The 56741-nt window shown below is 68.7% G+C and carries 51 protein-coding genes, 1 tRNA gene, 1 pseudogene and 1 other annotated feature (1 of these 54 running past the window's edge); of the genes and pseudogenes, 19 read left to right on the top strand and 34 right to left on the bottom strand.

Going from position 1 to position 56741, the window contains the following annotated elements:
• A protein-coding gene (locus MKK63_RS14315; RefSeq protein ID WP_244002777.1) for a hypothetical protein crosses the window boundary here: on the bottom strand, nt 1-1352 show its start. 1981 nt of this gene lie to the left of the window's left edge; 1352 of the gene's 3333 nt are visible here — the first part of the coding sequence; the start codon lies at nt 1350-1352; the stop codon falls past the left edge of the window.
• Nucleotides 1353-1648: 296 nt separating this feature from the next.
• Between MKK63_RS14315 and MKK63_RS14310 the strand changes: the two genes are divergently transcribed.
• Nucleotides 1649-3436 (top strand): acyl-CoA dehydrogenase C-terminal domain-containing protein, encoded by a 1788-nt coding sequence (locus tag MKK63_RS14310; RefSeq protein WP_244002776.1) that lies wholly within the window; start codon nt 1649-1651, stop codon nt 3434-3436.
• A 103-nt stretch (nt 3437-3539) separates the two neighbouring features.
• Here MKK63_RS14310 and MKK63_RS14305 read toward each other — a convergent pair.
• The 5 genes and pseudogenes from MKK63_RS14305 to MKK63_RS14285 all read right to left on the bottom strand — a co-directional run.
• Nucleotides 3540-3809: pseudogene (locus MKK63_RS14305) on the bottom strand (type II toxin-antitoxin system YafQ family toxin); the annotation flags it as partial.
• Nucleotides 3796-4056: a type II toxin-antitoxin system RelB/DinJ family antitoxin gene (locus tag MKK63_RS14300; RefSeq protein ID WP_244002774.1), complete on the bottom strand. Its 261-nt coding sequence runs from the start codon at nt 4054-4056 to the stop codon at nt 3796-3798. The gene MKK63_RS14300 and the pseudogene MKK63_RS14305, both read right to left, overlap by 14 nt.
• A gap of 123 nt (nt 4057-4179) precedes the next feature.
• On the bottom strand, nt 4180-5460 hold the full coding sequence (locus MKK63_RS14295; protein ID WP_244002772.1) for an O-acetylhomoserine aminocarboxypropyltransferase: 1281 nt from the start codon (nt 5458-5460) through the stop codon (nt 4180-4182).
• A 107-nt stretch (nt 5461-5567) separates the two neighbouring features.
• The gene (locus tag MKK63_RS14290; RefSeq protein ID WP_244002770.1) at nt 5568-5783 is read right to left on the bottom strand and encodes a hypothetical protein; all 216 of its coding nucleotides are present in this window, start codon (nt 5781-5783) and stop codon (nt 5568-5570) included.
• Nucleotides 5784-5812: 29 nt separating this feature from the next.
• Complete coding sequence (locus MKK63_RS14285) at nt 5813-6172, bottom strand: hypothetical protein (protein ID WP_244002768.1); 360 nt, start codon at nt 6170-6172, stop codon at nt 5813-5815.
• A gap of 61 nt (nt 6173-6233) precedes the next feature.
• Between MKK63_RS14285 and MKK63_RS14280 the strand changes: the two genes are divergently transcribed.
• The 3 genes from MKK63_RS14280 to MKK63_RS14270 all read left to right on the top strand — a co-directional run bounded on the left by MKK63_RS14280 (nt 6234) and on the right by MKK63_RS14270 (nt 10318).
• The gene (locus MKK63_RS14280; protein WP_244002766.1) at nt 6234-6425 is read left to right on the top strand and encodes a hypothetical protein; all 192 of its coding nucleotides are present in this window, start codon (nt 6234-6236) and stop codon (nt 6423-6425) included.
• A 400-nt stretch (nt 6426-6825) separates the two neighbouring features.
• The gene (locus tag MKK63_RS14275) at nt 6826-8652 is read left to right on the top strand and encodes an ATP-binding protein (protein ID WP_244002765.1); all 1827 of its coding nucleotides are present in this window, start codon (nt 6826-6828) and stop codon (nt 8650-8652) included.
• A 1-nt stretch (nt 8653) separates the two neighbouring features.
• The gene (locus tag MKK63_RS14270) at nt 8654-10318 is read left to right on the top strand and encodes a putative bifunctional diguanylate cyclase/phosphodiesterase (RefSeq protein WP_244002763.1); all 1665 of its coding nucleotides are present in this window, start codon (nt 8654-8656) and stop codon (nt 10316-10318) included.
• Between the two features lie 271 nt (nt 10319-10589).
• On the opposite strand, the gene MKK63_RS14265 is transcribed toward MKK63_RS14270, so the two are convergent.
• From MKK63_RS14265 to MKK63_RS14255, 3 genes are all read right to left on the bottom strand, one after another.
• A tRNA-Gly gene (locus MKK63_RS14265) sits at nt 10590-10664 on the bottom strand.
• 107 nt (nt 10665-10771) lie between these two features.
• Entirely contained in the window at nt 10772-11236 is a 465-nt protein-coding gene (locus MKK63_RS14260; RefSeq protein WP_244002760.1) for an NUDIX domain-containing protein, read from the bottom strand.
• Between the two features lie 20 nt (nt 11237-11256).
• Entirely contained in the window at nt 11257-11952 is a 696-nt protein-coding gene (locus MKK63_RS14255; RefSeq protein ID WP_244002758.1) for a fumarylacetoacetate hydrolase family protein, read from the bottom strand.
• Between the two features lie 135 nt (nt 11953-12087).
• Here MKK63_RS14255 and MKK63_RS14250 point away from each other — a divergent pair, with 135 nt between their 5' ends.
• Together MKK63_RS14250 and MKK63_RS14245 are read left to right on the top strand one after the other, a co-directional pair.
• Nucleotides 12088-13551 carry an FAD-binding oxidoreductase gene (locus MKK63_RS14250; protein WP_244002756.1) on the top strand — a complete coding sequence of 488 codons (1464 nt, stop codon included), beginning with the start codon at nt 12088-12090 and terminating at the stop codon, nt 13549-13551.
• Between the two features lie 255 nt (nt 13552-13806).
• Nucleotides 13807-14100, top strand: a complete 294-nt coding sequence (locus MKK63_RS14245) for a DUF2218 domain-containing protein (protein WP_243924984.1) — start codon at nt 13807-13809, stop codon at nt 14098-14100.
• A gap of 55 nt (nt 14101-14155) precedes the next feature.
• Here MKK63_RS14245 and putA read toward each other — a convergent pair whose 3' ends face one another.
• The gene (gene putA / locus MKK63_RS14240; protein ID WP_244002753.1) at nt 14156-17812 is read right to left on the bottom strand and encodes a trifunctional transcriptional regulator/proline dehydrogenase/L-glutamate gamma-semialdehyde dehydrogenase; all 3657 of its coding nucleotides are present in this window, start codon (nt 17810-17812) and stop codon (nt 14156-14158) included.
• A 305-nt stretch (nt 17813-18117) separates the two neighbouring features.
• Between putA and MKK63_RS14235 the strand changes: the two genes are divergently transcribed.
• On the top strand, nt 18118-20049 hold the full coding sequence (locus tag MKK63_RS14235) for a hypothetical protein (RefSeq protein ID WP_244002751.1): 1932 nt from the start codon (nt 18118-18120) through the stop codon (nt 20047-20049).
• A gap of 10 nt (nt 20050-20059) precedes the next feature.
• On the opposite strand, the gene MKK63_RS14230 is transcribed toward MKK63_RS14235, so the two are convergent.
• Nucleotides 20060-20872 carry a DUF4163 domain-containing protein gene (locus MKK63_RS14230; RefSeq protein WP_244002749.1) on the bottom strand — a complete coding sequence of 271 codons (813 nt, stop codon included), beginning with the start codon at nt 20870-20872 and terminating at the stop codon, nt 20060-20062.
• A gap of 132 nt (nt 20873-21004) precedes the next feature.
• Between MKK63_RS14230 and MKK63_RS14225 the strand changes: the two genes are divergently transcribed.
• Entirely contained in the window at nt 21005-22051 is a 1047-nt protein-coding gene (locus MKK63_RS14225; protein ID WP_244002747.1) for a saccharopine dehydrogenase family protein, read from the top strand.
• 3 nt (nt 22052-22054) lie between these two features.
• Here the strand turns inward: MKK63_RS14225 and MKK63_RS14220 are convergent, their stop codons facing one another.
• The 4 genes from MKK63_RS14220 to MKK63_RS14205 form a co-directional block, all read right to left on the bottom strand.
• Nucleotides 22055-23578, bottom strand: coding sequence for a UxaA family hydrolase (locus MKK63_RS14220; RefSeq protein ID WP_244002745.1), 1524 nt, complete (start codon nt 23576-23578; stop codon nt 22055-22057).
• 29 nt (nt 23579-23607) lie between these two features.
• On the bottom strand, nt 23608-24918 hold the full coding sequence (locus tag MKK63_RS14215) for an MFS transporter (RefSeq protein WP_244002743.1): 1311 nt from the start codon (nt 24916-24918) through the stop codon (nt 23608-23610).
• A 98-nt stretch (nt 24919-25016) separates the two neighbouring features.
• Nucleotides 25017-26087: an Ldh family oxidoreductase gene (locus MKK63_RS14210; RefSeq protein WP_244002741.1), complete on the bottom strand. Its 1071-nt coding sequence runs from the start codon at nt 26085-26087 to the stop codon at nt 25017-25019.
• Between the two features lie 103 nt (nt 26088-26190).
• Nucleotides 26191-26907, bottom strand: coding sequence for a DUF1194 domain-containing protein (locus tag MKK63_RS14205; protein WP_244002739.1), 717 nt, complete (start codon nt 26905-26907; stop codon nt 26191-26193).
• Nucleotides 26908-27149: 242 nt separating this feature from the next.
• On the opposite strand from MKK63_RS14205, the gene MKK63_RS14200 reads away from it, so the two are divergent.
• Nucleotides 27150-27371: a hypothetical protein gene (locus MKK63_RS14200; protein WP_244002737.1), complete on the top strand. Its 222-nt coding sequence runs from the start codon at nt 27150-27152 to the stop codon at nt 27369-27371.
• A gap of 30 nt (nt 27372-27401) precedes the next feature.
• On the opposite strand, the gene MKK63_RS14195 is transcribed toward MKK63_RS14200, so the two are convergent.
• From MKK63_RS14195 to MKK63_RS14145, 11 genes are all read right to left on the bottom strand, one after another.
• On the bottom strand, nt 27402-28169 hold the full coding sequence (locus MKK63_RS14195; protein WP_244002735.1) for a DUF1223 domain-containing protein: 768 nt from the start codon (nt 28167-28169) through the stop codon (nt 27402-27404).
• A gap of 7 nt (nt 28170-28176) precedes the next feature.
• Nucleotides 28177-29193 (bottom strand): lipid A biosynthesis lauroyl acyltransferase, encoded by a 1017-nt coding sequence (locus MKK63_RS14190; RefSeq protein ID WP_244002733.1) that lies wholly within the window; start codon nt 29191-29193, stop codon nt 28177-28179.
• Between the two features lie 83 nt (nt 29194-29276).
• Entirely contained in the window at nt 29277-30302 is a 1026-nt protein-coding gene (locus tag MKK63_RS14185; RefSeq protein WP_244003200.1) for a zinc-binding dehydrogenase, read from the bottom strand.
• A gap of 52 nt (nt 30303-30354) precedes the next feature.
• Nucleotides 30355-30693, bottom strand: a complete 339-nt coding sequence (locus MKK63_RS14180) for a type II toxin-antitoxin system PemK/MazF family toxin (RefSeq protein ID WP_244002731.1) — start codon at nt 30691-30693, stop codon at nt 30355-30357.
• Nucleotides 30680-30991: a hypothetical protein gene (locus MKK63_RS14175; protein WP_244002730.1), complete on the bottom strand. Its 312-nt coding sequence runs from the start codon at nt 30989-30991 to the stop codon at nt 30680-30682. The genes MKK63_RS14180 and MKK63_RS14175 overlap by 14 nt, the downstream gene beginning before the upstream one ends.
• Before the next feature lie 93 nt (nt 30992-31084).
• Nucleotides 31085-31372 carry an SH3 domain-containing protein gene (locus tag MKK63_RS14170; protein ID WP_244002728.1) on the bottom strand — a complete coding sequence of 96 codons (288 nt, stop codon included), beginning with the start codon at nt 31370-31372 and terminating at the stop codon, nt 31085-31087.
• Nucleotides 31373-31403: 31 nt separating this feature from the next.
• Nucleotides 31404-32171 (bottom strand): SDR family NAD(P)-dependent oxidoreductase, encoded by a 768-nt coding sequence (locus MKK63_RS14165; RefSeq protein WP_244002726.1) that lies wholly within the window; start codon nt 32169-32171, stop codon nt 31404-31406.
• Nucleotides 32168-33451 (bottom strand): beta-ketoacyl-ACP synthase, encoded by a 1284-nt coding sequence (locus tag MKK63_RS14160; protein ID WP_244002724.1) that lies wholly within the window; start codon nt 33449-33451, stop codon nt 32168-32170. The genes MKK63_RS14165 and MKK63_RS14160 overlap by 4 nt, the downstream gene beginning before the upstream one ends.
• Before the next feature lie 61 nt (nt 33452-33512).
• Complete coding sequence (locus tag MKK63_RS14155; RefSeq protein ID WP_244002722.1) at nt 33513-34805, bottom strand: Zn-dependent hydrolase; 1293 nt, start codon at nt 34803-34805, stop codon at nt 33513-33515.
• 98 nt (nt 34806-34903) lie between these two features.
• Entirely contained in the window at nt 34904-35365 is a 462-nt protein-coding gene (locus MKK63_RS14150) for a tellurite resistance TerB family protein (protein WP_244002720.1), read from the bottom strand.
• 638 nt (nt 35366-36003) lie between these two features.
• Entirely contained in the window at nt 36004-37518 is a 1515-nt protein-coding gene (locus MKK63_RS14145) for a CYTH and CHAD domain-containing protein (RefSeq protein WP_244002718.1), read from the bottom strand.
• Between the two features lie 371 nt (nt 37519-37889).
• Here MKK63_RS14145 and selB point away from each other — a divergent pair, with 371 nt between their 5' ends.
• Nucleotides 37890-39818, top strand: a complete 1929-nt coding sequence (gene selB / locus MKK63_RS14140; protein ID WP_409564513.1) for a selenocysteine-specific translation elongation factor — start codon at nt 37890-37892, stop codon at nt 39816-39818.
• On the opposite strand, the gene MKK63_RS14135 is transcribed toward selB, so the two are convergent.
• The 3 genes from MKK63_RS14135 to MKK63_RS14125 form a co-directional block, all read right to left on the bottom strand.
• Nucleotides 39815-40114 carry a hypothetical protein gene (locus tag MKK63_RS14135; protein WP_244002716.1) on the bottom strand — a complete coding sequence of 100 codons (300 nt, stop codon included), beginning with the start codon at nt 40112-40114 and terminating at the stop codon, nt 39815-39817. The genes selB and MKK63_RS14135 overlap by 4 nt on opposite strands.
• A gap of 100 nt (nt 40115-40214) precedes the next feature.
• A complete protein-coding gene (locus tag MKK63_RS14130) occupies nt 40215-40493 on the bottom strand; it encodes an MSMEG_0570 family nitrogen starvation response protein (protein WP_244002714.1) in 279 nt (92 codons plus the stop codon).
• Nucleotides 40486-41700: an MSMEG_0565 family glycosyltransferase gene (locus MKK63_RS14125; RefSeq protein ID WP_244002711.1), complete on the bottom strand. Its 1215-nt coding sequence runs from the start codon at nt 41698-41700 to the stop codon at nt 40486-40488. The genes MKK63_RS14130 and MKK63_RS14125 overlap by 8 nt, the downstream gene beginning before the upstream one ends.
• Before the next feature lie 350 nt (nt 41701-42050).
• Between MKK63_RS14125 and MKK63_RS14120 the strand changes: the two genes are divergently transcribed.
• The 6 genes from MKK63_RS14120 (at nt 42051) to MKK63_RS14095 (ending at nt 49391) form a co-directional block, all read left to right on the top strand.
• Entirely contained in the window at nt 42051-42821 is a 771-nt protein-coding gene (locus tag MKK63_RS14120) for an SGNH/GDSL hydrolase family protein (RefSeq protein WP_244002709.1), read from the top strand.
• A 165-nt stretch (nt 42822-42986) separates the two neighbouring features.
• Entirely contained in the window at nt 42987-43517 is a 531-nt protein-coding gene (hslV, locus tag MKK63_RS14115) for an ATP-dependent protease subunit HslV (RefSeq protein ID WP_243922869.1), read from the top strand.
• A gap of 141 nt (nt 43518-43658) precedes the next feature.
• Nucleotides 43659-45329 (top strand): methyl-accepting chemotaxis protein, encoded by a 1671-nt coding sequence (locus MKK63_RS14110; RefSeq protein WP_244002707.1) that lies wholly within the window; start codon nt 43659-43661, stop codon nt 45327-45329.
• A 154-nt stretch (nt 45330-45483) separates the two neighbouring features.
• Nucleotides 45484-45539: a sequence feature (sul1 is cis-regulatory element that is thought to sense ions involved in sulfur or methionine metabolism; They are found in Alphaproteobacteria), on the top strand.
• Between the two features lie 61 nt (nt 45540-45600).
• Nucleotides 45601-47097, top strand: coding sequence for a SulP family inorganic anion transporter (locus MKK63_RS14105; protein ID WP_244002705.1), 1497 nt, complete (start codon nt 45601-45603; stop codon nt 47095-47097).
• A gap of 102 nt (nt 47098-47199) precedes the next feature.
• Nucleotides 47200-48513, top strand: coding sequence for an ATP-dependent protease ATPase subunit HslU (gene hslU / locus MKK63_RS14100; protein WP_244002703.1), 1314 nt, complete (start codon nt 47200-47202; stop codon nt 48511-48513).
• Nucleotides 48514-48575: 62 nt separating this feature from the next.
• Nucleotides 48576-49391, top strand: a complete 816-nt coding sequence (locus MKK63_RS14095) for an EamA family transporter (protein ID WP_244003196.1) — start codon at nt 48576-48578, stop codon at nt 49389-49391.
• A 13-nt stretch (nt 49392-49404) separates the two neighbouring features.
• On the opposite strand, the gene MKK63_RS14090 is transcribed toward MKK63_RS14095, so the two are convergent.
• The 4 genes from MKK63_RS14090 to MKK63_RS14075 form a co-directional block, all read right to left on the bottom strand.
• On the bottom strand, nt 49405-49806 hold the full coding sequence (locus tag MKK63_RS14090) for a PTS sugar transporter subunit IIA (RefSeq protein WP_091714599.1): 402 nt from the start codon (nt 49804-49806) through the stop codon (nt 49405-49407).
• A 175-nt stretch (nt 49807-49981) separates the two neighbouring features.
• The gene (locus tag MKK63_RS14085) at nt 49982-50425 is read right to left on the bottom strand and encodes an HPr kinase/phosphorylase (protein ID WP_244002701.1); all 444 of its coding nucleotides are present in this window, start codon (nt 50423-50425) and stop codon (nt 49982-49984) included.
• A complete protein-coding gene (locus tag MKK63_RS14080; RefSeq protein WP_279574669.1) occupies nt 50422-52176 on the bottom strand; it encodes a sensor histidine kinase in 1755 nt (584 codons plus the stop codon). The genes MKK63_RS14085 and MKK63_RS14080 overlap by 4 nt, the downstream gene beginning before the upstream one ends.
• A gap of 68 nt (nt 52177-52244) precedes the next feature.
• A complete protein-coding gene (locus MKK63_RS14075) occupies nt 52245-52955 on the bottom strand; it encodes a response regulator transcription factor (RefSeq protein WP_244002697.1) in 711 nt (236 codons plus the stop codon).
• A 289-nt stretch (nt 52956-53244) separates the two neighbouring features.
• Here MKK63_RS14075 and MKK63_RS14070 point away from each other — a divergent pair, with 289 nt between their 5' ends.
• The 3 genes from MKK63_RS14070 to lepA all read left to right on the top strand — a co-directional run bounded on the left by MKK63_RS14070 (nt 53245) and on the right by lepA (nt 56313).
• Nucleotides 53245-54030 (top strand): HugZ family protein, encoded by a 786-nt coding sequence (locus MKK63_RS14070; RefSeq protein ID WP_244002695.1) that lies wholly within the window; start codon nt 53245-53247, stop codon nt 54028-54030.
• 43 nt (nt 54031-54073) lie between these two features.
• The gene (locus MKK63_RS14065; protein WP_244002693.1) at nt 54074-54292 is read left to right on the top strand and encodes a hypothetical protein; all 219 of its coding nucleotides are present in this window, start codon (nt 54074-54076) and stop codon (nt 54290-54292) included.
• A gap of 218 nt (nt 54293-54510) precedes the next feature.
• Entirely contained in the window at nt 54511-56313 is a 1803-nt protein-coding gene (gene lepA, locus MKK63_RS14060; RefSeq protein ID WP_244002691.1) for a translation elongation factor 4, read from the top strand.
• 309 nt (nt 56314-56622) lie between these two features.
• Here lepA and MKK63_RS14055 read toward each other — a convergent pair.
• Nucleotides 56623-56741, bottom strand: a 119-nt coding sequence (locus MKK63_RS14055; RefSeq protein WP_409564516.1) for a c-type cytochrome, incomplete at its 5' end; no start/stop codon positions are given.

The raw sequence follows: 56741 nt of genomic DNA, 5'->3' as shown, positions 1-56741 counted from the left end.
CCGGGCTGGGCGTGAACGACCGCGCCGACCGGCTCCGCCTGGTCCTGCAGCGCGCAGAGGTGATCGACCTTCTCGGCCAGCGCCTGAATCTTCTCGGCGAGCGCCGCGGGCGCGGCAAACGTCACGTCGCCGCGGATCTCCTCCAGCATCGGGCGCAGATCCGGGCCGGCGCCGATGCGTTGCAGCTGCACCACCTGGGCGCTGACGACCTGAAGGCTGTTCGCGAGAGCCTGGATCCGCTCCGGATCGGCGAGCGTGGTGATCAGCTGCCGGATCTCGTCGAGTTCCGTGAACAGCCCGGCCAGGGTCTGACCCTCGGGATCCGTCGGACCGGCCGCCGCGACATCGTCGAGACGCGCGGCCAAGCGGCGGACATCCTCCGCCATCCGGGCGTGGACATTCTCGGCGACCTCTTCGGCCAAGCGCTCGACCTGATGCCGGATCTCGGCGATCGGTGTCGCGATCGCGGTGAGATCGGTGCCGATCTGCGCACGCTCCAGGCCGTTCGTCAGCGCGGTGACGGCCTGCTCCAGGGCCCCGAGATCGCGGCTCGTGGCCAGCCGATCGATGGCCTGGCGCAGGCGGAGGGTTTCAACCTGAAGCTCCGCGAGGGCGACCGATGTCGCGGCGGCGTCCTCGGTGCGCGCCTCCAGGCGGCGGGCCAAATCCTGGCGCATGCTTGCGACCACACCGCCATCGGCGGCCAGCGGCGCGGCGTCGCCGGCGGCCTCCTGCGACAGCTCCCGCTGGCGCTGGCGGATGTCCAAGACCGCGCTGCGGATATCGGCGGGCGCCGGGCGCGCACGTCGGCCGGGCTGGCGCGCGGCGACCTGCTCGCCGAGCTGCAACATGCGGCGCTCGATATCCCCGAGCCGCTCGGTGACCTGCTGGACCGGGGCGGCCTGCAGAGCGCGCTCGATCCGGGCTTCGATCTCGGCTAGGCGCTGCGCCTCGGCGATCTGCGCTTCGCGCCGGTCCGCATCCAGGGTCCGGTCGAGACCGTCGAGACGATTCATCAGCGCGGCGAAACCTTCGCCATAGGTCTCGGCGATGGGCGCCGGGCGCTCCAGCGGACGCGCCTCGGTCGGGAGATCCCTCTGGCGGGCGCCGATCTGGTCGATGCTTGATTCGGTGCGGGCCGCAGCCTCCGGCCGGTTGACGGGCCGATCGAGCTGCTCGGCACGGAGGCGGCGACGCTGATTGCGGTTTCCGGACAGACCGGGCTGCGTTTGCGGCACGACCGAGGCGATCCAGGTCTCGAGCGGGACACCCGCCCGGGCGGCGACGTCGCGGGCGGCGTCGAGCACCTCGGGATCGAAACTGTCGAGCTGCGGCATCGCGGTGCGGGTCATCGGGGGCCTGTGGTCGGCAGCGTTCGCGGTCCAGCCTGGTGCGCGGCAGTTCCCCAAATGGGTATCCGCGGATCACGCCCCGGGTCGTTCGAATGTGATCATTAACTTTCTTGGTAAACACGAGGTTAAGGCTGTGCTGAGCCGGTAATCATCGTGGCGTTCAAGACGCCGCAGGTCGTGACGCGTGTCACCACGCGGCAGGACTAAGCCGTTGCTCCCACAGTGGCCGGGCGGTTACATGCGCTGCTGAAAGCGGATCGCGCCAAGAGATCCGCGCAGACGGGGGAAGCCTCACGATGCCGCAGTACCGTGCTCCGGTCGACGATACGCTGTTCCTGCTCTCCGACGTGCTGGGCTTTCACGCGCGGGCCAATCTGGCGGGCTTCGCCGACGCATCGCCCGATGTCGTCGAGGCGGTCCTGCGCGAAGGCGGCAAGCTCGCCGAGGAGGTGCTCGCGCCGCTTAACCGGACGGGCGATCTCGAGGGCTGCCGCCGGGAGGCCGATGGCCGCGTGCGCACGCCGACCGGCTTCAAGGCCGCCTACGACACCTATGCCAGCGGCGGCTGGATGGGTCTCTCCGTCCCCGAGGCGTTCGGAGGCCAGGGGCTGCCGCACACGCTCAACACGGCAATTCAGGAATTCGCCTCAGGCGCGAATCTGGCGTTCGGCATGTATCCGGGCCTGACGCAGGGCGCGATGGCAGCCCTGCTGGTGCACGGCACCGACGAACAGAAGGCGACGTACCTGCCCAAGATGGTCGAGGGCGCCTGGACCGGCACCATGAACCTGACCGAGCCGCATTGCGGCACGGATCTCGGCCTCCTGAAGACCAAGGCTGTGCCGAACGGCGACGGCTCCTACCGCCTCACCGGCACCAAGATCTTCATCTCGGCCGGCGAGCACGACTTGGCGGAAAACATCATCCACCTCGTCATCGCGCGAATCGAAGGCGCGCCCGCCGGCATCAAGGGCATCTCGCTGTTCGTGGTGCCGAAGGTCCTCGTGCAGGCCGACGGGTCGCTCGGCGCCCGCAACGGCGTGTCCTGCGGCTCCCTGGAGCACAAGATGGGCATCCACGGGAACGCCACCTGTGTCATGAACTACGATGGCGCGACCGGCTGGCTCGTCGGCCAGGAGAATCGCGGCCTCAACGCCATGTTCGTGATGATGAACGAGGCGCGGCTCGCCGTGGGCGTTCAGGGCCTCGGGCAGTCCGAGGTCGCCTACCAGAACGCCGCCGCCTACGCGCGGGACCGGCTCCAGGGCCGCGCGCTGACCGGCGCCAAGGCGCCCGAGAAGGTCGCCGATCCGATCATCGTGCACCCGGACGTGCGCCGGACGCTGCTGCAGATCCGCGCCTTCAACGAGGCGGCCCGCGCCCTGATGCTCTGGACCGCGCTTCAGGCCGACATCCTGCACCGCTCGGAGGATGCCAAGGAGCGCCAGGCGGCCGACGACTATCTCGGCCTGATGACGCCGGTGGTGAAGGGCGTCTTCACCGATCGCGGCTTCGCCAACGCCGTCGAGGCCCAGCAGCTGTTGGGCGGGCACGGCTACATCGAGGAATGGGGCATGTCGCAGTTCGTGCGCGATGCCCGCATCGCCATGATCTACGAGGGCGCCAACGGAATCCAGGCCATGGACCTGATCGGCCGCAAGCTGCCGAAGGACGGCGGCCGGGCGATGATGGCCTTCCTGGGCGAGGTCCAGGCCTTCGTGAAGGATCACGGCGAGGACCCCGCCATGGCACCGTTCGTCAAGCCGCTCCAGGCCGGGCTGAACGATCTCCAAGGTGCCGTGATGTGGCTGATGCAGAACGCGTTCAGCAAACCCGACAATGCCGGCGCCGGCGCGACCGACTTCATGCACCTCTTCGGGCTGGTCGCCCTGGGCTACATGTGGGGCCGAATCGCCAAGGCGGCGCTGATCAAGCAGACCGAGGCGCCCTCCCCGCGCTGGGAATCGAAGCTCACGGGCGGCCGGTTCTTCATGGAGCGGATGCTGCCGGAGACGAGCCTGCGGCTGACGCGGATCAAGGCCGGCGCAGAGAGCACCATGGCTCTGGAGGCGGAGGCGTTCTGACGTCGACGTGTTGGTATCGACAACGGCCTCGTTCCGGGTGCTGCATCCGGAACGAGGCACGCATCGTCCATGCGAGCACGAACGCGTCGCGACTGGTCCGGTCTTCGGCGTGCGATCCGAGGCGGACCAGGTGGATCGTCGCGGGATCGGGAAGTCGGTAGATCAGAACGAGATCCGGCTTGGTGTGGCAGTCCCGATGGTCATGCCAATCTCCGATCAGGGTACGGTCCCGGTACCGTGCTTCGAGGGGCAGATCGGACGCCACGCGTTCCAAGACGGCCGCAAGATCGGCCGTGAGCGTTGCGCGGTGGCGCCCCTTCGGCTCTCGTTTGACATCGCGCTTGAACTGGCCGGCGTGCTCAATCGTCCGCATCGAGGGCGGCCTTCAGCGAGGCCACGGCGTCGAAACGCGGTAGCCCCGCCCGTCGCGCTTCACGCATCGCGGCGATTGTCGTTTCGTTCGGCGCGAGTGGCTCGAACGGCAGCGCCTTCTCGCGAGCGACCCGCGTCATCAGCAGCCGTACGGCATCGGACACCGTGAGACCCGGGCCGGCCAGAAGGGCAGCAGCCTCTTCCCGCGTGACGGGATCAAGGTTGGTCTCGATCACGGCATTCGGCATCGTGACAGCGTCCGGACGCGCAGCCCACGATAACGCTGCGATCGCCCGAAAACCATAAGACCGAGGCGGCATGTCCTCGCGGACGCGCGTCCGGCAGCCCGTTCGTCGAATTCGATGGCGCGCTCAGGCCGTGAGCGCGCCATCCAGATCCTCGATCAGATCCGCCGGATCCTCCAGGCCGATCGACAGCCGCACCACATCCGGTCCAGCCCCCGCGGCGGTCTTCTGTGCGTCCGTGAGTTGGCGGTGGGTCGTCGAGGCCGGATGGATGATCAGCGAGCGCGTGTCGCCGATATTGGCCAGGTGCGAGAACAGCTGGAGATTGGAGACGAGCTTCACGCCCGCCTCGTAGCCACCCTTCAGGCCGAAGGTGAAGACCGCCCCGGCGCCGTTCGGCGTGTAGCGCTTGGCCAGTTGGTGGTAGCGGTCGGTTTCCAACCCCGGGTAGCTCACCCACGAGACCGCCGGGTGCTGGACCAAGTGCTTGGCGACCGTCAGGGCGTTGTCGGAATGGCGCTGCATCCGCAGCGGCAGGGTCTCGATGCCGTTGAGGATCAGGAAGGCGTTGAAGGGCGACAGCGCCGGCCCGAGGTCGCGCAGGCCCAGCACCCGGCAGGCAATGGCGAAGCCGAAATTGCCGAACGTCTCGGCGAGCACCATCCCGGAATATTCCGGCCGCGGCCCGCTCATCATCGGGTAGCGGGCATCGCCGGCCCATTGGAACGTGCCGCCGTCGACGATCAGGCCGCCGATCGAATTGCCGTGTCCGCCGAGGAATTTGGTGGCCGAATGGACGATGATGTCGGCCCCGTGCTCGAAGGGCCGGATCAGGTACGGCGTCGCCATGGTGTTGTCGACGACGAGCGGGATGTTGTGCTTCTTGGCGATCTGCGACAGCGCCGCGATGTCGGTGATGACGCCGCCCGGATTGGCGATCGACTCGCAGAAGATCGCCTTGGTGCGCGGGGTGATTGCCGCATCGAACGAGGCCGGATCGTCGTTCTCGGCCCAGGCCACCGACCAGCCGAAGTTCTTGTACGCGTGATTGAACTGGTTGATCGAGCCGCCGTAGAGCTTGTTCGAGGCCACGAACTCGTCGCCCGGCTGCATCAGGGCGTGCATGGTCAGGAATTCGGCCGCGTGACCCGACGCGACAGCGAGGGCGGCTGTTCCACCTTCGAGGGCGGCGATACGCTCCTCCAGCACGGCGTTGGTCGGGTTGGTGATCCGCGTGTAGATGTTGCCGAACGCCTGAAGACCGAACAGCGAAGCAGCGTGATCGACGTCGTCGAACACGAAGCTCGTGGTCTGATAGATCGGCGTTGCCCGCGCGCCCGTTGCGGCGTCGGGTGCGGCGCCCGCGTGGATCGCCAGCGTGTTGAAGCCGGGCAGGCGGTCGGTCATCGTCGTGTCTCCTCCAGGCAGGCGAGCCTCTACGCCCGTGCAGGAGCAGGGCGCAAGAGATCACGCAATGGGGTGTCGGTCCGGATGTCGCCCCCGGCTTCGATCGGCTACGCGTCGGGCGCCGGGCCGATATCGACGTGTGGCTGGCCGGCCTCCACGAGGGCGCGGTCCACGGCCTCGATGGCCACGAGGGTCCGGGTCAGGTCCTCGGACATGGAGATCGGCGCCACGTCGAGGCCGCCGATCCTGCGGGCGATGGCATTCCGCTGGCGCGCCAGCGACGCGCGGGCACGATTGAGATCCTGTATTTCGTCGGCGGTCATCCGCGCTTCCTTTCCGAAACTCGTGCCGGTCAATTCCCAGGCATCCAATCGATATGGGGCCGCTGTGCCAGCATGCGTTCGAGATAATCGGCCACCGCCTGGGCCCCATCCGTGTGCATCATCGCGACGGGATGGGCGAGATAGGCGCGGGCCAGATCCAGAGGGATCTTGTCGGACTGGAGGGCGCTCAGAACCTCGTCGATAAAGGCGTCGTTGGCCTCGTTGAAGTCGTTCGAGAGCTTCTTCCGATCATTCAAGGCTTTGATCGCCATGCCGTGTTCTTGCTCCTTCACGGGGGGCAGGTTGGCCCTCCCGACCGTTCGAACGGGATAGGGCATCGCGCGTTCCCAAGACAGGTCGCCACCCAACGCGAACGCGACGCGGCGCATGTCGGTAACCTAGTGCATCGTGTTTTTGGAGCGGAAGAGTCACCGGGCGCGTTAACGCAGCATGTCGATGCACGCTTCACAGACCCACACCGTCGAAATCGTACCCTGCTCGGAGGGCTACCGCTGGGTCATCCGCACGCGGGGCGGCGCCGTCGTGGAAGCTTCGCCTTACGCGTTTGTGACCTTGAACGGCGCGCGCATCTCGGGCGAGTGCTGGAAGCGCGAGCATTTCAATGACGCCTCGGGCGATTAGGCCATCCTTCGCCCCCGGGGAGCTTGAGAACGCCGACATCCCGAAAGCGACTCGTGCCCGGGCTGCATGACCGAGCACGGGTCCTCACTCTCAAGCATTGCCCTCGATCCACGATAGGCGACCGCGCAACTGCCACCGCTGAGGCTTTGCTTGCCGGATCTTGCGGGCCAGCGACACAATCTCTGCGTGTAAATTTCTTCTGAAGATACACCCAGTGTATGCGGCTCCCGCGGGGCGCCTCGCCATGCATACCGATACTAGTATTATATCGTACAGGCGGCTGTGTATTTGTGGAAGAATTGATTAATCATCGATCCACTGCATTGCGGTCTTTGTCTGATTCTTAATCGGCCGATCCCACCATAGCGTCACGTTTGATTGGCAGGTTCGAGCACACGCGATGGTGAACGGTGACGGCATGGACCGGGACGAGGTTCCGGCGGCGCAGATGGGTTCGGTTACGTCGATCGAGGGTTCGAAGGTTCATCTCGAACTCGCCGGGCAGAACGGCCGACCGCACGTGCGGGCGACCGTCGGCAATTTCGTACGGATCGAGGCCGGCGCCGCGCTCCTGATCGGGATCATCACGACGCTCTCGTCGGGTGGTGATCGGTCCGGGCAACGGGGCGCCTATGCGAGCATCGATCTCCTCGGGGAGATCCTGTCGGATAATGGGACCAAGCGGTTTCGCCGGGGCGTGACCTGCTACCCCGCCATCGGGGATGCGGTCGATCTGCTGCCTGCGGGCGATCTGCGGATCCTCTATCAGGTCTCATCGGCGAACATGGCCACCGTGGGGGCGCTGTACCAGGATCCGGACACGCCGGCCTGCATCAAGGTCGAGGATCTGCTCACGAAACACTTCGCGGTGCTCGGCACCACCGGCGTCGGCAAGTCGAGCGGCGTTGCCGTGATCCTCGACCAGGTGATGCGGTCCCAGCAGGCAGTGCGCATCTTCCTGCTGGACGTTCACAACGAATACGCGGCCTGCTTCGAAGAGCATGCGAGCGTCATCAGCCCGCGCAATCTCAAGTTGCCCTTCTGGCTGTTCAATCTCGAAGAAATCGCCGACGTCATCTACGGCGGCCGCTCACCGATCGATGAGGAAATCGAGATCCTGGCGGAAGTCATCCCGCTGGCGAAAAGCAAGTACGCGCAGTACAAGGAGGCCAGCGACAGGCAGATCGTCAAGCGTACCATCGGCAAGAGCTCCGGCTACACCGTCGATACGCCGGTCCCCTACATGCTTCAGGATCTGATCGCCCTGATCGACGAGCGGATGGGGCGCCTGGAGAACCGCGTCGGGCGTATGCACTACCACCGCCTGATCACGCGCATCGAGGCGATCCGCAACGATCCGCGCTACGGCTTCATGTTCGAGAACGCCAATGTCGGCGGCGACATGATGGGCGAGATCCTGGCCCACCTGTTCCGGCTCGATCCGGACGGGCGCCCGATGACGATCATGCAGCTCGCCGGGCTTCCCATGGAGGTGGTCGATGCCGTCGTCTGCGTCCTGTGCCGCTTGGCCTTCGAATTCGGCATCTGGAGCGAAGGTGCGATCCCGCTGCTGTTCGTGTGCGAGGAGGCTCACCGCTACGCGTCCGCCGACCGTTCGGTCGGCTTCACCCCGACCCGCCGGGCTCTCTCGCGGATCGCCCGCGAGGGCCGCAAGCACGGCGTCTATCTGGGCCTCGTCACCCAACGGCCTGCGGAACTCGATCCGACGATCATGTCCCAGTGCAGCACGCTCTTCGCCATGCGGATGACCAACGATCGCGACCAGGCTTTCCTGGCCGCGGCGGTCTCCGACGCGGTGAACCTGCTCACCTTCGTGCCGTCGCTCGGGACCGGCGAGGTGATCGCCTTCGGCGAGGGTGTGCCGATGCCGGTGCGGATGAAGTTCGCCGCCCTGCCCCCGGAGCGCCAGCCGCGCAACGACATGAGCGGGCGCGCCTCCGACCACGGCGACGCGATCGCCGGCGCGGCCTTCGTGGGCGCGGTGGTCGAGCGCTGGCGGGGGGCCACCATGAGCAAGGCCAGCGGGCTCGATTCGGCGGACCAGTCCGCGAGCCCCCGCCTGGCCCGGGAACCGAGTGCCGAGGGCAGCAACGGCGCGGCACTCGACCAAGTGCACCGTCGCCTGCTCCGTCGCCCCCTTGAGGGGGCCGACGCCGCGGCCGAGTCGGGCCTGCGTGCGCCCAAGACGCTCTGGCAGCAGGGCTGACGTGAGCACGTCCGCGCCCCGACATCGCCAGAGCCTGCTGGAAGCCGCCATTCAGGCGCTTCCGGTCGGCGTCGTGGTCCACGACGAGCGAGGGCTCTGCATCCTGGCCAACGACGCCGCCCGTGCTCTGGGATCGCGGGCGATCGACGACCTCTCGGCCAACGCCTTCGACAGCCCCGACGCCGCGATCATCGCGGAGATCGGCGATCTCGTGGTCGAGGCGCAGGCACAGGCGGTCGCCACCGAGGCGGACACCTACACGCTCACCACCCTCACGGATGTCACGCACCATCACGGCATGCAGCGCGATCTCATCGCGCGGGCCTTCATCGACGCGCTGACCGGACTGCCCAACCGGACGATGTTCGAGCAGAGCATCGAGGAACTCATCATCGAAGCCGGCCCGGACGACCGCTTCGCCCTGGCCTTCATCGATCTCGACAATTTCAAGCACATCAATGACTATTACAGCCACGCCGCGGGCGACGCCCTGCTGCGCAAAGTGGCTGACCGTATCCGCGGCACGCTGCGCCCGAGCGACATGCTCGCCCGGATCGGCGGCGACGAATTCGTGCTGCTGCTCAGCCCGGTGGCCGATCGGGACGCCACCCTGGCTTCGGTGCTCGACATCTCGGACCGCCTGAAGCAGCCGTTCTTCATCGACGACCACGAGATCTTTGCCTCGGCGTCGATGGGCCTGAGCCTGTTTCCGGAACACGGCACGACCTACGAGATCCTGCGGCGGCAGGCCGACAATGCGATGTATCGGGTCAAGGGTGGCGTGAAGGGCGGCGTCAGCGTCTTCGAGGAGACGATGAGCCACGCCGCCACGGCCCGCATGGCCGTGGAGCAGCGCCTGCGTCTCGCGATCCGCGACCGGTGCTTCTGCTGCGCCTTCCAGCCGAAGGTCGACATGCGGACGCACGCCGTGATGGGCGTCGAGGTCCTGCTGCGCTGGCGGGACGAGCTCGGGATGATCCAGGCTCCCGGCGATTTCATCGAGTTGGCGATCGAACTCGGTCTCATCAACGAGATCACCCTGCAGGTGCTGACCGAGACCGTGCAGACCATGCCCGACATCGACGAGGTGTTCGGGCCGGATGTCACCGTGAGCCTCAACATCGCCGCCAAGCAGGCCTGCGACGTGCCGTTCATGTCGGCTTTCTGCGACGCGCTCGGGGCGACGGGCATGGCCCGGCGCTTCGTGCTGGAACTGACCGAGGAGGCCTTCTTCACCAAGGGCAGCTTTCAGCGCGAGGTTCTGCCGCGCATCCGCGCCATAGGGGCCCGGGTGTCGATCGACGATTTCGGAGTCGGCTATTCCTCGCTGGCGGCGCTGGCGGAAATCACAGCGGATGAACTGAAGATCGACCGGTCCTTCATCACCGATATCGACAAGCGGCCCCGCAGCCAGATCGTCCTTAAGGCGATCGAATCGCTCGGGATGGCCCTCGGCATGTCGGTGGTCGCCGAAGGGGTCGAGACCTTCGAGGAGGTCGCCTACTTGCTGGGCGCCACGCAGATCCGCTGTGCGCAGGGCTATTATTACGCCAAGCCTCAGCTGATCGAGCAGATCCGGCAGGGGGAACAGCGGATGTCGGTGCTGCGTACCTCCCAGAGCCGCGGCTCGGATTTCCGCTCGCCGAGCCTGTTGCGGCGGGCCTGACGGGTGTGATGCGGCCGGACGACCGGTTGATGCCGGTCGTCACCAGAGCGCGTCCGGTCAGATAGCTGCCGGAACCGGCTATTTTGTCCTCGGCCGACCGCCGGCATGGCTGGCCGGGGTCATCGCGCGGCGCTGTCGCAGCCCACGGGCCGAACCCGTGCATCAATCCGCGACGCCTGAAGCGGCTCGTCCGTCGCCGCTTCGCGGACGATCAGAAACGACAAAGGCCGCACGGAGGCGGCCTTGCGATCGTTCGACTGGTTGGAAAAACTGGAGCGGGCGAAGGGATTCGAACCCTCGACCCCAACCTTGGCAAGGTTGTGCTCTACCCCTGAGCTACACCCGCTCACTAGTGCCGCGCCGCCTGGACTTTCGTGCCGGCGGCCCCGACGGCGCTTTCTAAACACCATTCCGACGGGCGACGCAAGCGTCTCTTTGCCCACTCACGACGATTCACCAATGCGGGTCCGCAGGGAGGCCGCGCCGCACCTCGTCGAGGCGGGCGCGGGTGCCGCGGGTCGTCCCCTCTGGCAGCGCATCGGCCGGGAAGAACGTGCAGGCGGCGATCTCCCGGTCGGGTGCCTTCGGCCGCAGAACCGTGAAGGCCGGCAGGACGAACAGGGCCACGTGATCGCGCGGCGCGGCGGCGGCGTTCCGGTACAGGCCGACGAGGCGAGGCGGCGCATCCGGGACGATTTCCGATTCCTCGCGGAATTCGCGGATCATCGCCTCGGCCGCACTCTCCCCGCGTTCGACGCCGCCGCCCGGCAGGTGCCATCCACTGACATAGGTGTGGCGCACCAGAGCCACGCGGCCTTGCGGATCGATGGCGATTCCGCGGACGCCGAGCGTCATGCCCCGCGAGGCGAACGCCCCGAGGTGAAACAGGCGCCGCAGCAGCCAACGATCGAGGAGCATGACGGTCCGCGGCTGCCGGATCAGATGACATCGAGGGTGATCGCGCCGAGGCCGGCGACCGAGGCCACCATGCGCTGACCGCGCTCGACCGGACCGACGCCCGACGGCGTGCCGGTGAAGATCAGGTCCCCCGGCTGCAGCGCGAAGTAGCCCGACAGGTAGGCGATCTGCTCGGCCACCGACCAGATCATATCGCCGAGGTCGCCCGTCTGGCGCGTCTGCCCATCCACCGCCAACGTGATGGCTCCGCGCGCCGGATGGCCGACCAGCGAGACCGGATGCAGGGCGCCGATCGGGCCCGATCCGTCCGCCGCCTTGGCGGTGTCCCAGGGCCGCGACAGCCGCTTGGCCTCGTCCTGAACGTCGCGTCGGGTCATGTCGAGACCGATCGCGTAGCCGTAGACGTGATCGAGAGCGTTCTCGACGGGAAGATCGGTGCCGCCGCCGGCGAGCGCGGCCACCAGTTCGACCTCGAAATGGTAGTTGCTGGTCTTGGACGGATAGGGGTGCGGCGTCGGTTCGGAACCCACGATCTGAAGCGCGTCGGCGGGCTTCATAAAGAAGAATGGCGGCTCGCGATCCGGATCGGCCCCCATCTCCCGTGCATGGGCGGCGTAGTTGCGGCCGACGCAGTAGACGCGGCGGACGGGGAACAGATCGCTGCTGCCGACGATCGGGAGCGCGATGCGGGGCGGGTTCTGGATGACGGAGAGCATCTCTGCCTCTGCGGTGGAACGTCCGGGATCGGGCAAACCCTGCCCGCGATCGACGCGACCGTTGTAAGGTGCCTCCCGCCGCGCGCCAGACGGCCGCTTGCCGAGGGCGCGCCCTCGTCTAAAAAAATCTTCGCGATGACACCCATGGCGTCCAACCCCGATACCCTGCTCGCCGCGCTCCGCGACGGCCTCGGCGCGCGACACGTGCTGACCGAGCCGGCGGATCTCGCCCCCTATCTGATCGAGACCCGGAAGCTGTTCACCGGCTCGGCCGTGGCGGTGCTGCGGCCGGGCTCCACCGATGAGGTGGCGTTCGCCGTCCGCGCCTGCACGCAGGCCGGCCTTCCGGTGGTGCCGCTCGGCGGCAATACCGGGCTCACCGGGGCGGGCGTCCCGCAGGGCGGGGTGGTCCTGTCGCTGGAGCGGATGACGCGGCTGCGCGCCGTGGACCCGGTGGACGCCACCATCACGGTGGAGGCCGGGATGATCCTTCAGGAGGTTCAGGAGGCCGCCGACGCGGCCGGCATGCTGTTCCCGCTCTCCTACGCGTCGCGGGGCTCGGCCCGGATCGGCGGCGGGATCAGCACCAATGCGGGCGGCATCGCGGTGCTGGCTTACGGCAATGCCCGCGATCTCGTCCTCGGGCTCGAGGTCGTCCTGGCCGACGGGCGGGTGTGGAACGGTCTCCGGGCGCTGCGCAAGGACAATGCCGGCTACGACCTCAAGCAGCTCTTCATCGGCTCGGAGGGTACGCTCGGCATCGTCACCGCGGCGGTGCTGAAGCTGTTCCCGAAGCCGCGCAGCACCAGCGTCGCCTTCGTGGGCTTGGACTCGGCACAGGCGGCCCTCGACCTGTTCGTGACGCTGCGGACCCGGCTCGACCGGGATCTGACGGCCTTCGAGTACCTTCCGCCCTTCGCGCTGGAGATCGTCCTGCGGCATGTCCCGGGCACGGTCCCGCCGCTGGCCGGCGCGCACGGTGCCTACGCGCTGATCGAGGCCGCCTCGGCCCGGCCGGACGCCGACATGCAGGGCGCGCTGGAAGCCGCTCTGGGCGATGCGCTGAAGGCTGGGACGGTCGCAGATGCGGTGATCGGCGCCAGCGGCGCGCAGAACGGCGCCCTCTGGCGGCTGCGCGAGGGGGTTCCCGAGGCGCAGACCCGCGAAGGCGCCTCGATCAAGCACGACGTGTCGGTTCCCCTCTCGCGCCTGCCGCATTTTCTCGCGCGGGCCGGCGCGGCCTGCGTCGCCGAGATGCCGGGCCTGCGCCCCTGCGGCTTCGGCCATTTCGGAGACGGCAACATCCACTTCAACCTGTCGCAGCCCCCCGGCATGCCGGCGGCGGACTTTCTGGCGCAATGGGGCCGGTTCAACAGGATCGTCCACGACATCGTCGACGATCTCGGCGGCTCCATCGCGGCCGAGCATGGGGTCGGCCTGATCAAGCGCGAGGAACTCGCGCATTACGGCGATCCGGCCGGTCTCGACCTGATGCGGCGGCTCAAGGATGCCCTCGATCCCGGGCACATGCTGAACCCCGGCAAGATCCTGGCGGATGTCGCCTCCGAACGCGCGCAAGCGCCCGAATCCAAGTCATGAAAAATTGTGCGGCGCGCCATAATTCGGCGCCGAGGCCGGTGCAGGACAGACACGGCTCGCCACCATCCGCGGCGGCCGACCACCGCGTTAAGCGTCTGCTAACACGATGGCCAGACCTTCTCAGATGACGGCGCAGGCGTGTCGGTAGTAGCCCGGCATGGCAATTGCTCTGGAGCCTTCCTATCTCGCACGTGCGAGATCGAGCGACGAACCGTCAACGACAGGCTGGATCACGTCCTTTTGGAGATCGACGGAATGCCTACCTCACTGGCCCGCGTGCAGACCGCGGAAGCGAGCCGCTACCTTCAGCAGCTCTGCCGGCACTGGAGCCACAAGTTCAAGGTCGAGGCGACCCCGGAGCACGGCACCGTGCCGTTCGGCGAGGATCGCGTCTGCACCTTCGATGCCGAGCCCGACGCGCTGGTGATGCGCATCGACAGCGCGGACCCGGTCAACCTCACCCGGCTGGAGAACGTCGTGGCCGATCACCTGGCCCGCTTCGCCTTCCGCGAGAGCCTCGGCGACATCCGCTGGTCGCGCGCCGCCTGACGGCGCGGGAGCGGTTGGATCGATCCCAGACGCTTGAGGGCGTGAGCGCGCGCCCTCAGCCGACGCCCATCAGGCTGGCATTGCCACCGGCGGCGGCCGTATTGATCGCGGTCGACACCTCCTCGACGAGTCCGGCCAAACCGTAAAGATCGCCGTCCGCCAGCGCGCCCGGGGTGCGGGTCTGGACCGATAGGATCGCGCCGTCTCGGGCCGCAACCGCCATGTTGATGGCCGCCAAGCCGACTGCGTCGCCCTCGAACAGGACCGCCCGGATATCGCCGGCGGCGTCGAGATCCGGTGCATGCGCGACCCGCGCCGCCACGTCGGACGGCAGGTCCCGCAGGAGGGCCCCGTGCCGCTCGCCGCGCACCACGACGGCGTGGTTGCCGCAGGCCAGAATCATCCCGATCTGAATCAGAAGCCCCGGTCCCGTCTCGGCGATCGCAGCGACGCGCCCGCGCGGTCGAAGGGCGTAGACATTGCGCTCGCCGACCGGTCCCGCCAGTTCGATCTCCCTCTGGGCCGGATAGCATATTGTGGCCAAGCGATCCGCCAGCGAGCCATGCCCCGTCGCGATCAGCCAAGCGCGGTAGGCCGGTACCGGAAAGGCATCAGCCACGAACCGATCGTACGCCCCGTCGGGCGCTCGCCGGACCAACCGGCCGAGGTAAAGCGGGCCGCCCGCCTTCGGCCCGGTGCCCGACAGGCCCGACCCGCCGAAGGGCTGCACGCCGACCACGGCGCCGATGATGTTGCGATTCACATACCGGTTGCCGGCTTTGACGCGGTCGAGGACCCGGACGATCGTCCGGTCGATGCGGCTGTGAAGGCCGAAGGTCAGGCCGTAGCCGGTGGCCTCGATTGCGCCCAGCAGGTCGTCGAGGTCCGCCCGCCTGTAGCGCAGCACGTGCAGCACCGGCCCGAAGACCTCGCGCTCGACATCCGCCACGCGGCCGATCTCGATCAGGGTCGGCGGCACGAAGGTCCCGCCAGCGGTTTCGGGCAGCCTGTCGAGTTGGTCGACGGCGAACTCCCGGGCCCGCATCGCCGCGATGTGTCGGCCAATCCCCTCGGCCGCTTCGGGGGTGATGACCGGACCGACATCCGTGGACAGGCGGCGCGGGTCGCCCACCGCCAGCTCGCGCATCGCGCCCTTCAGCATATGCAGGATCCGGTCGGCGATCTCCTCCTGCAGGCACAGGATCCGCAGGGCCGAGCAGCGTTGGCCCGCAGAGTCGAAGGCGGAGGCGATCACGTCCGCGACCACCTGCTCGGCCAGGGCCGAGGAATCCACCACCAGGGCGTTCTGGCCGCCGGTCTCGGCGATGAAGGGTACGGGCTCGCCGTGACGGTTCAACCGCTCGGCCAGGCAACGCTGAATCAACTTGGCGACCGCCGTCGAGCCCGTGAACATCACGCCCTGGACCCGCGCATCCGCGACCAGAGCGGAGCCGACCGCGCCGTCCCCCGGCAGGATCTGCAGCACGTCCTGCGGAATGCCCGCGTCGTGCAGCATCCGCACCGCCTCCGCGGCGGTGAGCGGCGTCTCCTCGGCGGGCTTGGCCAGGACTGTGTTGCCCGCCGCCAGGGCGGCCGCCACCTGCCCGACGAAGATCGCCAGCGGGAAATTCCAGGGTGCGATGCTGGCCACGGGCCCGACCGGGTCATGGCCACGATGGAGCGTCCGTTCCGCCTCGGCCGCATAATAGCGCAGGAAGTCGACGGCCTCGCGGATCTCCGCGACCGCGTTGCCGCCGGACTTGCCCGCCTCGCGCATGATGAGACCGATCAGCGCCGGCATCCGCGCCTCGAAGGCGTCGGCGGCACGGCGCAGGATGACGGCCCGCTCGGCTGTGGGCGTCGCGGCCCAGCGCGGCGCGGCCACGTCCGCCTGCGCCAGGGCCCGATCGATGTCGGCGGCCGTTGCCGCTCGGTAGAAGCCGACCACGTCCTGATGATCGGCCGGGTTGCGCACGGGTGTCTCGGCAGTCCCGGCCCCCTGCGGCACGGCCCGCCATGCCGTCCGGCCGCTTTCCGCCAGCCCGTCCGCCAGATGGGCGAGCGCCGCCTCATCGGCGAGATCGAGGCCGGCGGCGTTCGCCCGTCCGGGTCGGAAGAGATCGCGGGGCGGCGCGATCTGCGCGTGCGGCGCGCCGGGTACCGGCATGGCCTGCACCACGGCCACCGGATCGGCGACCAGGGTCTCGACCGGCACCGACTCATCAGCGACGCGATTGACGAACGAGGTGTTCGCTCCGTTCTCGAGAAGCCGGCGCACCAGATAGGCCAGCAGCGTCTCGTGCGTCCCCACGGGCGCATAGATCCGGCACGGGCGCCGCAGATTCACGCCCGACACCACGTCTTCGTAGAGCGGCTCGCCCATCCCGTGGAGGCACTGGAACTCGTATTGCCCGAGCCGGAAGTCGGGCCCCGCCATCTCCACGATGGCGGAGAGCGTCTGCGCGTTGTGGGTCGCGAATTGCGGGAACACCGCATCCGGCACATCCAGCAGCCGGCGTGCGCAGGCGAGATACGACACGTCGGTGTGGACCTTGCGGGTGAAGACCGGAAAGTCGGCGAGCCCATCGACCTGAGCGCGCTTGATCTCGCTGTCCCAGTAGGCACCCTTGACCAGCCGCACCATCAGGCGCCGCCGGCTGCGCCGGGCGAGATCGATCAGCACGTCGATCACGAAGGGGCAGCGCCTGCCGTAGGCCTGGACCACGAACCCGAGGCCGTCCCAACCCGCGAGTTCCGGGTCCAAGGCGAGCCGTTCCAGGATGTCCAGCGACAGATCGAGCCGGTCGGCTTCCTCGGCGTCGATGTTGAGGCCGATGTCGAAGCCCTTGGCGAGGCGCGCCAGGCCCTGGACGCGCGGCACCAGCTCGGCCAGGACGCGCCCGCGCTGTGAACGGACATAGCGCGGATGGAGCGCCGACAGCTTGATCGAGATCCCCGGCCCGCGCAGCACGCCGCGCCCATCGGAGGCCGCCCCGATCGCCCGGATCGCGTCTTCGTAGGCGTCGAGATACCGCGCCGCATCCGCGGCGGTGACGGCGGCCTCGCCCAGCATATCGTACGAGTAGGTGAAGCCCTTCGCCTCCAGCGTGGCGGCGTTGCGCAGGGCCTCGGTGATCGACCGGCCGGTGACGAACTGCTCGCCCATCATCCGCACCGCGAGATCGACGCCCCCGCGGATCAACGGCTCTCCGCCGCGGGCGATCAGGCGGGTCAGCGCGGCGGACAGGCCGGCCTCGTCCCGGGTGGCGACCAAGCGACCGGTGACCAGCAAGCCCCAGGTCGCCGCGTTGACGAAGGGCGATTGGCTGTGGCCGAGATGGGCCGCCCAATCGCCCGGCGCGATCTTGTCACGGATCAGCGCGTCCCGGGTGGCGGCATCGGGGATGCGCAGCAGCGCCTCGGCGAGGCACATCAGCGCGACACCCTCCTCGCTCGACAGGGCATATTCGTGGATCAGGCCCTCGACGCCGCCGCGGCGGCCACGGCGGCGCAGGGACTCAACGCGGCGGCGGGCCGTGGCGACGACGCGCGCGGCGGCCTCGGCGGGCAAGCGCGCCTGTTCGAGGAGCGGCGCGATGCAGTCGGGCTCAGGGCGCCGACAGGCGGCCACGACCGCCCGCCGCAGGGGCGATAGGTCGGTGACCGCGTCGGCGAACGCTGCGAATGGGTCGGGATTGCCGGATTCGGACATGATGCCCCTTGCGGGATCGCGTTTCGCCTCAGCGATCCCCGCCCCAAGCTACATCGTCCGCAGCAACCGGCCAGACCCGTCCGCGGATATCCGGATGGCGCCCACCGCCACACGGCGATGCCCTAGGTCACCGCGAAACCCAACCGCCGGGCAACGTAGAAGCTAAGACAAACTGCTCCGTTGGTGGCCTGAACGGGCAAACAATCGCGATCTGCCCGAAGACACGCGCTTGCCGGATAGACGCGAAATCATAGCCCTGCCCGCCGCCGGGATCGCGGATCGAAACGCCGTTGCAGGGAGCCGGTATGCCGCGTGTGGAGATCACCGGAACGGAGCGTCAGTACAAGACCGTGGCCGCCGTCGAGGATGAGGGCACATGGCGCCTGTTCCGGCCGTTCCGGGACGGCAAGATCATTTCAGCGGTGTGCTTCGGCGACGATCGCCTCGCCTGCTTCTCGGAAGGAGGAGAACTCGCCCTGATCGACTGGCGCGCGAACAGGGAGATCCTGCGGAGAAAGCTTTCCGTCAAGTCGACTTCACTCTATCGCCTGTTCGTGACGGCCGACACGGAGCTGATCGCGCTCTATCAACGTGCTCGCCAGCCCGACGGCCAGCATTATGTCTTTCACCTTCAGCTTCTGCGGGTGCAGGACCTGCAGATGGTCGCGGAAGGCGAGGGCCTGCGATGGTCGGGGGACCATTCGGTCGCGCGCCTGGTCATGGGATACGTCTACCCGCCCACGGACGACGACCCGAAATACCTGACGATCTGCAGCGATCTGTTCGAGGACCCTGCCGGACGCCTCTCGTTCATCGGCTTCGATTGCCATCCCACGGGGCTGCACTACGGAGTTTTCCATCTGGATCGTTCCGATTGGACCGTGCGCTACGAGCCGCTCACGGACGAAACGAAACCGTGGTGGCTCAGTCCCGGCCGCCGGTATCTGGCGACGCTGTCTCGCGGATTACCCGTCATCCGCGAGGGCTCGGCCGACACGCCGGCCGCGCATCGGGATGCCAACGGGGCCGGGCGCGTTGAGCAGGCCCTGGATGTCTGGACGACCGTCCCCCTTCAACGCATCGCCGCCGGCATCGCATCGGAGCGCCATCTCAAGATCAGCCAGATCGTCTGGGAGCCGGATGAGACGGCGTTCTGGATCCGGTTTGGTTATTCCTGGGACACGCAGGCCGAATTTCAGCGCGCCGCTCTGGATGGCACCCTCTCGCCCGTCTTCAGCTTTCAGCGTTTCGACGGAAAAAAGCTCGTGATCGAGATCGCCGACGTGACGCGTGCGGATCACGTCGTGATCAGTGCGTTTCCCGATACGGTCACCATCCCACGCGCCTGGTGTGCGAGCACCGCGGCCAACCGCGTGATCTCGGAAGACGAGGACGGCTTCCAGGCCGGGGGCTTGACGGGCCCGAGCGGGATGGCGGTCCAACGGTTCCTGTCCAAGACGAGTCGCCGGCCCGTGGTGCCCGTCGCGAGCTTTTCGCAGGCCGACATCGCCGCCGCGCTGGAACAGCTGGCGCAGGAGATCCGCACGCGTCTGGTCGCCCTCATGCAGGGCGAGTACCTGAAGCTGTCCTTCGTGGTCGCCGGCCGCAAGATGACCGAGACGGCGTTCTTCGCGCGCGTGTCCCGCGAGCGGATCCCGGTCGCCTCGGCCCTGCGCGCGCTCCTGACCACTTATCTCGAAGTCCAGCCCGCCGCCGTCGAGGCCAAGCGGCTGTTTCGCCAGATCTGGGGGCCGAAAGCGGATCAGGGCGCCTTGGCGGCGGCGATGGAGGCCCTGCTCCGTCTCGATCCGGAATCCCACGACGTGTTCCGCGACTATCTCGCGAAGCGCGACGGAGAGCACGAGACCTATTCGACCGACGTGATGGTGAAGGCTTACCTCGCCGAGACGGGCTGGCGCGACGCGGCGATGCTCGGCTTCGGCATCTACGTCGCGCTGATCCAGTACCGGGACGGCCTCATCTGGCTCGGCGGCGGCTTCCTGGCGAATCACGGCCTCCTCGACGCCGCCGAAACCTTGCTCAGCGCCGACGCCTTCGCCGATCTGATGCTTCAGGAACTCGACCGGTTCGTCGCGATCCCCGACATCGACTGCCGCTTCAGCAGGGACGAGCTGTATGGCCAGCTCCTGAGCGGCCTGGAGGGCACGCCGTTCGGTGCGCGGGTGATCGATGCGCTCGCGGCACGGCGCCCCCTTCCGGCACCCAGCCAAGGCTGAGTGCCGCAGTTCACTGGCCCGCTGCGCGGGCGGCGTCGAGGGCATCGACGAGGATGGGTTTGGCGCCCTCCCGGCGCAGCACCGCATTCGGGATGACGACTGCGTCGGCGCAGGCCTGGACGGCGTGGGCCAGATCGAACTGCACCGCGAGACCGCCCTCCTTGGCGTCGAGCCACGCCATCATGGCCGGTGGATCGCCGGAGAACGTCTCCGTCACGGACTCGCGGCACTCCTTGTCCGCGTCGTCCTTCTTCGGATCGCCGGCCTTCGGGCGGTATCGTTCGAGGTAGAGTCTGTGCAGCCTCTTGGAGGCCAGCGTGACCATCTTGGTCCCGTCCATTCCCTCCGCGAGCGCGACCGTTCCAATCAGGGAGGGCGGAAGCAGCTTGGTCCAATCGACCGGCGCGCCGGTGGTCAGATCGTAGACGATCGACATCGTGCTGCTGTTCGGATGTGCGCCGCCGCAGAACGAATCGTCGTGAATAACGAAACTCACGAAACTGGGGCCGCGCATCGAGGTTTCGACGCTCCGACCCCAGTCCCCGGGCTTCCCGTCTCCGACCGTGCATTGCTTCGCGGCCTTGCGGACATTGCCGTCGAGCCGCTTCAGCGCGGTATTGATCCGCCGCTCCGCCTCGTCCACCGGCGCATCGATCTGCGGCATCACCGCGATGTCGGCCTTAGCCTCGGGCTGAGCCTTCAGCGTCACGGTCCGGTCTGCGGCCCAGGCCGGCGCGGCCATGGCGAGGAGGACGGCACAGGCGCCGTGCCGGATCGCGGCTCTGCCGCCCCGCGATGCCGTCGACCGTGGGTTCCGCTTCATCCTCTTGCCGCTCCCAAACGTGACGGAGACCGGGCGATCCGAGCCGCCCGACGCCTCGCGTTCCAATCTTGCGAATCCGCGTCGTTCCTCGGTGTGCTTTGATAGGAGCCGACGCGGTGGCAGAAGTCGAGCATGAGCACGATCCTCATCTACGGCGCCACAGGCTATACAGGCCGACTCATCTCCGAACGCGCGCGCGCGCAAGGCCTGCGGCCGATCCTGGCGGGGCGCGATCCGGACAAGCTCCGGCCCCTCGCCGAGCAGTTCGGCCTCGAAGCGCGCGCCGCCCGCCTCGACGAACCGGAACGCCTGCGAACCGCGCTTGCCGGAGTCGCGGCTGTGATCCACGCCGCCGGCCCGTTCTCCAGGACCGCCCGGCCGATGGCCGAGGCCTGCCTCTCCGCGGGCGTGCACTACATCGACATCACCGGCGAGATCTCGGTGCTGGAGGCGCTCGCCGCCCGCGACGCGGAGGCGAAGGCGGCCGGCATCGTGCTGCTCCCGGCCGCGGGCTTCGACGTGGTGCCGAGCGATTGCCTCGCAGCCCATGTGGCACGTCGACTCCCCGGCGCGACACATCTGCGGATCTCGATCGGCGGGTTCGGCGGGTTCAGTCAGGGCACCGCCCGCACCATGGTCGAGGGCATCGCCTGGGGCACGCGGGTGCGCCGGGACGGCCGGATCGTCGAGTTGCCGAGCCCGCCCCGCGGCAGCGCCGATTTCGGCCGCGGCCCCCGGCGCACGGTCGGCCTCGGCTGGGGTGACGTGTCGAGCGCGTGGTACTCGACGCGGGTCCCCAACATCGACGTGTATTTCGAGGCCTTCCCCGCCATGGCGGCCGCCGCCGGTTTGCCGGCCGGGATCCGGCGGATCATCGCGGGCGGGGCCGCACAGCGGCTGATCAACCGCGGCATCGATCGGCTTCCCGCCGGGCCGTCGGAGACAGCGCGGAAAACGGCGCGCAGCACCTTCCTGGCCGAGGCCTGGGATGGCGCCGGGCGGAAGGCGGCCAGCCGGATGGAGACGCCCGAAGGCTACACGCTCACGGCCGCGACGGCCCTGGAAGTCGCCCGGCGCCTCGCCTCGGGCGCGGTGCCGGCGGGCTTCCACACACCGGTGACCGCCTTCGGCCCCGACTTCATCCTGGGTTTCCCGGGCGTGGTGCGGACGGACCTCTGAGCCTCACACCGTCGCGCCGATTTGCCAGGGCGCGAATTCCGAGGATCCGAAATCAAATTGCTCGCTCTTCGTGCGCTCACCGCCCGCGACTTTCAGGATCCGCTCGAAGATCCGCCGCCCGGCCTGCTCGACACTCTCGTCTCCGTCGAGGATCGTGCCGCAATTGACATCCATGTCCTCCTCAAGCCGCCGGTACATCGCCGAGTTGGTGGCGATCTTGATCGACGGCGCCGGCTTGCAGCCGAACACGCTGCCCCGACCGGTGGTGAAGCACACGAGGTTCGCCCCGCCGGCCACCTGCCCGGTCGCCGAGACCGGATCGTAGCCGGGCGTGTCCATGAACACGAAGCCCTTGGCGGTGACCGGATCGGCGTAGCGCAGCACGTCCACGAGGTTGGTGCTCCCAGCCTTCGCCATGGCGCCCAGCGACTTTTCCAGGATCGTGGTCAGGCCGCCGGCCTTGTTGCCGGGCGAGGGGTTGGCGTCGATCTCCGAGCCCTCCTTGCGGGTGTACTCCTCCCACCAGCGCATCAGATCGACGAGCTTCTGGCCGACCTCCGGGCTCTCGGCGCGGCGGGTGAACAGGTGCTCGGCGCCATAGGTCTCCGTGGTCTCCGACAGGATCACCGTGCCGCCGTTCTGCACCACGAGGTCGCTGGCGATCCCGAGCGCCGGGTTGGCCGAGACGCCCGAATACCCGTCCGAGCCGCCGCATTGCAGCGCGACGATCAGCTCGCTCGCCGGCACCGGCTCACGATGGACCACGTTAGCCTCGTCCAGAATCCCCTTCACGAAGTCGATGCCGGCCTCCACGGTCTTGCGGGTGCCGCCGAGCGACTGGATGTTCATGCTGCGGATCCGGTCGCCGAGCCCCTGCTCCTCCAGGAAGGCGCCGATCTGGTTCACCTCGCAGCCGAGCCCGATCATCACGATGTGCGAGAAGTTGACGTGCCGCGCATAGCCCGCGAGCGTCCGGCGCAGGAGCCGCAGCGGCTCGCCCATCGCCATGCCGCAGCCGGTCTTGTGGGTGAGCGCCACCACGCCGTCGACGTTCGGGTACGCCGCGAGCGGATCGAGCCCGAGGATCGGGTGGCGCCGGAACGCGTCGGCGATCAGGTCGGCGACGTGGGCGCTGCAATTCACCGAGGTGAGGATGCCGACATAGTTGCGGGTCGCGATCCGCCCGTCCGGGCGGCGGATGCCCTGGAAGGTTGCGGGCGGCGTGACCAGCCGGGTCGGCTTCGCATCGACCCCGAACGCATAGTCGCGGGCGAACGCGCCCATCCCGAGATTGTGGACGTGGACGTGCCGTCCGACTGCGATCTCCTCCTTGGCGAAGCCGATGATCTGGCCGTACTTGGTCACCGCCTCGCCGCTCCGATGCGTGCGCACCGCGACCTTGTGGCCGGCCGGGATCCGCTCGGCGGCGGTGACGCCCTCGGCGACCGGCGTGCCGGGCTCGATGGCGCCGCGGGCGACGACGACGCCGTCGTCCGGCCGCAGGGCGATGACGGGATAGGCAGGCATGGCTGTCTCCTGGCGGTGCGTCGTGTCGCTCATCGGGCAGCTTCGGGCTGCAGCCCCGGGGCGCGAGCCTCCCGCACCGGCAGCGGCGCGATCTCGCCGACGACGAACAGGTAGATGACGGCGCCGAGCAGGCAGAACCCGCCGGCCACGATCAGCGGGATGACGAACGAGCCCTGCGTGACGGTCAGCATCACGCCGGTGAAGGTCGTGGTCACGATGCCGGCGACGTTCGAGGCGAAGTTCTGGATGCCGCCGATCGAGGCCACATGGGCCGGCGTCGGCGCCACGTCGCCGGGGAGCGCCCAGATCGAGGCCGCCGTGAAGGCCAAGCTGCCATAAGCCACCGCGAAGCACAGCAACGCCACGTAGACGTTGGGCGCGATGATCGAGAGCGTGATCACCGAGGACATCAGCATGCCGCCGACGAGGCAGGTCTTGCGGGCGGCCGTCAGGCTCCAGCCCCGGCGGTAGAGCGCGTCGGAGGCAAAGCCGCCGAGCCAACCTGCCGGGATCGAGGCGAGCGCGGGCAGGCTGCCCAAGGTGCCGAGTTCGGCGAGCGAGAAGCCGCGCGCCTTGACGAGGTAGGTCGGGAACCACGTGATGAAGAAGTAGATCACGAAGTTCAGGCAGAAGAACCCGGCCATCATCCCCCAGACCGTGCGGTAGCGGAACAGGGACAGCCACGGCACCTGTTCCTGCGCCTCCGCAGCATCGACGGATTTCGGCCGGTCCTGTGCGGCGCGGAGCCGGGCGAGGTCTTCGGGCGAGACGGCGGGGTGGTTCTCGGGCTCGCGATAGAGCCACATCCAGAACACCGCCCAGACGAAGCCGAGCACGCCGGTGACGATGAAGGATTCGCGCCAGCCGAGCGTCGCGATCACCCAGGAGACCAGCGGGATCGCCAGCGCCGAGCCGACCCGCGAGCCGCTGTCGAAGATGCTGCTGGCAAAGCTCCGCTCGCCACGGGGGAACCACGAGGCCGTGACCTTGGCGAAGGACGGGTAGGCGCCCGCCTCGCCGACGCCGAGCAGCATGCGCAGGCCCAGCAGCGACAGGAAGCCCCGCCCGGCCGCGGTCAGCGCCGTGCAGGCCGACCACCAGACCACCGCCACGACCAGCGAGAGCCGCGCCCCGACCCGGTCGGCGACGTAGCCGAACGGCAATTGCATGATCGCGTAGGTCCAGAAGAAGCCCGACAGGATCAGCCCCATATCGGTGGCATTGAGGCCCAACTCCTTCGACATGGAGGGGGCGGCGACCGCGAGATTGGCGCGGTCGATGTAGTTGATGGCGTTGGCGGCCATGCAGAGGCCGATCATGAGCCAGCGCAAGCGAGGCATCGCGTTCCTCCCGAAGCGCGGGGATGGCGTCCCCGCTTGGCGCGGCGCCCCCATTGTGACCGGGTTTCGCCGCAAAGACCGTCGTCCGCCGCGCCCGATCAGGCGCGGTAAGCATCCCCGTCGAGCCCGTGCGGGCGACCGGCGGCGAGCAGCGTCTCCCAGACCGGTTCCGGCAGAGGTACGCCCTCCGCAAGGCGCTGGACCCGCATCCGGCGCTCCGGCTCGCCGGGCAGCAGCACCTCGGCGCCGGGCATCGGGCGGGCGCTCTTGAAGAAATCGAGATAGGCCCGCGCCTCGGTGGCCAGCACATCCTCGGTCCCGAGCGCCGCGGGCGTCACGTAGATCGAGAGCATGCCGTTGCAGATCCGGCGCTTGCCCGGCCCCGCCGTGCCGGATCCGGTGAGCGCGCCGGCGAGCAGCTCGCACATCAGCGCCAGCCCCGAGCCCTTGTGCTCGCCGAAAGCCCGGATTGCGCCGACGCCGCGCTGGTTGTCGCGCTCGTCCCCGTCGAGGGGGCCGAACAGGGTCGCCGGATCCGCGCTGAGGCGACCGTCGGGCTCGATCAGCGCGCCCTCCGGCAGCGCCTTGCCGCCCCTGGAGGCGACCAGCACCTTGCCCTCGGCCACCAACGAGGTGGCGAAGTCGAGGATGATCGGATCGGCATCCGGCACAGGAAAACCGGCGGAGAACGGCGCGGTGGAGAACCGCCGCTCGACGGAGCCGAACGGTGCCACCAGCAGGCTGCCCGACACATTGACGAAATGGACCGAGACCAGCCCGGCAGCTGCGGCGCGCTCGGACCATTCGCCGATCCGGCCGATATGCCCGGAATGCCGGAGGGCAATTATCGCGACGCCGTTCGCCCGCGCCTTCGCGATCCCGAGATCGACCGCGAAAGGTCCGGCGGTCGGCCCGAACCCGTAGAGCGCGTCCACGAGGGCGAAGCACGGCGCGTCGGTGACGATCTCGGGCGTGCGGCCCGCCTCGACCTCGCCGGTGCGCAGCCACGCGACGTAGCGGGGCACCCGGACGACGCCGTGGCTGTCGTGGCCCGTCAGGTTGGCCGCGACCAGGAAGCGGCCGATCCGCTCGGCCTCCGCCTCCGCACAGCCCTCGCGCACGAAGATGTCCCGCACAAAGGCGGACAGCCCGTCAGCCGAGATCCGCATTCCGGCTCCTCCCTGGCCGCGCCTCGCCGGGCGCGTGCGGGATGAAGCTAGCGCCCACGATCGTGCTGTGCGAGCCGTTCGGGTGACGCCTTCACCGGCGGCGTCACGAAATCTCGCGGATCAACTTGGCGATGATGGCGCGTCCGAACGCTGAGAAGGTCTCCGCGCTCATCACGAACGCGCCCGCGCCGCCGATGACGTGATCCCGGTAATAGGCCGCGAGGCCCCCGGGCGGGTTGGTGTGCTCCCTCAGGAAGTTCGGCATGCCATCCGGATCGGTGAGGACGACGATGCCGTTCACCGTGATGCCGGCCGAGATGGCGGCGTCGCGCGCGTTCGAGATCGGGCGCCCGGCATTGCCGGTCCCATCGCCCGAGATGTCGATCACCTTCCGCTCGGTCCGGAACGGTGCCCGCGCCAGGAGATCGGCCGCGAAGTCGAGGGCGGAGCCGATCGCGGTCCGGCCGTAGAACGGGCGCATCGCCACGTCGAGCCGCGCTGCGAACAGAGCCGCGTCCTGCGCGGACGCGATGGTCATCCAGTCGACCGCGACACGCTGCTCTCCGGGCCCGGCCCAGTCGAACAACGCGACCCCGATGCGCCCGGCAGGCCCATCACCGATGGCACGCAGGACTCTGGCGTCGGCGAAGGCCTCGGCATAGCCGCGCCGTTCGAGCTCGAAGCGCGCCTCGCTGATGCTGAGCGACACATCCACGGCGAGCACCAGGAGAACATCGACCTCCGGGTCGGCCGCCTCGGCGCGGCGTCCCGCGAGCGAAAGTGTCGCGAGCAAGCCGGACAGGAGGTGGCGTCGCCGCATGGTCGACACTCGATCTGGATGGCGACGCGAAAGCGCCGCCGTATCGCAGGCAACGGGCTTGCTGCCCCTGCGGTTCGCGAACCCCAACCTCCGTCGAGCCCCCCGCCGGACGCGTTTCGATTTGGTTCCGCACGCCCTCGTCGAAGCAGCGCCGCTTTTGGTCTCATCGCGCCGGCCTTCGACAACGCTACTTCGCGCAGGCAAAGGCGTTTCCCGCGCCGCAAACATCGAGACTGCCGTCCATGCATCGTGTTCGCCGGATCGTACGCGCCATCGAGAGCCTCATCGTCGCTGCCGTGATCGGTACCGTCGCCCTGGTAAGCCGTGTCATCGATGGAACGATCGGCTTGGTCGGCCACCTGTCCGACCGGTTCGATGTGAAACTCGCCGAACTGGCGCACGAGTCGAAGACGCGGCACAGGCGCGAGGGTCGCCGTCAGATCGACCCGATCAGTCTCGAATAGGGCGCCCCGGGGCACGAAGAACCCGGCGGTTCAGAGCCCTGGTCCCTTCGCGGCGCCCAAGATGCGGCCGGGTCTGGTGTCGGCGCCGCCCTGAAGCAGCACGACCCAGCTGTCCGCATCGGCGATCTCGGCCTGCGTGCCGGGCACGTCGAAGCTGAGCGGCTGACCGCCCCAGTGGCCGAGGTGCTGCAGACCCCGAACCACGTTGACGTAGGTTGCGGTCCGCCCGCCATTCTCGCCGGACTGGATCGCGACCGCCCGGCGGCGCAACACGGGGACCAGCCAGACCTCGCCGCGCGCCTGCGTCTTGGCGTCCGGCGCAGCCCCGATCTCGACGCGAATGCGGTCCCCGCGCGCCTCACCGTGAACGGCGATCGGCAATCCATCTTGCTGGACGCCGTCCCGCATCAGCCGGTCGAGGGCGACCCTGTCCGAACCCACGGCCACGCCGCTGCCATCGACCACCGCCTGCGGCGTGAAGACCTGCCGGCCCCCGCGTCCCCGGGCATACGCGCGCTGGCGCTCGGTCAGCGGTCGCGACGCCAGCGTGTCCTTCCAGCCCAGATAGTCCCAGTAGGTCACCGGCAGGGTCAGGGCGATCACCCCGGGCTGACGCGACAGGTCGCGCAGGATGGGCTCGGCCGTGCGGCAGGCACCGCAGCCCTGACTGGTGAACAGCTCCACGACCGCGCGGACCGGCTCGGCCCGTGCCGCGGAGGTAGCCACGGCGGCCACGAGCAGGACTGCGGCGCCAAGCGCGCTGCGTTCGCGGATCCAGGCTTGGTGCCGAGACGTCATGGCGCTATCAGAGCGCCTGGTCCGCCGCCTGGGAAATCACGTTGGCTTGAGACGGTTGTACCGGTACTGCGGCCGATGGCGGCATGGCCCGCGCCTTGGGCAGCATGTCAGGCCTCCAGCGACGGTGCATCCACAGCCACTGGCCGGGATTCTCGCGCACCCAGGATTCGACCACGGCGGTCATCGCCTGCATGGCGCCGGGCACGTCGATGGTCCCGTCCGCGGCCCGCGGCAGATCGAGTGGTGGTGTCAGTTCGAGCCTGAAACGGCCCTCCGGCAGCCGGACGACCCGGACACCGTGGACCGGGCATTCATAGTGCCGGACGAGCTTGGCGAGCAGCGGATTGGCAAGGCAGGGCCGCCCGAGGAACTGCACCACGACGCCGCGGGTGAAGTGCTGGTCGATCAACTGGCCGAGATGACCGCCCTGCTCCACGACGTCGCGCATGGCGAAGACGGCGCCCGGCTTCGAGGCGGCCAGTCCGCCCATGGACCGGCGGCGGACCTCCTGCACGAGACGCGCGGCCGCCGGATTGTTGGGCGGCCGGAACACGGCCGTCGCGTCCAGGCCGAACCGCGCCGCGGCGATCGCCGGCAATTCCCAGTTGGCGAGATGCGCGGAGAAGATCAGGCCCGGCTCGCCGTCGTCGCGCAGGGTGGCGAAGTGCTCGATCCCGGCGACCTCGGTCCGCAACGGGCCCGCTGCCGCCGGATCGTAGTCGAACAGGCTGTCGAGATGGGCGTACTCGGCCCCGACACGGCCGAGATTGTCCCAGGCCTCGAGTGCGATGAGTCGCCGTTCGGCCTCCGGCATCTCCGGGAAGGCTGCCCGCAGGTTCGCCAGCGCGGTGCGATGGGCCGGCAGGAGCGGCCCGATCCGGCGGAGCAGGCCTGCGCCGAAGGCGGTCGAGCGCTGCGGCCCCAGGAGGCGCGCCAGCCAGACCAGAGCACGGATCAACGGGATCATGGCGTAGCCCGCAAGGCGCGGCCAGGACCGTTTCAGAACGAGGGCGAGACGCAGCACTGTTACTTCCCAGGCAGATCCGGGCCGCCCCCACGCACCCTTACGGCCCCGTTTACGCCATGTCCGGCGCAGCGCGAAGCCCGCTACAGACCGACGAGGATCTTGCCGAACACCGTCCGCGATTCCAGGCGTTCCAGCCCCTGCGCGAAGTCGGCCAGGGGGTAGACGGTGTCGACGACGGGCCGGATGCCGGCGGCCATCTTGTCGAGGGCCTGACGGATATTGGCGAGCGAGCAGCCGAACGAACCGGTGATGCGGTATTGCTGCTGGAACAGTTGCATCAGGTTCATGGTCGCCGAGACGCCGGAGGTCGAGCCGCAGGTGACCAGACGTCCGCCGCGCTTCAGGCAGAGCAGCGAGCCGTTCCACGTGTCGGCGCCGACATGCTCGAACACGACATCGACGCCCTTGCGCTTGGTCAGGCGCCGGACCTCGCCCTCGAACCGCTCGGTCCGGTAGTTGATGACGTGGTCGGCGCCCAACTCCGCGGCCCGGCGTCCCTTCTCGTCGTCGCCGACCGTCGTGTAGACCGTGCAGCCGATCGCCTTCGCCATGCGGATCGCCGCGGTGCCGATCCCCGAACCGCCGGCATGGACGAGCACGCTCTCGCCGGGCTCCAGACGGGCGTTGTCGAACAGCATGTGCTGGACGGTGCCGAACGCGATGCCCGCGCAGGCGGCATCGGTGTCGCTCACCCCATCCGGCACCTTCACGACGAGGCGCGCCGGCAGGGTCACCAGTTCCCGGGCGAAGCCGTCGAGATGGAAGCCCATCACGCCGGAGACGTCCTCGCAGAGGTTGTCGCGCCCCTCGCGGCAGGCCCGGCACTGGCCGCAGGTCATGGCGCCGTAGGGCACGATCCGATCACCGGGCGCGAGACCCGCGACGCCCGCCCCCACCGACTCGATCGCGCCCGCGGCTTCCGCCCCGACCACGAGGGGCAGCTTGCGCTTGACGAAGGCCATGCCGCGAAAGCCCCAGACGTCGATGAAGTTGAGCCCGACGGCGCGGATGCGGATCCGCACCTCGCCCGGACCGGGCGCCGGCGCGGCCTCGATCTCGGTCAGGCGCAGGTCGCGGTCGCCGAAGAGCTGAAGGGCTTGTACCATCATCGTCTTTCCATCATCGGCGCCCTTGATTTCGGATGCGCCGCGATCAGCATCAGGCATGCAGGATCGCTTCGAAATGGGTTGCGAGTTGCGCGCGATCCGCCTCCGCGAGATGTCCGATCCGGCGGCCGATCTGCGTGTTCGGCAGCGTGAAAAGCTTGCAGCGGACCACCGAAGGATGCTTCAGGCCGGCCGCCGTCAGATCGATGATCAAATGGTCGCTCGGCCAGTGGCTACCGATACCTGTCGTGATCATCGCACTCACGACAGGCCCGTTCGCGGTGTTGAAAGTGCCGTTCGAGAGCACCTTCACCGGCCGCGGTTTGCGGACCGGAACGTCGATGAAGGGAAAAAGCGCCGTGAGAACATCAAAGCGTTCAAAGGCCGTCATAGGCTGCGGCATCGTCCGGGCTGTTCCATTCCGTCAGCGTCGCGCTCAGAGGCAGTAGATACGGATCAGGCATCGGCCGCTCTGGATCTACGGTGATCATCGAACCGCGGCGGGTCTGCAAGTCATGCCAAATCTCTGCATCGGCCGGCTCCGGACGGACGCCATCGGTCGGGTGTCCGGTCTCAGTGTCGACGATCTTGCGGAAGCGCAGGGGCTTGCCCTCGACCCGGAGAACGATGAGTTGGTCCGGCCGCAGCGTGCGGATCGCCCGCGCAGGATCAGGGTCGCCATCGTTCACCTCTCACCGAGAGCTACGCGCCGGCCCGTCGCAGATCAACATGGCCTCGCGCATCGAAGCACAGAGCGGCAGCAGCCAGCTCGCGCTGGCGCCCTATTCCGGCGCCAGATACCGCCGCCGCGCCCAGCCCAGGGTCCGCCCGGCCTTGACGCGGCACCATGTCGTTCGGCTCGGCGTGTCGTTGGTACAGCCGAAGACCAGGGCGCGGACACGGATCTCGCCGATCTGCTCGGCGGCGGCGTCCGGCTCAACGCGAATGCTCAGGGCCTCGCCCGGCGCCAAGCCCGTGACCCGGTAGGCCTCGGGCTCGGCCCGGGCCGGCCCGGCGGCGAACGGCGCCCCGATACAGAAGACCATGGCGAGGGCAGAGCTGGCACGCATCGGCGGTATCGTCCGGTTCGGCATGCTCCGGTCAGGTCCGGTGGACGCCCATCATCGCGGTCAGACCGCCGTCCACCGGCAGCACCGCCCCGGTGATGTAGGACGCGCCCGCGCCCATCAAGAAGGTTGCGAGCGCTGCGACATCTTCGGGCTGCGCGAACCGCCCGGCCGGGATCTGGCGCTCCATCCCATCGCGATACGCGGCGTAGCGCGCCATCATGGCGGTGTCGACGAAGCCGGGCGCGATCACGTTGACGGTGACGCCGCGCTTGGCCGTCTCGATCGCGAGCGTGCGGGAGTAGGCGATCAGCGCGCCCTTGGTGGCGGCGTAGGCGGCGTTGCCGGCATTGGCCCGCAGGGCGGCGACCGACCCGATCGCGACGATGCGGCCGGACCGCGCCCGCGTCATCGGGCGGATCAGCGCCTTGGCGAGCCGGGTCAGCGAGAAGAAGTTGACCTGCATGGCGGCCTCGGCCTGCTCCTGGTCGAGCATGGCGGCGAGCGCGTCGTAGGACTGGCCGGCATTGTGGACGAGGCCGTAATAATCGCCCTCCTCGGCTGCCGTGCAGAAGGCGTCGAGGGCCGCCCGATCGGCGAGGTCCAGGGCATGGGCCGCGAAGCCGCAGTCCGGATGGGCCGCTCCGAGCTCGGACAGCAGCGCCTGGGCGTCGTCGGCCGAGGATCGATAGGTGAATTCCACCGCAAAGCCCGCGCCGGCCAGGGCCCGGACGATCGCCGCACCGATCCCTGACGCGCCGCCGGTCACGAGGATACGGCGGGGGGCCGTCGCCGCGCTCACGCCGGCTCCGCTCCGAAGACGAGGCACGTATTCTGGCCGCCGAACCCGAAGGAATTCGACAGCACGGTGCGCACCGGAAGGTCCCGGGCCGTTTCGACGATATCGAGGGCGATCGTCGGATCCGGCACGCGGTGGTTGAGGGTCGGCGGGATGCGGCCATGGCGGATGGTCATGAGCGACACCGCCGCCTCGATGGCGCCGGCGGCCGTCAGGGTGTGGCCGATCATCGATTTGTTGGAGGTCACGGGCAGGGCGGCTGCGCGGTCGCCGAAGACGGCACCGAGACCCAGCGCCTCCATCTTGTCGTTCTCGGGCGTCGAGGTGCCGTGGGCGTTGACCGTGTCGATCCCGTCGGGTTCGAGCCCGGCATCCTCCAGGCTCGCCCGGATCGCCGCGATGATCGGCGCCCCGTCGGGGCTGGAGCGGGTGCGGTGGAAGCCGTCGCCCTTCTCGCCGCAGCCGAGGACGTAGCCGAGGATCTTTGCGCCGCGCGCCCGGGCCGACGCAGCGTCTTCGAGCACCAGAGCGGCGGCACCCTCGCCCATCACGAAGCCGTCCCGGTCCTTGGAGAACGGCTTCGAGGCCGCCTCCGGATCGTCGTTGCGGGTGGACAGAGCCGAGAGCAGCGAGAAACGGATCAGCGATTCCGGGTTCACCGAGCCGTCCGTGCCGATGCACAAAGCCGCTGTGGCCTCACCGCGCCGGATCGCCTCGACGCCGAGCTGGATTGCGGTGGCGCCGGAGGAGCAGGCGGTCGAGAGCGAGATCGGCGAGCCCTTCGTGCCGAACCGCTCGGCGATGCGATCGGCCACGGTGCCGAAGATGAACAGATCGTGCCAGGCGTCGAACCGGCGCGTCGCGGCGGCCCGAAGCAGGCCGGCGTAATCGACCGGGCCGTCACCGCCGGCTGCCTCGGCCAGGGCCTGCCGCTGCGGCCATTCCATCTCCACCGGGGGCACCGCGATGAACAAGGCGCCGGGGAAATCACCCGCCGTGCCGATCCCGGCCTGGGCGATCGCCTCCTCGGCCGCCACCGCTGCGAAGCGCTCGGACAGGAGCGGCGCCACCAGCGGCTCGGTGTCGAGGAAATCAACCGTGCCGGCGATCCGGGTGCGCAGGCCCTCGGTGGGGAACCGCGCGATGGCGTGGATGCCGGACCGACCCTCGGTCATGGCAGCCCAGGTCTCGGCCTGCCCCTGGCCGAGGGAGGAGACGATGCCGAGGCCGGTGACCGCGACGAGCGGTCGGCCCCTGGCGTCGCGGTAGGATTGCGCGCTCATGCGGCGGCCCTTAGCAGATTTTCCACCGCCTTACACCACCGGACATCCGATGGCCGCCCCGTCATTCCGAGGCGGACGCGCCGGGTCCGGTCTCGCGGGGGGCGTTGGCGAGGCGCAGCACGGTCTGGAGCAGCACGTCGGTGCCGGCCGCGCAGTCGGCCTGGGTGGCGGATTCCGACTCGTTGTGGCTGATCCCGTCCTTGCATGGCACGAAGATCATCGCGGCGGGCACCCGGGCGGCGAGGTTGCAGGCATCGTGCCCGGCCCCCGAGATGATCCGGCGCCGGGGATGGCCGAGTCCTTCGGCCGCCGCGTCGATCGCCGCCACGATGGCGGGGTCGAACGGCACCGGCTCCTTGCGCCAGATCCGGTTGAGCTGGATCTCCAGGCGGCGGCGCCCGGCGATCTCGGCAGCCGCCTCCTGCAGGGCGGCTTCCATGGCGTCGAGGGTGGCCGAGCGCGGGTCACGCACGTCCACCGTGAAGGCGACCCGTCCGGGCACGACGTTGCGGGACGGCGCCAGAATCGCGGCCTCGCCGATCGTGGCCACCGCCGAGGGGGCGTGCGCCAGGGCGATGCGCTCCGCGGCCAGCGCGAATTCGGAGAGCGCCAGCAGCGCATCCCGGCGGCGGGGCATAGGCGTGGTTCCGGCATGGCTCTCGAAACCGGTGATCACCCCGTCAAACCACATGATGCCCTGGCCGCCCTCGACCACCCCGATGGTCTTGCCCTCGGCTTCCAGGATCGGCCCCTGCTCGATGTGCAGCTCGACGAAGGCGCCGATCTCGCGCGTCCCGACGGCCTCGACCCCACGATAGCCGATGGCGTCGAGCGCCTCGGCAACCGTGGTCCCGGCAGCATCGCGCTTGGCGAGGATCTCGTCGGTGGTGAAATCTCCGGCGTAGGCTGCCGAGGCCATCATGGCGGGCGCGAAGCGGGAGCCTTCCTCGTTGGTCCAGTTGACCACGAGGAGCGGCGCCTCGGTCTCGATGCCGGCGTCGTTGAGAACTCGCATCACTTCGAGACCGGCCAGAACGCCGAGCACCCCGTCGAACTTGCCCCCCGTGGGCTGCGTGTCGAGATGCGAACCGAAGGCGATCGGCTTCCGGCCCATATCCCGGCCGGGGCGGAGGGCATACTGCGTCCCGAGCGCGTCCACCGAGACCTCCAGCCCGACCGCGATGCAGGCCTCGCGGAACCAGTCCCGGACGCGGCCATCCTCGGCCGAGAGTGTCAGACGGTTGATGCCGCCGGCCGGCGTGCCGCCGAACGCGGCCGTCTCCAGGATGGTGGACCAGAGCCGTGTGCCATCGGCGCGCAGGTTGTGGGTCTTGCTCAGATTCGTCTCGGCCATGCCGGTTCCTCTCACGGCGCAGCGCCGTGTCACGCCTGGGTCGTCGATCCGCCCGCCGTTCTGCGCCGGGCGCACCGTCTCAGCAACGCCGATGCCAGTCAGGCCGGCGGCCGCCGCACCGGGTTGGCCCGCAGGAGCCCGACGCCGTCGACCTGCAGGGCGGCGGCGATCGCCCCGAGGGCACTCGCCTCGATATTGCTGATCCCGTCCTGATCGGCGACATCGGCGGCGATCAGGAAGACGTTCTCGCGCTGGCTGTCGGGCCGCTCCGCGATCGCCGTGACGTTGCGCAGGTTCTCCGCGCGGCCGAGGCGGGTCCGCGCCCGGGCGATCCCCTCGTAGAGTTCGGTCTCGAGCATGAGCGCATCGTAGCCCTTCATCAGCACCGGATCGGCGCTCAACCCGAGGAGGGCAGCGTCAAATTCCTGACCGGCCACCTCACCGTCGGCCACGATGACGTTGGCCGCGGCCGAGACCGCAGCGAGCATCAGCGCCTTATCGCCGACATAGGCCGTGACGGTGCGGCCCACGTGGCCGAGGAGGTCGCGGAGTAAGCTCATGAAGGCTGTGCCGGGGGCTGGGCGCGGGCTGAATACGGGAGGGATAGCAGAGGCTGGCGCGGAAGGAAGCCGAGGTCGCGCAACGGCTCGACGCACCGATCGCCGGCGCGACCAGAATCTGCAACTTCTGCGGTCTCTTGGCTTGGTAGACACGCTCGGGCAACATCGCCATGCGACGAGTCGGTTCAGCCGCGCCGATGCGCGGTCGACGGGTGGCGGGCCAAGTCCCCCCAGCGAGTTCCGCCACCGTCGTCACGCCGCCGGAACGAGGTTCGGGTGCCCCCCAGGCCCGACCTTCGCGCCGGCGGCGGTTTCTACCTGTGGGCGATCTTCGTTTTCGATGCGCCTGCCCCTGGACCCGATCCGAACGCCCCGTCGGCCCGTGCGGCCATAAGCAGCTACGATGTGTGCGAATCTGACTTCGGTTGCTGGCTACTGGATTAGTAGTTTACGGGACACGACAGTCATCCGCTGACATGCCTGACAGGCGCTCTCCCTCCCCCTTTGCGGGGGAGGGAGGGAAGCGGCTGCCGGATCTGCCTTGTCCAACGCCGATATATGAACCCGGTATGCCACGCCGGAACAGGAACCCGCGCCCCCTCCGCAGGGCGCGAGATCCGCAAGCGGTAGCGTGCGCCTCAGCGCCAGAATGGCTTCAGGTCGAGGAGATCCGACCGGGCATCGGCGGCAGCCTTCAGGAGCTGCTGCGCGCTCGGATCGTCCGAACCGGGCATCGGCGGCCCCGAGAGGCGTTCCGTCATCGCACGGGCGGTCTCAAGGTCGTTGAGCGCCCCGAGATGATCCTGCAGATCCGACAGGGCGTCGCCGAACTTTTCCTGCCGACGGCGCGCTTTCTTCTTGTGGTAGAGTCCTGCGAAGAATTCCGCGCCGTAGCGCAACTTCTTGGCCGCGATCCGGGCCCTGTGCCGCGTGTGCGGATCGAGATGCTTCAAGCCGCGACCGCGCTTCCTCAGTCGCTCGCGCGCCTTGTCGAGTACGCGGACGGCAAAGTCGCGCCCGTCCTCGGCGGCGGCCGGCTGCGTGGTCCAGGCGCCGGTCTCGACCCAACCGGCGAAATCGATGATCAGGCTGCGCCATTGCGGGCTCTGCAGCGTCGACAGGACCACCGCGTAGGCGCGCTCCCGTTCGGCCTCGGCCCGCTCGCGAAGCCCGTCGAGCCCGGCCTCGTCCGGGCGCTCCTTCACCAGGTCCGGCAGGGTGTGTCCGAGGAACACATCGAGGTTGCGGCCCTCACCGAAGGGTTCGGTGACACGCTTGATCTCGTCGGCGAAGCTCACCGCCCGGGGATCCCCCGCGAGCATCGGGGCGAACAGCGACAAAGCCGAACGCAGGCGACGCAGGGCAACGCGGATCTGATGGAGAGCCTCGGGCGGCTGCCCGTCCTCCAGGAACACCGTCTCGTTGAGCCGCATGTGGCGCAGGCAGGCCCGTGCCACCGCGCGAAACACCGTGCCGGCGCTCGCATCCTCCGGCAGATCGATCGCCTCGGACTTGACGATGGAGCGTCCGCCGCCGTCGATCAGCGCGAAGCCGATCGCGCTCTTGCTGTAGACGCTCAGGCGCAGCGGCACCGTCTCGGCCAGGGCCTGCGCCAGCTGGAACAGGTCGGCCGGATCGCCCTCCTGGAGCTCCAGCTCGATCTCGCAGAGTGGCGCCTCGCCCGAAGGGCTTTCCACCTGGCCTTCGTCGAGGGTGACGAAGATCCGCGACTCGCCTTGGGTGACCGGGATTTCCCGGCGCATCACGACAGTCGAGAAGAGCCGCTCCACCGGCGCATCAGCCTCGCGCAGCACCGCCTCGGCGGCCGTTCCGGCCCAGGCGGCGGGATCGGGATCCTCGCCGGCGATCTCGGTCTCCCACTCGGCCCGGTCGAACAGTCCGATATCGCCCGCGCCCGCCTTCACGGTCTGGATATGGCGGCCACCCTTGGCACGCACCCGCAGCGTCAGGCCGGCCACCTGCAAATCGCGGTTGGCTGTGTCGAAATAGACGCTGATCAGCTGGTCGGGCTCGACATCCGCCGCGCCTGGAAGCCGCGGATGGGCGGCGAGCACCGTCAGATCGGGCCCCGCGCAGGCGAGCTTCAACTCGACTTCGCGCGGCTCCCCGGCGTTGCGTCTGCTCTCGCTCATGCTCTCCTCGTCGTAACCATGCATGCCCAACCGTCTAAGGCATGCGTCGGGTTGCCGCGACCTGTCGCGGCCAGACCAAACGGCCGCGATCGCAATAGACGTCAGTGTAGCAAAATCGCGCGGTGCGCGGAGTCGCACCGAAATCGCTCAGTCGCATTGCAAGCCGGGCATGTTGCACTGCGTAAAAATCGCTCTTCCCCAAATCGAAAACGCATGGCAAAACAAATTGTCCACAATCCATCTGCCGTGCATGCCCCGGCCCCGACCGCCCGGCGGCCCCTGGTTCGACGATGAGCCGGCACGGCGGGATTCCCGACGATTCGAGTGGTGTGCGCGGCATGGACGGCAGCGTCGCGGAGATAGTCAGGTCGGTGACTGCGTTGAAGACACTTCTCGTGGGCGTGGTCGGACACGTGGATCACGGCAAGACGGCGCTCGTCCGGGCGCTCACCGGGGTCGAGACGGACAGGCTCAAGGAAGAACGCGCCCGCGGCGTCTCGATCGTGCCGGGCTTCGCGCTCCTGTCCACCGATGCGGGAGAGATCGACCTCGTGGATCTGCCCGGCCACGAGCGCTTCGTCCGCGCCATGGTGTCGGGGGCGACCGGCATGCGGGCCGTCCTGCTGGCGGTGGATGCGCATGAGGGCATCAAGCCGCAGACCGTCGAGCACCTTGAGATCGCACGGCTGATCGGCGTGCGCCGCGGTGTCCTGGCGCTCACCAAATCCGATCTGGTCAGCCCCGAGGTGGTCGCGGCACGTTCGGCCGAGATCACGGCCGCCGCGGCTCGGGCCGGCCTTGAGGCAGGACCGGTCATTCCGACCTCCACGGTCACCGGCGCGGGCCTGTCCGACCTCGGGGCGGCCCTCGCCGAGCTGCTGGCCGACGCCGAAACCGGCCGCGACGACGGTTTCCCGTACCTTCCGGTGGACCGGGTCTTCTCCCGCGCCGGCTTCGGGACGGTGGTGACCGGAACCCTGCGACGGGGGGGGCTCTCGATCGGCGACTTAATCGAGATCGTACCGGGCGGGCGCAGCGCGGTTGTGCGTGGTCTCCAGATCCACGGGCGTCCGGTCGAGCGGGCCGAGCCGGGGCGACGCACGGCGGTCGCCCTGCGCGGGGTCGGGCTAGATGAGATCGCCCGGGGACAGGCATTGGCGCCGGCGGGTCTGCTCGAGTCGAGCGCGTGGCTCGACGTGGCGATCACGGCCGCCGCCAGCGCGGACGCCGCCGTGGCGAGCGGTACGACCTGTCGCCTGCTGTTCGGGACCACCGAGGTCGAAGCTCGGCTGCGCCTGCTCGATCGTGACGTCCTGGAGCCGGGAGCCAGCACGCAGGCGCAGCTGCACCTCGCGCAGCCGGTCTCCGTCCCGGCGCGGGAGCCCTATGTTCTGCGGCTCGATTCGCCCGCCGCGACCATCGCGGGCGGGCACATCCTCGATCCGGCGAGCCGGCGCCGGCGCCGCAACGATCCGCGTACCATGGCCAATCTGGCCGCGCTGGCATCGGGAGGGCCGGCGAAGGCGATCTCTGTCCGTCTCGGGCAAGTCGGCGCGGCCGGTGCCCCCCTCGCAGAACTGGCCAGGCTCGCCGGCACGGCCCCGGACCGCGCCCGGGAAATCCTGACCGCATCCGGCGCGCGCGAGGTCGGCGACCGCTTCATCGGCGCGCCGGCCTTCGAGGCTTTGCAGACCGGGATCCTGGCGACGCTCTCGCAGCATCACCGCGACTTCCCGATGGAGCACGGGATCGCCCTGGAACGCCTGTCGCGGTCGCTCGTGCTTTCCGACCTCCTCGTTAGCTCGGCTCTGCGGGCCCTCGTGGCGGCGGGGGGTGTAAGTCAGGCCGGCACCCTGTGGCGGCGCGCCGATTTCGATCCTGCGCGCAACGAGAGCGAGGCCGCCCGCCGGCTGGAACAGATGTTCCGACGTGCCGGACTGAACCCACCCGACGAGAGCGAAGCCGTGGGGCGGGACGTGCGCCGTCGAGAAGCGCTGACCTATCTGGTCGGCGCCGGGACGGTGATCCGAGCCGTCGACCGCGTGCAACGCCGCGCGGTCCTGTTCCACCGGGAGGCGGTGGCCGATGCCCGGACGCGCCTCTTGGAGGCCTTCCCCAACGCCGGGACGCCGGAGACCGGCTTCCTCGCCCGGGAAGCAGGCGCGACGCTCGGGATCTCCCGCAAGTTCTCGATCCCCCTCCTCGAGCATCTCGACGCCACGGGCTTCACCCGGCGGGCAGGCGACCGGCGGATCCTCGTCACCCTCGAATCGCCCTCCGGCATCGCGGAAGCCGGCTAGAAATCTGCGCCGGGCCAGTCCCCCGGTCCGGGCTCGTAGCAGGTATAGCCGATCAGGCAGTTCGGGTTGTCCCGGGTGGGGCGGAAGGCGCGCTTGGCGATCTCGGTGGGCTCGCAGAACGACCGGTCGCGCACGAACCGGTCGTAGGTCATCCCACCGGTGCCGAGGACGAGGGCACCCCGCCCCTGGATCAGCCGGCTCGTCTGCTGACAGGTCATTGCCGTACTGGAGGGCCGCGTCTGCGCTCCGACGGGCGTCGCGGCCAGGACGAAGGCCGCAGCAATCCGGGTCACCATAACGTTCGTCTGCCTCGATCGTGAGCCGTGCGGCTCGGACCTGACGACAACCCCTGTTCGCATGCGTTTATCCCGAAGCGAAGCACGCAAGGCGCGGCGATCACTCCTCGAAGGCTTCGACGTATACGGTTCCGGAATCCTGGCGGCGGGCAGCCTCCTCGATCCGGGCGAGTTGCGCCTGGGCCCGCCCGCACGGAAAGCCGTAGCGGGCCTGAACGCGCTCGCTGGCGATACCGAGGGCGACGCGGCTCAGGCCCACGAACTCATCGAGCGGGTAGTCCTGCCCGACCGCGAGGTGGTCCTTGATGACCAGCGAGGGCGAGTAGCAGGCCTCGCGGGAGCCGTCCGGCCAGCGGATGTGGAAGCGCATCTCAGGCATCGGTGGGTACCCGCGTGATGTTCCAGGCCGCCGCGCCAGTGGCCGGCGGCACGGCCAATCTTGGTTCCTGTAGGAGCGTCGCATAGCCCGGCAGATGCCGTGCCGCGCAGGCCGCCCAGGTATGGACGCGGGCCGCATCGATGCCGGCATTGCGCAGACGGGCGCGCCGCGCCGGTGCCAGGCTCTCCCGCATCGCCACCGTCAGGGCTTCCCCATCTTCGGGATTGACCATCAGGGCCTCGCCGGGGGCGAGATACTCGGTGAAGGGTGGCCGCTTGGAGACGATCACCGGGATGCCGCAGGCCATGGCCTCCAGCACGCATTGGCCGTACCCCTCGGCCAGGGAGGGAGAGACCAGCGTCGTGCAAAGTCGGTAGAGCCCCGGCATGTCGGCCTGGGCGACCGGCCCGGTGCGAATCACCGGCTTGCCCGGACCGACCGCCAAGCCCGCGCGTTCCAGCGCGGCGCAGCAAAAGGCCTCGTAATCCGTCGGTTCAGGGGATGACGCTGTGCCCACCACGACGAGTTGAGCCTTCGGGACGCGTCGGTGCAGCGTCGCGAACGCCTCGATGATCGCGAGGCCGTTTTTGCGGGCATCGAAACCGCCGATGCTCAGGAAAACCGGTCCGCGGCCGAGCCCAAGGCGCCGGCGCAGGGCCTCGTCGCCGGGTTCCGGATCGGGCCTGAAGGCCGTCCCGTCGACGCCGGTGCCGACCACCTCGGCCCGCGCTCCGTACTCGGCCGCAAGCGTCGCGGCCCAGGTTTGGCTGAGGCAGAACAGCTGTCCGGCATCGACGATCGCGCGATCCTGCCATCGGGCCAGTTGCGGGTCCGAGAACATCTCGGTCCGGTGGACCGTGCGCGCGAAGCCGGCGATGAGGCGTCGCCGGGTCAGCGTCGTCAGCGCGTTGCCGCCGATGCCGCACTGCGCTTGGAAGACATCGAAATCGCAGGCCGCGGGTGTCGAGAAATGCGCCAGATAGTCGGCGATCCGTGCCCCGACCAGCGCGGCTCCGGCGCCGCGGATCGGCTTTGCCGCCACCGACACCACCGGACAGCTGGCATCGCGGAAGAAACCGCGGCCGGTCGGATCGGGGGCGTGAACCACGGCCTCGTGGCCTAACGCGCACAAAGCTTCGCCGAGTGCCAGCGCATGGATCCCGGTGCCGTGGGGTTCGGTGGAAGAGGTGAGGATCGCGATGCGCACGCTGTCGACCCTGGGACGGCGCAACCCGGTTCGCGGCCGGTTCGGACGTCATGCCCAGCGACCCGAACACCGGTCTCCGCCGCCCTCTCGGAGACCCGGAGCCCGACATACGCATCGTCCGTGCCGCAGATCGATCAAGGGGACGGACGCAAAGCGGTGGGAGATCCGCGGGCGTTAATTTTGTGTTACGAATTCACTTCAGATTAACACCGCTGGCCGAACGGCCCTTTTCAAATCCCCGTGTGAGACTGTAACCATTGCTCGCGAGTGCCGGAGCTGTCGGTCCAGTGTTCAAGTCCGCGAAAAACCAGTCCTCGAACACTCAGGTCGCCCCCCGGTCGACCCGCGGTATGCTGCGCCGGCTCGGCCTGCTGTGCGGCCTGCTCGTGATCCCGACGGCGGTACTCGCCTACGCGGATCTGTTGCCCGAATCGCTCGACCTCCTGGGTATCGATCTGCGCGAAAGCCCGGATCTTCCGCATGTCGCCCGCCAAATCGCCATCGGTGCGCCGCTGAAGATCGTGGCGTTCGGTTCGTCGTCGACCGAGGGCATCGGCGCGTCGAGCCCCGCGAACGCCTATCCGGCCCGGCTGCAGACCGACCTGCGCAAGAAGCTGCACGGCATCGACGTGGCGGTGATCAACCGCGGCATCGGCGGCGAGCACGTGGATGACATGCTGGCGCGCCTGGACCGCGACGTGATCAAGGCGGAGCCGCAGCTTGTCATCTGGCAGACGGGCAGCAACGATCCGCTGCGCGGCGTGTCCGTGGCTCATTTCCGCGCCGCCACGGTGGCGGCGATCCGTCGGATCCGCGAGGCCGGCATCGACGTGGTGCTGATGGAACCGCAATGGTGCCCGAAGCTCGAGTCGACGCCGGGTGCCTCCCGCTTCCTTGAGGCCGTTCGCAGCATCGGGGACGAGCTGGACGTGCCGGTCATCCGGCGCGCCGACCTGATGCATGGCTGGGTGCAAGACGGGAAGCTGACCACGAAGCAGCTCTTCGCCTCCGACGGCCTGCATATGGCCGATGGCGGCTACGCCCTCCTGGCCGAAGCTGCGGCGCAGTCGATCCTGTCGGATGCGGGATCGGTGCAGACGCCTGAGGCGGTGGCCGAGTAGAGCAAGCCGTCGGGTCCCCGCGAGAACCGGGCAAGATCCCAGGATTGCGGTGACGATCCGGCTGGACGTGGCCGGCCAATCTCCCCATCTCGACGCGATCGAGATCGGAGCCGACCGTTGAGCCAGGACACATTCAGGTACGACGACCGGGGCGCGGTGCCCCAGATGCATGCCACCACCATCCTGATGGTCCGAAAGGGTGGCCGCGTGGTGCTGGGCGGCGATGGACAGGTCAGCCTCGGACAGACCATCGTCAAGGGCAATGCCCGGAAGGTCCGGCGTCTTGCCAAGGGCGCCGTGATCGGCGGCTTCGCGGGCGCCACGGCCGACGCCTTCACCCTGTTCGAGCGGCTCGAAGCCAAGCTCGAACAATATCCCGGACAGCTGACCCGCGCCTGCGTGGAGCTGACGAAGGATTGGCGAACGGACCGCTACCTGCGCCGGCTGGAAGCCATGATGCTGGTCGCCGACCGCGACGTCAGCCTGCTCCTGTCGGGATCGGGCGACGTGCTGGAACCCGAGAGCGGCGTGATGGCCATCGGCTCGGGCGGCAACTACGCGCTGGCGGCAGCGCGGGCCCTGGAGGATGGCGATCTCGACGCGGAGGCGATCGTGCGCCGCGCCATGGCGATCGCCGCCGAGATCTGCGTCTATACCAACGGCAATCTGGTCATGGAGGCGCTCGATGGCGCCTGACTTCTAGCCAGGTGAGATCCATCGTTGCGGGTGCGCAGCACGGTCGTGCGAATACAGATCCATCCGCCCACGGGCGGTTAACGGCCTCTTGAACTATCAACGATATTTTGCATTCAACCGAGCCTCTAGGGTTGGAGCACTATGAATATCGGCGGGAAACTTCTGGGCTTCGTGGGCGCGTGCAGCCTGACGACGCTGGTGGTCGTGGGCGTCGGCGTGGTGACGCTGCGAAGCTTTGAGACGTCCCTATCGAACGTCGAGAATGCCTCAATCCGTGCGCTCAACGCGGCGAACTTCAACCGGCTCGCCGCGGAGGTCACGATGGACTCCCGGGGCGTCTACGCCTCCGCCGACAGGGCCGAGGCGGCGAAATATGCCGCCGGCATCCGGAAGGGCCTGAGCGAGATGGATGCCCTCCGGACCGAGTGGGCTCCGCAACTGGCCGAGTCCGAGCGTCCGCTCTTCGAGGCCATGACCCGCAACTTCGAAGCCTACCGCACCCTCCGAAGCGCCCTGGCGGACGCCGGAGAGACGGCCGGCCCGCGCGCCGCCGCCGAGCTCGGCTTCAACGACTCCAACCGCGCCAATCGCAAAGCCTTCCAGGCCAGCATCGACGCCCTGGTCAGCCAGGGACGGGTCGAGATGGCGGCGATCCGGGGCGATACCCAGGCGCTGTTCCAGGTGCGGACGATCCTCCTTCTGGGCCTCGCGCTCCTCGGCACGTTGATCTGCGGCGCCCTGGGTCTGCTCGTCGGACAGCGGCAGATCGCCCGGCCGCTACGCGCGGTCTCGGACGCGATCGAGCGCCTGTCGCGGGGGGATCACGCGCTGCCGGCCGTAACGGTCCGCCGCGACGAGATCGGCGCGATCTGGACGAGCACGCGGATCCTCAGCGAGATGCTGCAGAAGGCGGAGGCGCAGCGCCAGGATCACCAGCGCTCGGACGCGGATTCGACGACGCGCAAGCGTAGCGAGATGACCGCCCTCGCCGATCAATTCCAGGGCAATATCGGTGGCCTCGTCCAACACCTCGCCGGTGCGGCCGCCGGGATGGAGCGGGCCGCCGCCACGATGGCCGGCAATGCCGAGCGGACAGGCAGCCAGTCGCAGGCCGTGACGCGCGCCGCCGAGACCACGTCGCACAACGTCGAGGCGGTGGCCGCCGCGACGGAGGAACTCGCTGCCACGGCGAGCGAGATCGGCGTTCAGGTTTCCCAGACCTCGAGCGCCGCCGAGAGCGCGGTCGAGGCGACCCGGCGCACACGGGCCAGCGTCCAGGCCCTGGCCCGAAGCGCCGATGGGATCGGGCGGGTCGTGTCGCTGATCTCGACCATCGCCGGGCAGACCAATCTGCTCGCGCTCAATGCCACGATCGAAGCAGCGCGCGCCGGAGAGGCCGGGCGGGGCTTCGCGGTGGTGGCGACCGAGGTGAAGGATCTGGCGACGCAGACCGCCAAGGCGACCGAGGAGATCGCCGGCCAGATCGCCGCCATGCGCACCGCGACGCACGAGGCGGTGGCGGCGATCGAGGAGATCGGCGGCACGATCGAGCAGGTCCACGGCATCGCCCTCGGCGTGGCCGCCGCGGTCGAGGAGCAGCAGGTCGCCACGCAGGAGATCGCGCGCAGCATCGCCGAAGCGGCGAGCGGCACCCGCTCGGTCACCGACACGATGGCCCTGGTGCTCGGCGCGGCAAACGAGACCGGCATCAGCGCGGCACAGGTGCTCGAGGCTGCCGCCGACATCGCCCGGCGTTCGAACGGGCTCGGCGGAGAGGTGGCGGGCTTCGTCACGCAGGTCCGGGCCGCCTAAGCAGGGTTCGCGAAAGCGGCCACCGGTTTTGCGATAAAAACCTGCAACCGGCCAAGAACCCAAGCAGCGTTGGCACGCCAACGCTGCTTCGGGGCGGTCCTGCACGGGGCGACGTTGCGTTGCAGCGCGAAGCGCCGTAGGGATACGGCATTCGCAAGGACCCGGTGAAAGCCCGGGTGGCTCTTCCGGCCGCCGATCCGCCGGACCACGCATCCGAGTCGCCAGTTTGTCCGCTCCAAGGCGCGGACGTGCGCCTTGTGCGGAACGTCCCATGCAATCCAGCTTGTCCGGACCCACTGGCCTTCGCGGCCGGTGGTTCTCCAATCTTCGCGGCGACACCCTTTCGGGCATCGTCGTCGCCCTCGCCCTCATCCCGGAAGCGATTGGCTTCTCGGTAATCGCCGGGGTCGATCCCAAGGTCGGCCTCTACGCTTCGGTGGTCATCGCCTGCACGATCGCGTTCGCGGGCGGACGCCCTGCGATGATCTCGGCCGCCACTGCCGCCACCGCCGTCGTCATGGTCGAGCTCGTGCGCGAGCACGGGGTTCAGTACCTCTTCGCCGCGACCATCCTGATGGGGCTCATCCAGATCCTGGCCGGCGTGCTGAAGCTCGGCCGGCTGATGCGGTTCGTCTCGCAATCGGTGATGACCGGCTTCGTCAACGCCTTGGCGATCCTGATCTTTTTAGCGCAGCTGCCCGAACTCACCGGCGTGACCCCGGCGACCTACGGGCTGATCGCACTGGGACTCGCGATCATCTACGGCGTCCCGCGGATCACCCGGGCCGTGCCGTCGCCCCTGGTTGCGATCGCCGTGCTGACCGTCGTCACGGCTGTGTTCCACCTCGACGTGCGCACCGTCGCGCACCTCGGTGCCCTACCGTCGTCGCTGCCGAGCTTCGCGCTGCCGGACGTGCCCCTGAACTGGGAGACGCTGCGCATCATCCTGCCCTACGCGGCGACGCTTGCCGCCGTCGGCCTTCTGGAGAGTCTGCTGACCGCGCAGATCGTCGACGACATGACCGACACCGGCAGCGACAAGAATCGCGAATGCATGGGTCAGGGCGTCGCCAACATGGCGTCGGCCGTGTTCGGCGGCATGGGTGGCTGCGCGATGATCGGCCAGTCGGTGATCAACGTTTCCTCGGGGGCGCGGGGCCGGCTGTCGACCCTCGTGGCCGGAGCCTTCCTGCTCCTGCTGTTGGTGGCGCTTCAGGATCTGCTCGCCGTCGTGCCGGTGGCGGCGCTCACCGCCGTGATGATCATGGTCTCGCTCAACACCTTCTCGTGGCGCTCGCTGGCGCAGTTGCGCGCCAACCCCCTGCCCTCGTCGGCGGTGATGCTTGCGACGGTCCTCGTCGTGGTTGCCACCAAGGATCTCGCCATCGGCGTCCTGGTCGGTGTGCTCCTGTCGGGGGTGTTCTTCGCCGGGAAGGTTTCGCGCCTCAGCCAGGTTACGTCCGCGTTGTCGCCCGACGGGAAAACCCGCACCTACCGGGTCACCGGGCAGATCTTCTTCGCCTCCGCCGGCACCTTCGCGGAGGCGATCGATGTCCTCGAACCGGTCGAGCGCCTCGTCATCGACGTGACGGGCGCGCATTTCTGGGACATCTCGGCCGTGGCTACCCTCGACCGCGTGGTGCTCAAGGCCCGTGCGCGAGGGCGCGTGGTCGAGGTCGTGGGGCTGAACGCAGCCAGTGCGACGCTGGTCGAGCGATTCGGAACGCACGACAAGGACGATGCGGCGCCCTCGCTCGGGACGCACTAAGGCGGCACTACGACCCCGCGCAGCCCCTTGCGCGGGGGCGCGCGGGACCCCATTCCCGACCGTGGGCCGCGGGATGCGGCCGGCAACAGGGATGGCACAGCGGTGACGACGTTCTCTCCGCGCGAGATCGTGTCCGAACTCGATCGCTTCATCGTCGGGCAGCATGACGCCAAACGCGCCGTGGCCATTGCGCTGCGCAACCGCTGGCGCCGCCAGCAGCTCACCGGGCCGCTCCGCGAGGAGGTCGCGCCCAAGAACATCCTGATGATTGGCCCAACCGGCTGCGGCAAGACCGAGATCGCCCGGCGCCTCGCCCGCCTTGCCAACGCGCCCTTCCTGAAGATCGAAGCCACGAAGTTCACCGAGGTCGGCTATGTCGGCCGCGATGTCGAACAGATCGTGCGCGACCTCGTGGAGGTGGCGATCGGCCTGACCCGGCAGACCAAGCGCGACGGCGTGCGGGCCAAGGCCGAGGCGGCTGCCGAGAACCGGATCCTCGATGCCCTGGTCGGTCCCACGGCCAGTGCGGCCACCCGTGACAGCTTCCGCCGCAAGCTGCGCGACAGTGAGCTCGACGACAAGGAAGTGGAGCTGGAACTGGCCTCGGGCCCGCCTGCGGGCATGCCCATGTTCGAGATTCCCGGCATGCCCGGCGCGTCGATGGGGGCGATCAACATCGGCGACATGCTGGGCAAGGCGCTCGGCGGCCAGCGCGGCAAGCCGCGGCGGATCCTCGTGCGTGACGCCTTCGCGCCGCTAATGGCCGAGGAATCCGACAAGCTGGTCGACGATGAGGCGCTGGTCCGCGAAGCGATCCGTGAGGTGGAGAACAACGGCATCGTCTTCCTCGACGAGATCGACAAGATCTGCGCCCGCGAAGGCCGCTCCTCCGGCGACGTCTCCCGCGAGGGGGTGCAGCGCGACCTGCTGCCGCTGATCGAGGGCACCACGGTGGCGACCAAGCACGGGCCGGTGAAGACCGACCACATCCTGTTCATCGCCTCTGGGGCCTTCCACGTCTCGAAGCCGGCCGATCTCCTGCCGGAATTGCAGGGCCGTCTCCCGATCCGGGTCGAGCTGCAACCGCTGACGGTGGACGACTTCCGCCAGATCCTGACCTCCACGGAGGCGAGCTTGCTGAAGCAGACCGTGGCGCTGATGGAGACCGAGGGTGTGACCCTGACCTTCACGGACGATGCCGTGGACGCTCTGGCCAAGGTCGCCGTGGAGGTGAATTCCTCGGTGGAGAATATCGGCGCCCGGCGGCTCCAGACGGTGCTGGAACGGGTGATCGACGAGATCTCCTTCACGGCCACTGACAGGTCGGGCGAGACCGTGCCGATCGACGCCGCCTATGTACGGTCCCGCGTTGCGGATCTGGCAGCCAATGCGGATCTGAGCCGGTTCATCTTGTGAGCGTGGTCGGACGGGCGCGCCCGTCCCCCGTCATCCTCTCAATCGCCGCCCTCGTGACCGGCATGGTCTCGCTCCAATGCGGCGCCACCTTCGCCAAGAGCCTGTTCCCGGTGCTCGGCGCGGCCGGTACGTCGTCCCTGCGGGTCGGCTTCTCGGCGCTGATTCTCGTCGCGATCTGGCGACCGTGGCGTCGCAGCCTGCCGCTCCGTGGGGCCGGATGGATCGCCCTGTACGGCGCGGCGCTGGGGGCGATGAACCTGCTGTTCTACCTGGCTCTGGCCCGTCTACCGCTCGGACCGGCGGTGGCGATCGAGTTCGCCGGACCGCTTTCGGTCGCGCTTATTGCCTCGCGCCGCAGGTCGGATTTCCTGTGGATCGGCCTCGCCGTCCTCGGGCTGATGCTGCTTCTTCCGATCGCCACGACGGACGGCCTCGATCCGGTTGGCGTCGTCCTCGATCTCGGCGCTGCCGCGGCCTGGGCGCTCTACATCCTGTTCGGGCAGCGCGCGGGCCGAATCGATGGCGGTCAGGCGGTCTCGCTGGGCATGCTGACGGCCGCCCTCGTGGTCGCGCCCTTCGGCGTGGTTGAAGCCGGGTCCGCATTACTGGCGCCGGGCGTGCTGCTGGCCGGCCTCGTCTTGGCGCTGATGTCGAGCGCCCTGCCCTATTCCCTTGAGATGGTCGCCCTGCGCCGCCTCGACCGGAAGAGTTTCGGCGTGTTGATGAGCCTGGAGCCGGCGGTCGCAGCCTGCGCCGGGCTGATGCTGCTGGGCGAGCGAATTACGCCCATGCAGTGGCTCGCAATCGGCCTCGTCATCGCCGCCTCGATCGGGATTACCGCAGGCTCGCGGCGGCCGATGCGCGAAGTCGCGATTTAGGAAGCCTAAGGGTCTATTTCCCGGCGAGCACGCGGGAGGCGACGTTGATGTATTTGCGCCCCGCCTCCTGGGCGTGGAGCACGGCATCGCCGAGATTCTCCTCGTCGCGGACGCTGGCGAGCTTGATCAGCATCGGCAGGTTGATGCCCGCCACCACCTCGACCGACCCGCCATTCATGCAGGACAGCGCAAGGTTGGAGGGAGTCCCGCCGAACATGTCGGTGAGCACCACGACCCCCTCGCCGGTATTCACGCGGCAGACCGCGGACATGATGTCCCGCCGCCGCAATTCCATATCGTCCTCCGGCCCGATCGTGATCGTTTCGATCTGATCCTGGGGGCCGACCACGTGCTCCAGAGCGGCCTTGAATTCGGTCGCCAGCAGCCCGTGAGTGACGAGCACCATGCCAATCATCGACACGTGTTCCAACGTCCTGTGTGTGCCGCCATGTTGTGCATCGCACATCCCCCCACAAGGCGAACGCGACTTTTTTGCCCGGACAACCCTGCGATCATGGCACGGCTGCTGCGCGTGCGCCATGGGGCAGCACCACCGCTGCGCGACTCGGGCGACGTGTGCGGCTGCGAAGTCACGGGCATCGCTTTCGCAGCGCCGCACGAATGAGGAGCGGCGCCAAGCCGGCGGCGCGGACACCACGATCGAGGACGAGGCGGGGGAGCGGAATGCCCAGAAGGCCCTCGGAACCGGCCGGCTCCGGCAGGCGCGGCACAGTGGCGACGAGATCGACGATGAGATCGAGTACCGTCTCGGGACTGGCCGAGACGCCGAGGTCACCCACCGAAAGGATCCCCTGTCCCCGCACCTCGACGCGACCGGAGAGCGCCGGATGCGGGCGGGCGATGACACGGCCGCGGACGACTACGCAGACGACCCGATCATCGGCTACGAAGGCACCGTCTTCGGCCGCTGCAAGCAGCAGGGCCAGGCTCGATTTCCCGGCGCCGGCCGCGCCCCGGATCAGAATGCCGGCGCCGCCGAGCGCGCAGCAGGCGCCGTGGAGCGTCGTCGTCACGCGTGGAGCTGGCGAGCCGCGGCCGGCAGACGGACGATGAAGCGGGCGCCGCGCACGGTGGGTTCACCGTCCTCGTCGGGCGCGCCGGGGCGGTTCTCGGCGCGGATCGTGCCGCGATGGGCCTGCACGATCTGGCGCGAGATCGACAGGCCGAGCCCGGAATTCTGGCCGAACCCCTGTTCGGGGCGGTCGGTGTAGAAGCGCTCGAAGATGCGCTCCAGGGCATGCTCGGGGATGCCCGGCCCCTCATCCTCGCAGACCAGCTCGATCTCGCTCCGAACCCGGCGCAGCACGACGCGGACCTTCGCGTCGCTGGGCGAGAACGAGCGGGCATTGTCGAGCAGGTTGTTGACGACTTGGCCGAGCCGGCTGTCGTGGCCGATGATCGTGAACGGCGCCTCGTTGTCGAACGCGGTCGCCTCCACGTCGAGCTGGATCAGGCAATCCTTCGGCCGCCGGCGCTCGTTGGCCACCGACACGACGGTGCTGAGCAGGCGCCGGAGATCCACGCGCCGGGCCTCCGCCCGGGCGAGTTCGGCATCGAGGCGCGAGGCGTCGGCGATGTCGCTGATCAGGCGATCGAGGCGCTTCACGTCGTGCTGGATGATCGCCATCAGGCGCCCACGCGAATCGTCGTTCCGGGCGAGCGGCAGGGTCTCGACGGCGCTGCGCAGCGAGGTCAGCGGGTTCTTCAATTCGTGGCTGACATCCGCGGCAAAACTCTCGATGGCGTCGATCCGTCGGTAGAGCGCCTGAGTCATGTCGCGGAGCGCCCCGGAGAGATGGCCGATCTCGTCGGTCCGCTCGGTGAAGTCCGGAATCTCCTCGCGGGTCTTGATGCCCATCCGCACCTTCTCGGCCGCCTCGGCGAGGCGGCGCACCGGGCCCGCGATGGCCCCGGCCAACAGGAACGACAGCACCACCATCACGGCCGAGGCGACCAGGAACACCTGCAGCAGGCCGAAGCGCTCCGAGGCGATCACCCGGTCGATGGCGTCGCCCTGCGTCGAGATCAGCAGCGCGCCGCGGACCGATCCGGCCCGGTGGATCGGTACGGCCACCGACACCGTGGTCTCGCCCTCCTTGTTGCGGCGCACCAGGCTGCCGCGATTTCCGCCCAACGCCGCCTGGACCTCCCGGAGCGAATGCCCGTTTTGCGGGCCCGTCTCCTCCGTAGGCTCGGCCCGGCTGCGGAACAGGCCGCTCAGCTTGGTCTGGACCGTCTGGAAAGCTGATTCGAGCATTCCAGGCTTGTGCAGCCGGGGCTCGAGCGAGTCCGTCCGGCCGGCATCACCGCGCTTGAACAGGGTCCGTGTGTCGAACAAGAGGCCACCCTCCTGATCGTAGACCCGCGCCCGATTGCCGGTCGGCGTGACGAGGCGCGAGAGAAGCGGCGCCACCTTCTCGGGATTAAGCGAGAAGGCCAGCGGCTGAGACTCCTCCTCGGCGGCCTCGCCGGCCTGCTGCTGGAGCAGCTTGTCGGGGTCGATTCGGATCGTGTCGGTATCCACCGACGCGGAGGCCGCGATGGCACCCGCGATGATCTCGCCCTGGATGGCGAGGCTCTGGATCCGCGCCTGGATCAGGCCCTGGCGGAACTGGTTGAGGTACAGGAACCCGACCAGCAGCGCGATCAGCCCGACGAGGTTGAGCACGACGATGCGGCGCGTCAGGCTCGACGAGGCGCGCTGGCCGATCGCGTCCCAGAGGGCACGGGGCCAGGTCAGCGGGCGGGAGAGGGCTTTTGCCAGGGAGGTGCGGGGTTCGCCCTCCTCGGTCTCGGTTTGTGTACGAGCGGACACGCGACGGATCCTGAAGATCACGCCTCCTTGAACCGGTAGCCGACGCCGTAGAGCGTCTCGATCATGTCGAAGCTCTGATCGGTCACCTTGAACTTCTTGCGCAGGCGCTTGATGTGACTGTCGATCGTCCGGTCATCGACATAGACCTGATCGTCGTAAGCCGCGTCCATGAGGGCGTTGCGGCTCTTCACGACGCCGGGGCGCTGCGCGAGGGCCTGGAGAATCAGGAACTCCGTGACCGTCAGGGTCACCGCCTCGCCCTTCCACGTGCAGGTGTGGCGCTCGGGATCCATCATCAGCAGGCCGCGCTCGAGCGAGCGGGCCGCAACCTCCTCGGCCCCGCGCGGCGTTGCGCCGGGGGCCTCCTTGGCGAAGCGGCGGAGCACCGCCTTCACGCGCTCCACCAGCAGGCGCTGCGAGAACGGCTTATGGATAAAGTCGTCCGCGCCCATCTTGAGGCCGAACAGCTCGTCGATCTCCTCGTCCTTCGACGTCAGGAAGATCACGGGAAGGTCTGATTTCTGCCGCAGGCGTCGGAGAAGCTCCATCCCGTCCATGCGCGGCATCTTGATGTCGAAGATCGCCAGATCCGGTGGGGAATGGCGCAGGCCGTCGAGCGCGGAGGCACCGTCCGTATAGGTCTGGATGCGGTAGCCTTCGGTCTCGAGCGCGATCGAGACCGAGGTGAGAATGTTCCGGTCGTCGTCGACGAGGGCGATGGTCGGCATGCGCGATCCCTGACTGAACGGGTTCGGGCGCGGTCCTGGCTTTACGCGCAGGCCGCGCCGTGTCCCGGCCCCCGAGGGGCAGACAAGAGCGCGAACCGGGCGATTTCAGCGTAGCCCGGCGCACGCGAAGGGACAGGTGCTTTAGTACGCCCGATCGGAAAAAGCGAGCGGCGGTCATAGCTTGGCCGTAACGGCCGATCTGACGCGGGCCGAACGCCTCGCGCGGCGGCCCCCGCCCCGCTAACGTATCGGGCGTGTGCGGCGGCAATTCGCGTGGGGGAGGAACGGCATGGGCCAGACCGGTGGAAATGCACCCGGACCGCGGGGACCGGCCCGGCCACTGCCGGCCGACGAGGCGCCCTTCGACGCGATCGGGCTCGCCCGGAGCCTCCTGCGCGGCATCCGCTCCGGGGCTCTGGCGACCTTGGATCCGGACGGCACGCCCTTCGCCTCCCTCGTGACCATCGCCACCGATGTCGACGGCATGCCGCTGATGCTGCTGTCGCGGCTCTCGGCCCATACCCGCAACCTGCTCACGAATCCGCGCTGCTCGCTGTTGTTTGCGCAGACCGGCAAGGGCGATCCCCTCGCGCATCCCCGGCTCACCGTGGTCGGACGCGCCCAGCAGACCGGCGAGATACGGGCCCGGGAGCGGTTCCTTGCCCGCCACCCCAAGGCGAAGCTCTATGCCGACTTTCCCGATTTCGGCTTCTTCGCCCTCGATCCGGAGGCCGGCCACCTCAACGGCGGCTTCGCCAAGGCCGCGACGCTGACCCGCGATCAGTTGCTCCTCGACCTCTCCGGAGCCGAGGCCGTGGTGGCGGGCGAGCGCGGGGCGGTCGAGCACATGAACGCCGACCATGCGGACGCGCTCGCCCTCTACGCTGCCGGCAGCGGCGCCGAGGATGGGCTGACCTGGCGGCTGACTGGCCTCGATCCCGAGGGAATGGACCTGATGGCGGGCGACCGCACCGCCCGGGTGGTCTATCCCGAGCGCATCGGCGACATGGGGGCGCTGCGCAAGAGCCTCGTCGCCATGGCCGCGCGGGCGCGCACGACTGTTTCGGAGGCCTGAGGGCGCGCGGACTTCACGCGAGGGCATGGCGAAACGTCGCTGAATGCCCCATATCGGGGCCATGAGCGAGACCCAGACAGATACCTACCCCTTCAGCCTCGACGTGGAACCTGTCGGCGAGAGCGGCTCCATGTACCAGTGGAGCATCCGCAAGCACGGCAAGCTGCACCAGCGCTCCGACCGGAAGCACCCGACCGAGGCCAAGGCGCGCTCCCACGGCGAGGCCGAGATCGAGCGCCTGATCCGCGACCGCGGCCGCTGAGGCATTCGCGGCGGCGCGGGTAATTCTTCGACAGCTTGGGCGGGGGCCGGATTGCGTCGGCCCCTGCCCTTCCGCTTGTCCGGCGACAGGATGGCACGCCGGCTGCGGCTGCGCTTGGCGCCTTCCTGTAGCGCTGCTATCTCGCGCGGGAGCCGCTCCATCCGAACACGCCCCGACATCAGACGGTGTGCGTCTCAGCGCGCCCGAACGGAATGCCGATGACAGCCCCGATCGAATTCATTCGCAACTTCTCGATCGTCGCGCATATCGATCACGGCAAATCGACATTGGCGGACCGGCTGATCCAGGCCACCGGCACCGTCGCGCTGCGCGACATGAGCGAGCAGATGCTCGACTCGATGGATATCGAGAAAGAGCGCGGCATCACCATCAAGGCGCAGACCGTACGCCTGGAATACAAGGCGCAGGACGGCCAGACTTACGTCCTGAACCTCATGGACACGCCCGGCCACGTCGACTTTGCCTACGAGGTGTCGCGCTCACTCGCCGCCTGCGAGGGCTCGCTGCTGGTGGTGGATGCGTCCCAGGGCGTCGAGGCGCAGACGCTGGCCAACGTCTATCAGGCGCTCGACGCCAATCACGAGATCGTGCCCGTCCTCAACAAGGTCGATCTGCCGGCCGCCGAGCCCGAGCGGGTCAAGGAGCAGATCGAGGAGGTGATCGGCCTCGATGCCTCGAACGCCGTGCCGATCTCGGCCAAGACCGGCCTCAACATCGAGGCGGTGCTGGAGGCGATCGTCACCCGCCTGCCGGCGCCGAAGGGCAACCGGGACGCGCCGCTCAAGGTGCTGCTCGTGGACAGCTGGTACGACGCCTATCTCGGCGTCGTCGTTCTGGTGCGGATCATCGACGGCACGCTCAAGAAGGGCATGACCATCCGCATGATGGGGGCCGACGCCGTCTACGGCGTCGACCGGATCGGCGTGTTCCGGCCCAAGATGGCCGATATCGACGCGCTGGGCCCGGGCGAGGTCGGCTTCTTCACCGGCTCGATCAAGGAGGTCGCCGACACCCGCGTCGGCGATACCATCACCGAGGACAAGCGCCAGACCACCGAGATGCTGCCGGGCTTCAAGGAAGTCCAGGCGGTGGTGTTCTGCGGCCTGTTCCCGGTGGATGCGGCCGAGTTCGAGAACCTGCGCTCGGCCATGGGCCGTCTACGGCTCAACGACGCCTCGTTCTCGTACGAGATGGAAAGCTCGGCGGCCCTGGGCTTCGGCTTCCGCTGCGGCTTCCTCGGGCTGCTGCACCTGGAAATCATCCAGGAGCGGCTGGAGCGCGAGTTCAACCTCGACCTGATCTCCACGGCGCCCTCGGTGGTCTACCGACTGCAGATGCGCGACGGCGAGACCAAGGAATTGCATAATCCGGCCGACATGCCGGACATCATGAAGATCGAGACGATCCAGGAGCCCTGGATCCGCGCCACGATCCTGACGCCGGACGAGTATCTCGGCGGCGTGCTGAAGCTCTGCCAGGACCGCCGCGGCGTCCAGATGGACCTCAACTACGTCGGCAAGCGCGCCATGGTGGTCTATGATCTGCCGCTGAACGAGGTGGTGTTCGATTTCTACGACCGATTGAAGTCGATCTCGAAGGGCTACGCCTCGTTCGACTACCACGTCTCGGATTACCGCGAGGGCGACCTCGTGAAGATGTCGATCCTGGTCAATGCCGAGCCGGTGGATGCCCTCTCGATGCTGGTCCACCGCACCCGCGCAGAGTCCCGCGGCCGGGCCATGTGCGAGAAGCTGAAGGACCTGATCCCCCGCCACCTGTTCCAGATCCCGGTCCAGGCGGCGATCGGCGGCAAGATCATCGCCCGCGAGACGATCAAGGCCCTGTCCAAGGACGTGACCGCCAAGTGCTATGGTGGCGACATCTCGCGCAAGCGCAAGCTGTTGGACAAGCAGAAGGAAGGTAAGAAGAAGATGCGCCAGTTCGGGCGCGTCGAGATCCCGCAGGAGGCGTTCATTGCCGCGCTGAAGATGGACGATTGATACGGTTTCCGGTTGATGGCTTCGGCCCCGCCGTCTTTGCGAGCGGAGCGAAGCAATCCAGCAGCGCCACGCTCGCAGACGTCGCGCTGCCCTGGGTCACTTCACTTCGCTCGTGATGATGGCAGAGACGCATCAACTGAAGCTTTCAAACGGAAACCTTATGAGGCGGGACATCTCCCTCTCCCCCTCTGAGGGCTAGCGGCTTCACACATCGCATTCGGGATCACCGTCCGGTTGCCAGGTTGGGCGGACCAGACATCCCGCGCGCCCGCCCTCCCCCCATCTGCGGGGGAGGGAGAGGCGCGCGCACTACCCCGGCGGCAGCACGTCGACTTGAATCCCCGCATAATACGCCGCCAGATTGGCGATATCGGTGTCCGACAGCTCCTTCGCGACCACGTTCATGATCTCGTTCTGCCGCTTGCCGT

The sequence above is a fragment of the Methylobacterium sp. J-088 genome (assembly GCF_022829295.1).
Classification (GTDB): Bacteria; Pseudomonadota; Alphaproteobacteria; order Rhizobiales; family Beijerinckiaceae; genus Methylobacterium.
Note: the sequence above shows the minus strand (reverse complement) of the source record. Positions and strands in the feature narration are given on the sequence as shown.

Excerpts from the sequence above, each read along its gene's own strand:
- MKK63_RS14310 (WP_244002776.1), top strand. The coding sequence starts at position 1,649 with ATGCCGCAGTACCGTGCTCCGGTCGACGATACGCTGTTCCTGCTCTCC.
- MKK63_RS14300 (WP_244002774.1), bottom strand. The coding sequence starts at position 4,056 with ATGCCGAATGCCGTGATCGAGACCAACCTTGATCCCGTCACGCGGGAA.
- MKK63_RS14295 (WP_244002772.1), bottom strand. The coding sequence starts at position 5,460 with ATGACCGACCGCCTGCCCGGCTTCAACACGCTGGCGATCCACGCGGGC.
- MKK63_RS14290 (WP_244002770.1), bottom strand. The coding sequence starts at position 5,783 with ATGACCGCCGACGAAATACAGGATCTCAATCGTGCCCGCGCGTCGCTG.
- MKK63_RS14285 (WP_244002768.1), bottom strand. The coding sequence starts at position 6,172 with ATGCGCCGCGTCGCGTTCGCGTTGGGTGGCGACCTGTCTTGGGAACGC.
- MKK63_RS14280 (WP_244002766.1), top strand. The coding sequence starts at position 6,234 with ATGTCGATGCACGCTTCACAGACCCACACCGTCGAAATCGTACCCTGC.
- MKK63_RS14275 (WP_244002765.1), top strand. The coding sequence starts at position 6,826 with ATGGTGAACGGTGACGGCATGGACCGGGACGAGGTTCCGGCGGCGCAG.
- MKK63_RS14260 (WP_244002760.1), bottom strand. The coding sequence starts at position 11,236 with ATGCTCCTCGATCGTTGGCTGCTGCGGCGCCTGTTTCACCTCGGGGCG.
- MKK63_RS14255 (WP_244002758.1), bottom strand. The coding sequence starts at position 11,952 with ATGCTCTCCGTCATCCAGAACCCGCCCCGCATCGCGCTCCCGATCGTC.
- MKK63_RS14250 (WP_244002756.1), top strand. The coding sequence starts at position 12,088 with ATGACACCCATGGCGTCCAACCCCGATACCCTGCTCGCCGCGCTCCGC.
- MKK63_RS14245 (WP_243924984.1), top strand. The coding sequence starts at position 13,807 with ATGCCTACCTCACTGGCCCGCGTGCAGACCGCGGAAGCGAGCCGCTAC.
- putA (WP_244002753.1), bottom strand. The coding sequence starts at position 17,812 with ATGTCCGAATCCGGCAATCCCGACCCATTCGCAGCGTTCGCCGACGCG.
- MKK63_RS14235 (WP_244002751.1), top strand. The coding sequence starts at position 18,118 with ATGCCGCGTGTGGAGATCACCGGAACGGAGCGTCAGTACAAGACCGTG.
- MKK63_RS14230 (WP_244002749.1), bottom strand. The coding sequence starts at position 20,872 with ATGAAGCGGAACCCACGGTCGACGGCATCGCGGGGCGGCAGAGCCGCG.
- MKK63_RS14225 (WP_244002747.1), top strand. The coding sequence starts at position 21,005 with ATGAGCACGATCCTCATCTACGGCGCCACAGGCTATACAGGCCGACTC.
- MKK63_RS14220 (WP_244002745.1), bottom strand. The coding sequence starts at position 23,578 with ATGCCTGCCTATCCCGTCATCGCCCTGCGGCCGGACGACGGCGTCGTC.
- MKK63_RS14215 (WP_244002743.1), bottom strand. The coding sequence starts at position 24,918 with ATGCCTCGCTTGCGCTGGCTCATGATCGGCCTCTGCATGGCCGCCAAC.
- MKK63_RS14210 (WP_244002741.1), bottom strand. The coding sequence starts at position 26,087 with ATGCGGATCTCGGCTGACGGGCTGTCCGCCTTTGTGCGGGACATCTTC.
- MKK63_RS14205 (WP_244002739.1), bottom strand. The coding sequence starts at position 26,907 with ATGCGGCGACGCCACCTCCTGTCCGGCTTGCTCGCGACACTTTCGCTC.
- MKK63_RS14200 (WP_244002737.1), top strand. The coding sequence starts at position 27,150 with ATGCATCGTGTTCGCCGGATCGTACGCGCCATCGAGAGCCTCATCGTC.
- MKK63_RS14195 (WP_244002735.1), bottom strand. The coding sequence starts at position 28,169 with ATGACGTCTCGGCACCAAGCCTGGATCCGCGAACGCAGCGCGCTTGGC.
- MKK63_RS14185 (WP_244003200.1), bottom strand. The coding sequence starts at position 30,302 with ATGGTACAAGCCCTTCAGCTCTTCGGCGACCGCGACCTGCGCCTGACC.
- MKK63_RS14180 (WP_244002731.1), bottom strand. The coding sequence starts at position 30,693 with ATGACGGCCTTTGAACGCTTTGATGTTCTCACGGCGCTTTTTCCCTTC.
- MKK63_RS14170 (WP_244002728.1), bottom strand. The coding sequence starts at position 31,372 with ATGCGTGCCAGCTCTGCCCTCGCCATGGTCTTCTGTATCGGGGCGCCG.
- MKK63_RS14160 (WP_244002724.1), bottom strand. The coding sequence starts at position 33,451 with ATGAGCGCGCAATCCTACCGCGACGCCAGGGGCCGACCGCTCGTCGCG.
- MKK63_RS14155 (WP_244002722.1), bottom strand. The coding sequence starts at position 34,805 with ATGGCCGAGACGAATCTGAGCAAGACCCACAACCTGCGCGCCGATGGC.
- MKK63_RS14150 (WP_244002720.1), bottom strand. The coding sequence starts at position 35,365 with ATGAGCTTACTCCGCGACCTCCTCGGCCACGTGGGCCGCACCGTCACG.
- MKK63_RS14145 (WP_244002718.1), bottom strand. The coding sequence starts at position 37,518 with ATGAGCGAGAGCAGACGCAACGCCGGGGAGCCGCGCGAAGTCGAGTTG.
- MKK63_RS14135 (WP_244002716.1), bottom strand. The coding sequence starts at position 40,114 with ATGGTGACCCGGATTGCTGCGGCCTTCGTCCTGGCCGCGACGCCCGTC.
- MKK63_RS14130 (WP_244002714.1), bottom strand. The coding sequence starts at position 40,493 with ATGCCTGAGATGCGCTTCCACATCCGCTGGCCGGACGGCTCCCGCGAG.
- MKK63_RS14120 (WP_244002709.1), top strand. The coding sequence starts at position 42,051 with ATGCTGCGCCGGCTCGGCCTGCTGTGCGGCCTGCTCGTGATCCCGACG.
- hslV (WP_243922869.1), top strand. The coding sequence starts at position 42,987 with ATGCATGCCACCACCATCCTGATGGTCCGAAAGGGTGGCCGCGTGGTG.
- MKK63_RS14110 (WP_244002707.1), top strand. The coding sequence starts at position 43,659 with ATGAATATCGGCGGGAAACTTCTGGGCTTCGTGGGCGCGTGCAGCCTG.
- MKK63_RS14105 (WP_244002705.1), top strand. The coding sequence starts at position 45,601 with ATGCAATCCAGCTTGTCCGGACCCACTGGCCTTCGCGGCCGGTGGTTC.
- MKK63_RS14095 (WP_244003196.1), top strand. The coding sequence starts at position 48,576 with ATGGTCTCGCTCCAATGCGGCGCCACCTTCGCCAAGAGCCTGTTCCCG.
- MKK63_RS14090 (WP_091714599.1), bottom strand. The coding sequence starts at position 49,806 with ATGATTGGCATGGTGCTCGTCACTCACGGGCTGCTGGCGACCGAATTC.
- MKK63_RS14075 (WP_244002697.1), bottom strand. The coding sequence starts at position 52,955 with ATGCCGACCATCGCCCTCGTCGACGACGACCGGAACATTCTCACCTCG.
- MKK63_RS14070 (WP_244002695.1), top strand. The coding sequence starts at position 53,245 with ATGGGCCAGACCGGTGGAAATGCACCCGGACCGCGGGGACCGGCCCGG.
- MKK63_RS14065 (WP_244002693.1), top strand. The coding sequence starts at position 54,074 with ATGCCCCATATCGGGGCCATGAGCGAGACCCAGACAGATACCTACCCC.
- lepA (WP_244002691.1), top strand. The coding sequence starts at position 54,511 with ATGACAGCCCCGATCGAATTCATTCGCAACTTCTCGATCGTCGCGCAT.